Origin of the sequence: Eubacterium ramulus (assembly GCF_045002895.1) — a bacterium.
GTDB classification, from domain to species: Bacteria; Bacillota; Clostridia; order Lachnospirales; family Lachnospiraceae; genus Eubacterium_I; species Eubacterium_I ramulus.
In genome coordinates this window covers 3,030,514-3,088,184 of sequence record NZ_CP173382.1, presented here as the reverse complement: position 1 = coordinate 3,088,184, position 57,671 = coordinate 3,030,514, and the positions used below count along the sequence as shown (strand labels likewise).

At 42.1% G+C, this 57,671-nt stretch carries 59 protein-coding genes and 1 tRNA gene (2 of these 60 only partly in view); 32 read left to right on the top strand and 28 right to left on the bottom strand.

Annotated features, from left to right (window positions below; genetic code table 11):
• The 3 genes from ACIRUQ_RS14355 to ACIRUQ_RS14345 all read right to left on the bottom strand — a co-directional run.
• Nucleotides 1–34: the 5' end (the start) of a nitrogenase component 1 gene (locus tag ACIRUQ_RS14355; RefSeq protein ID WP_341437596.1), read on the bottom strand. The gene continues 1,268 nt to the left of window position 1, outside the view; the window shows 34 of its 1,302 coding nt (coding positions 1–34); it begins with the start codon at nt 32–34; its stop codon lies beyond the left edge, outside the window.
• 20 nt (nt 35–54) lie between these two features.
• Nucleotides 55–816, bottom strand: coding sequence for a P-loop NTPase (locus ACIRUQ_RS14350; protein WP_021738055.1), 762 nt, complete (start codon nt 814–816; stop codon nt 55–57).
• 370 nt (nt 817–1,186) lie between these two features.
• Nucleotides 1,187–1,972 carry a MerR family DNA-binding transcriptional regulator gene (locus ACIRUQ_RS14345; RefSeq protein ID WP_172679881.1) on the bottom strand — a complete coding sequence of 262 codons (786 nt, stop codon included), beginning with the start codon at nt 1,970–1,972 and terminating at the stop codon, nt 1,187–1,189.
• Nucleotides 1,973–2,297: 325 nt separating this feature from the next.
• Here ACIRUQ_RS14345 and ACIRUQ_RS14340 point away from each other — a divergent pair, with 325 nt between their 5' ends.
• Both ACIRUQ_RS14340 and ACIRUQ_RS14335 read left to right on the top strand, forming a co-directional pair.
• Complete coding sequence (locus ACIRUQ_RS14340) at nt 2,298–3,095, top strand: hypothetical protein (RefSeq protein WP_055289918.1); 798 nt, start codon at nt 2,298–2,300, stop codon at nt 3,093–3,095.
• Nucleotides 3,096–3,643: 548 nt separating this feature from the next.
• The gene (locus ACIRUQ_RS14335) at nt 3,644–5,476 is read left to right on the top strand and encodes a C40 family peptidase (RefSeq protein WP_055289916.1); all 1,833 of its coding nucleotides are present in this window, start codon (nt 3,644–3,646) and stop codon (nt 5,474–5,476) included.
• A gap of 354 nt (nt 5,477–5,830) precedes the next feature.
• On the opposite strand, the gene ACIRUQ_RS14330 is transcribed toward ACIRUQ_RS14335, so the two are convergent.
• Nucleotides 5,831–6,898, bottom strand: a complete 1,068-nt coding sequence (locus ACIRUQ_RS14330) for a DUF6128 domain-containing protein (protein ID WP_055289915.1) — start codon at nt 6,896–6,898, stop codon at nt 5,831–5,833.
• A gap of 207 nt (nt 6,899–7,105) precedes the next feature.
• Here ACIRUQ_RS14330 and ACIRUQ_RS14325 point away from each other — a divergent pair, with 207 nt between their 5' ends.
• Nucleotides 7,106–7,495, top strand: coding sequence for a transcriptional repressor (locus ACIRUQ_RS14325; RefSeq protein ID WP_021738062.1), 390 nt, complete (start codon nt 7,106–7,108; stop codon nt 7,493–7,495).
• An 80-nt stretch (nt 7,496–7,575) separates the two neighbouring features.
• Complete coding sequence (locus ACIRUQ_RS14320; protein WP_021738063.1) at nt 7,576–8,118, top strand: NADH peroxidase; 543 nt, start codon at nt 7,576–7,578, stop codon at nt 8,116–8,118.
• 140 nt (nt 8,119–8,258) lie between these two features.
• Here the strand turns inward: ACIRUQ_RS14320 and ACIRUQ_RS14315 are convergent, their stop codons facing one another.
• The 7 genes from ACIRUQ_RS14315 to ACIRUQ_RS14285 all read right to left on the bottom strand — a co-directional run bounded on the left by ACIRUQ_RS14315 (nt 8,259) and on the right by ACIRUQ_RS14285 (nt 16,060).
• Nucleotides 8,259–9,281: a S66 peptidase family protein gene (locus ACIRUQ_RS14315; RefSeq protein WP_055289913.1), complete on the bottom strand. Its 1,023-nt coding sequence runs from the start codon at nt 9,279–9,281 to the stop codon at nt 8,259–8,261.
• Between the two features lie 43 nt (nt 9,282–9,324).
• Complete coding sequence (locus tag ACIRUQ_RS14310; RefSeq protein WP_022036362.1) at nt 9,325–10,761, bottom strand: ATP-binding protein; 1,437 nt, start codon at nt 10,759–10,761, stop codon at nt 9,325–9,327.
• Between the two features lie 427 nt (nt 10,762–11,188).
• On the bottom strand, nt 11,189–13,096 hold the full coding sequence (locus ACIRUQ_RS14305) for an ABC transporter ATP-binding protein (protein ID WP_055289910.1): 1,908 nt from the start codon (nt 13,094–13,096) through the stop codon (nt 11,189–11,191).
• Entirely contained in the window at nt 13,086–14,831 is a 1,746-nt protein-coding gene (locus ACIRUQ_RS14300) for an ABC transporter ATP-binding protein (protein ID WP_055289959.1), read from the bottom strand. The genes ACIRUQ_RS14305 and ACIRUQ_RS14300 overlap by 11 nt, the downstream gene beginning before the upstream one ends.
• 42 nt (nt 14,832–14,873) lie before the next feature.
• Nucleotides 14,874–15,341 (bottom strand): MarR family winged helix-turn-helix transcriptional regulator, encoded by a 468-nt coding sequence (locus ACIRUQ_RS14295; RefSeq protein WP_070103952.1) that lies wholly within the window; start codon nt 15,339–15,341, stop codon nt 14,874–14,876.
• A 105-nt stretch (nt 15,342–15,446) separates the two neighbouring features.
• Nucleotides 15,447–15,803, bottom strand: a complete 357-nt coding sequence (locus ACIRUQ_RS14290) for a DUF805 domain-containing protein (protein ID WP_055289909.1) — start codon at nt 15,801–15,803, stop codon at nt 15,447–15,449.
• Between the two features lie 56 nt (nt 15,804–15,859).
• Entirely contained in the window at nt 15,860–16,060 is a 201-nt protein-coding gene (locus tag ACIRUQ_RS14285; RefSeq protein ID WP_242831177.1) for a transposase, read from the bottom strand.
• A gap of 209 nt (nt 16,061–16,269) precedes the next feature.
• On the opposite strand from ACIRUQ_RS14285, the gene ACIRUQ_RS14280 reads away from it, so the two are divergent.
• Nucleotides 16,270–17,466, top strand: coding sequence for an ATP-binding protein (locus tag ACIRUQ_RS14280; protein WP_055289907.1), 1,197 nt, complete (start codon nt 16,270–16,272; stop codon nt 17,464–17,466).
• A gap of 176 nt (nt 17,467–17,642) precedes the next feature.
• On the opposite strand, the gene ACIRUQ_RS14275 is transcribed toward ACIRUQ_RS14280, so the two are convergent.
• The 7 genes from ACIRUQ_RS14275 to ACIRUQ_RS14245 all read right to left on the bottom strand — a co-directional run bounded on the left by ACIRUQ_RS14275 (nt 17,643) and on the right by ACIRUQ_RS14245 (nt 22,612).
• Nucleotides 17,643–17,780, bottom strand: coding sequence for a hypothetical protein (locus ACIRUQ_RS14275; RefSeq protein WP_021738071.1), 138 nt, complete (start codon nt 17,778–17,780; stop codon nt 17,643–17,645).
• Between the two features lie 285 nt (nt 17,781–18,065).
• Entirely contained in the window at nt 18,066–18,614 is a 549-nt protein-coding gene (locus ACIRUQ_RS14270; protein ID WP_021738072.1) for a 2-oxoacid:acceptor oxidoreductase family protein, read from the bottom strand.
• A gap of 12 nt (nt 18,615–18,626) precedes the next feature.
• The gene (locus ACIRUQ_RS14265; protein ID WP_021738073.1) at nt 18,627–19,364 is read right to left on the bottom strand and encodes a thiamine pyrophosphate-dependent enzyme; all 738 of its coding nucleotides are present in this window, start codon (nt 19,362–19,364) and stop codon (nt 18,627–18,629) included.
• Between the two features lie 17 nt (nt 19,365–19,381).
• Nucleotides 19,382–20,458 carry a 3-methyl-2-oxobutanoate dehydrogenase subunit VorB gene (vorB, locus tag ACIRUQ_RS14260; protein ID WP_055289905.1) on the bottom strand — a complete coding sequence of 359 codons (1,077 nt, stop codon included), beginning with the start codon at nt 20,456–20,458 and terminating at the stop codon, nt 19,382–19,384.
• A 15-nt stretch (nt 20,459–20,473) separates the two neighbouring features.
• A complete protein-coding gene (locus ACIRUQ_RS14255) occupies nt 20,474–20,677 on the bottom strand; it encodes a ferredoxin family protein (RefSeq protein WP_021738075.1) in 204 nt (67 codons plus the stop codon).
• A gap of 97 nt (nt 20,678–20,774) precedes the next feature.
• On the bottom strand, nt 20,775–21,560 hold the full coding sequence (locus tag ACIRUQ_RS14250; protein WP_242853586.1) for a hypothetical protein: 786 nt from the start codon (nt 21,558–21,560) through the stop codon (nt 20,775–20,777).
• A gap of 140 nt (nt 21,561–21,700) precedes the next feature.
• On the bottom strand, nt 21,701–22,612 hold the full coding sequence (locus ACIRUQ_RS14245; RefSeq protein ID WP_055289902.1) for a LysR family transcriptional regulator: 912 nt from the start codon (nt 22,610–22,612) through the stop codon (nt 21,701–21,703).
• 222 nt (nt 22,613–22,834) lie between these two features.
• On the opposite strand from ACIRUQ_RS14245, the gene ACIRUQ_RS14240 reads away from it, so the two are divergent.
• Both ACIRUQ_RS14240 and ACIRUQ_RS14235 read left to right on the top strand, forming a co-directional pair.
• The gene (locus ACIRUQ_RS14240) at nt 22,835–23,824 is read left to right on the top strand and encodes a uroporphyrinogen decarboxylase family protein (protein ID WP_022036116.1); all 990 of its coding nucleotides are present in this window, start codon (nt 22,835–22,837) and stop codon (nt 23,822–23,824) included.
• A gap of 158 nt (nt 23,825–23,982) precedes the next feature.
• Nucleotides 23,983–24,744: a PIG-L family deacetylase gene (locus ACIRUQ_RS14235; protein ID WP_082432748.1), complete on the top strand. Its 762-nt coding sequence runs from the start codon at nt 23,983–23,985 to the stop codon at nt 24,742–24,744.
• A gap of 134 nt (nt 24,745–24,878) precedes the next feature.
• Here the strand turns inward: ACIRUQ_RS14235 and ACIRUQ_RS14230 are convergent, their stop codons facing one another.
• From ACIRUQ_RS14230 to dnaA, 9 genes are all read right to left on the bottom strand, one after another.
• On the bottom strand, nt 24,879–25,358 hold the full coding sequence (locus ACIRUQ_RS14230; protein ID WP_021738081.1) for a GNAT family N-acetyltransferase: 480 nt from the start codon (nt 25,356–25,358) through the stop codon (nt 24,879–24,881).
• A gap of 181 nt (nt 25,359–25,539) precedes the next feature.
• Nucleotides 25,540–26,277, bottom strand: coding sequence for a YoaK family protein (locus ACIRUQ_RS14225; RefSeq protein WP_055289900.1), 738 nt, complete (start codon nt 26,275–26,277; stop codon nt 25,540–25,542).
• 397 nt (nt 26,278–26,674) lie between these two features.
• A complete protein-coding gene (locus ACIRUQ_RS14220) occupies nt 26,675–26,926 on the bottom strand; it encodes a hypothetical protein (protein WP_055289898.1) in 252 nt (83 codons plus the stop codon).
• A complete protein-coding gene (gene gyrA, locus ACIRUQ_RS14215) occupies nt 26,913–29,441 on the bottom strand; it encodes a DNA gyrase subunit A (protein WP_055289896.1) in 2,529 nt (842 codons plus the stop codon). The genes ACIRUQ_RS14220 and gyrA overlap by 14 nt, the downstream gene beginning before the upstream one ends.
• A gap of 17 nt (nt 29,442–29,458) precedes the next feature.
• Nucleotides 29,459–31,375, bottom strand: coding sequence for a DNA topoisomerase (ATP-hydrolyzing) subunit B (gene gyrB / locus ACIRUQ_RS14210; protein ID WP_021738087.1), 1,917 nt, complete (start codon nt 31,373–31,375; stop codon nt 29,459–29,461).
• A 10-nt stretch (nt 31,376–31,385) separates the two neighbouring features.
• Nucleotides 31,386–32,468, bottom strand: a complete 1,083-nt coding sequence (gene recF / locus ACIRUQ_RS14205; protein ID WP_055289894.1) for a DNA replication/repair protein RecF — start codon at nt 32,466–32,468, stop codon at nt 31,386–31,388.
• Nucleotides 32,465–32,674 (bottom strand): RNA-binding S4 domain-containing protein, encoded by a 210-nt coding sequence (locus tag ACIRUQ_RS14200; RefSeq protein ID WP_021738089.1) that lies wholly within the window; start codon nt 32,672–32,674, stop codon nt 32,465–32,467. Before ACIRUQ_RS14200 ends, recF begins: the two co-directional genes overlap by 4 nt.
• A 48-nt stretch (nt 32,675–32,722) precedes the next feature.
• Nucleotides 32,723–33,835 (bottom strand): DNA polymerase III subunit beta, encoded by a 1,113-nt coding sequence (gene dnaN / locus ACIRUQ_RS14195; protein ID WP_055289893.1) that lies wholly within the window; start codon nt 33,833–33,835, stop codon nt 32,723–32,725.
• A 174-nt stretch (nt 33,836–34,009) separates the two neighbouring features.
• Nucleotides 34,010–35,359 carry a chromosomal replication initiator protein DnaA gene (dnaA, locus tag ACIRUQ_RS14190; RefSeq protein ID WP_021738091.1) on the bottom strand — a complete coding sequence of 450 codons (1,350 nt, stop codon included), beginning with the start codon at nt 35,357–35,359 and terminating at the stop codon, nt 34,010–34,012.
• 267 nt (nt 35,360–35,626) lie between these two features.
• Here dnaA and rpmH point away from each other — a divergent pair, with 267 nt between their 5' ends.
• From rpmH to rsmG, 8 genes are all read left to right on the top strand, one after another.
• Nucleotides 35,627–35,761: a 50S ribosomal protein L34 gene (gene rpmH, locus ACIRUQ_RS14185; RefSeq protein WP_021738092.1), complete on the top strand. Its 135-nt coding sequence runs from the start codon at nt 35,627–35,629 to the stop codon at nt 35,759–35,761.
• A gap of 78 nt (nt 35,762–35,839) precedes the next feature.
• On the top strand, nt 35,840–36,202 hold the full coding sequence (gene rnpA / locus ACIRUQ_RS14180; RefSeq protein ID WP_021738093.1) for a ribonuclease P protein component: 363 nt from the start codon (nt 35,840–35,842) through the stop codon (nt 36,200–36,202).
• Nucleotides 36,199–36,408 (top strand): membrane protein insertion efficiency factor YidD, encoded by a 210-nt coding sequence (gene yidD, locus ACIRUQ_RS14175; RefSeq protein WP_021738094.1) that lies wholly within the window; start codon nt 36,199–36,201, stop codon nt 36,406–36,408. Before rnpA ends, yidD begins: the two co-directional genes overlap by 4 nt.
• A 17-nt stretch (nt 36,409–36,425) precedes the next feature.
• Nucleotides 36,426–37,727: a YidC/Oxa1 family membrane protein insertase gene (locus tag ACIRUQ_RS14170; RefSeq protein WP_055289889.1), complete on the top strand. Its 1,302-nt coding sequence runs from the start codon at nt 36,426–36,428 to the stop codon at nt 37,725–37,727.
• Between the two features lie 13 nt (nt 37,728–37,740).
• Nucleotides 37,741–38,370, top strand: coding sequence for an RNA-binding cell elongation regulator Jag/EloR (gene jag / locus ACIRUQ_RS14165; protein WP_022035562.1), 630 nt, complete (start codon nt 37,741–37,743; stop codon nt 38,368–38,370).
• A gap of 306 nt (nt 38,371–38,676) precedes the next feature.
• Complete coding sequence (gene mnmE, locus ACIRUQ_RS14160) at nt 38,677–40,053, top strand: tRNA uridine-5-carboxymethylaminomethyl(34) synthesis GTPase MnmE (protein ID WP_055289887.1); 1,377 nt, start codon at nt 38,677–38,679, stop codon at nt 40,051–40,053.
• Nucleotides 40,054–40,083: 30 nt separating this feature from the next.
• The gene (mnmG, locus tag ACIRUQ_RS14155) at nt 40,084–41,985 is read left to right on the top strand and encodes a tRNA uridine-5-carboxymethylaminomethyl(34) synthesis enzyme MnmG (protein WP_055289885.1); all 1,902 of its coding nucleotides are present in this window, start codon (nt 40,084–40,086) and stop codon (nt 41,983–41,985) included.
• A 3-nt stretch (nt 41,986–41,988) separates the two neighbouring features.
• Nucleotides 41,989–42,717 carry a 16S rRNA (guanine(527)-N(7))-methyltransferase RsmG gene (gene rsmG / locus ACIRUQ_RS14150; RefSeq protein WP_055289883.1) on the top strand — a complete coding sequence of 243 codons (729 nt, stop codon included), beginning with the start codon at nt 41,989–41,991 and terminating at the stop codon, nt 42,715–42,717.
• Between the two features lie 296 nt (nt 42,718–43,013).
• Here the strand turns inward: rsmG and ACIRUQ_RS14145 are convergent, their stop codons facing one another.
• On the bottom strand, nt 43,014–43,961 hold the full coding sequence (locus tag ACIRUQ_RS14145; protein ID WP_022035973.1) for an alpha/beta fold hydrolase: 948 nt from the start codon (nt 43,959–43,961) through the stop codon (nt 43,014–43,016).
• 428 nt (nt 43,962–44,389) lie between these two features.
• Here ACIRUQ_RS14145 and ACIRUQ_RS14140 point away from each other — a divergent pair, with 428 nt between their 5' ends.
• From ACIRUQ_RS14140 to ACIRUQ_RS14060, 17 genes are all read left to right on the top strand, one after another.
• On the top strand, nt 44,390–45,157 hold the full coding sequence (locus ACIRUQ_RS14140; RefSeq protein WP_022035410.1) for a ParA family protein: 768 nt from the start codon (nt 44,390–44,392) through the stop codon (nt 45,155–45,157).
• 2 nt (nt 45,158–45,159) lie between these two features.
• A complete protein-coding gene (locus tag ACIRUQ_RS14135) occupies nt 45,160–46,095 on the top strand; it encodes a ParB/RepB/Spo0J family partition protein (RefSeq protein ID WP_021738102.1) in 936 nt (311 codons plus the stop codon).
• Between the two features lie 78 nt (nt 46,096–46,173).
• Entirely contained in the window at nt 46,174–46,701 is a 528-nt protein-coding gene (locus ACIRUQ_RS14130) for a DUF4446 family protein (protein WP_336303077.1), read from the top strand.
• Nucleotides 46,702–46,704: 3 nt separating this feature from the next.
• The gene (locus ACIRUQ_RS14125; RefSeq protein ID WP_055289881.1) at nt 46,705–47,595 is read left to right on the top strand and encodes a DUF3881 family protein; all 891 of its coding nucleotides are present in this window, start codon (nt 46,705–46,707) and stop codon (nt 47,593–47,595) included.
• Between the two features lie 846 nt (nt 47,596–48,441).
• Nucleotides 48,442–48,515: transfer RNA gene (locus ACIRUQ_RS14120), tRNA-Arg, on the top strand.
• A 422-nt stretch (nt 48,516–48,937) separates the two neighbouring features.
• On the top strand, nt 48,938–49,807 hold the full coding sequence (locus ACIRUQ_RS14115) for a ParB/RepB/Spo0J family partition protein (RefSeq protein WP_055225867.1): 870 nt from the start codon (nt 48,938–48,940) through the stop codon (nt 49,805–49,807).
• A gap of 14 nt (nt 49,808–49,821) precedes the next feature.
• Nucleotides 49,822–50,607 (top strand): ParA family protein, encoded by a 786-nt coding sequence (locus ACIRUQ_RS14110; RefSeq protein WP_029471073.1) that lies wholly within the window; start codon nt 49,822–49,824, stop codon nt 50,605–50,607.
• Nucleotides 50,597–51,508 carry a ParB/RepB/Spo0J family partition protein gene (locus tag ACIRUQ_RS14105; RefSeq protein ID WP_054704424.1) on the top strand — a complete coding sequence of 304 codons (912 nt, stop codon included), beginning with the start codon at nt 50,597–50,599 and terminating at the stop codon, nt 51,506–51,508. Before ACIRUQ_RS14110 ends, ACIRUQ_RS14105 begins: the two co-directional genes overlap by 11 nt.
• 78 nt (nt 51,509–51,586) lie before the next feature.
• Nucleotides 51,587–52,585 (top strand): DUF6017 domain-containing protein, encoded by a 999-nt coding sequence (locus ACIRUQ_RS14100; protein ID WP_054704433.1) that lies wholly within the window; start codon nt 51,587–51,589, stop codon nt 52,583–52,585.
• A 9-nt stretch (nt 52,586–52,594) separates the two neighbouring features.
• Nucleotides 52,595–52,891, top strand: a complete 297-nt coding sequence (locus ACIRUQ_RS14095; RefSeq protein WP_054704435.1) for a hypothetical protein — start codon at nt 52,595–52,597, stop codon at nt 52,889–52,891.
• 13 nt (nt 52,892–52,904) lie between these two features.
• On the top strand, nt 52,905–53,306 hold the full coding sequence (locus tag ACIRUQ_RS14090; RefSeq protein ID WP_341437567.1) for a hypothetical protein: 402 nt from the start codon (nt 52,905–52,907) through the stop codon (nt 53,304–53,306).
• A gap of 67 nt (nt 53,307–53,373) precedes the next feature.
• Nucleotides 53,374–53,751: an SdpI family protein gene (locus ACIRUQ_RS14085; protein WP_055289877.1), complete on the top strand. Its 378-nt coding sequence runs from the start codon at nt 53,374–53,376 to the stop codon at nt 53,749–53,751.
• Between the two features lie 120 nt (nt 53,752–53,871).
• The gene (locus ACIRUQ_RS14080) at nt 53,872–55,380 is read left to right on the top strand and encodes a hypothetical protein (protein WP_055289875.1); all 1,509 of its coding nucleotides are present in this window, start codon (nt 53,872–53,874) and stop codon (nt 55,378–55,380) included.
• Nucleotides 55,381–55,415: 35 nt separating this feature from the next.
• Nucleotides 55,416–55,529, top strand: coding sequence for a helix-turn-helix transcriptional regulator (locus ACIRUQ_RS14075; protein WP_242853585.1), 114 nt, complete (start codon nt 55,416–55,418; stop codon nt 55,527–55,529).
• A gap of 488 nt (nt 55,530–56,017) precedes the next feature.
• Nucleotides 56,018–56,815 (top strand): plasmid recombination protein, encoded by a 798-nt coding sequence (locus ACIRUQ_RS14070; RefSeq protein ID WP_242853584.1) that lies wholly within the window; start codon nt 56,018–56,020, stop codon nt 56,813–56,815.
• Between the two features lie 306 nt (nt 56,816–57,121).
• Nucleotides 57,122–57,598, top strand: coding sequence for a dihydrofolate reductase (locus tag ACIRUQ_RS14065; RefSeq protein ID WP_055289869.1), 477 nt, complete (start codon nt 57,122–57,124; stop codon nt 57,596–57,598).
• A 21-nt stretch (nt 57,599–57,619) separates the two neighbouring features.
• Nucleotides 57,620–57,671, top strand: partial view of a GNAT family N-acetyltransferase gene (locus ACIRUQ_RS14060; protein ID WP_055289867.1) — the 5' portion only. 497 nt of this gene lie beyond the right edge of the window; the window shows 52 of its 549 coding nt (coding positions 1–52); it begins with the start codon at nt 57,620–57,622; its stop codon lies beyond the right edge, outside the window.

Below are 57,671 nucleotides of genomic sequence, written 5' to 3'. Positions count from 1 at the left end.
CTTCCTGTCTCATATATTTTCCTCTTCTTTCCATAAGTCAGAATACTTGCTGCCTTATGCATTTTCCTCTTCTTTTAGTAATAATTCCGCCAGATCAAAGAAACATTTGCTGATTTCAGAATCCGGATTTCCTTCGATCACTGTTTTTCCCTGATCTTCCCAGCGGATAATTTCATCGCTTCGCGGCACTTCGCCCACAATCGGCACACCGATTTTTTCAGAAAATGCCTGCACTTTTTCCATCTCATTCTCCACATTCCGATGATTCAGTACGATGCCAAACACCCGGGCATAACTGCGGTCTTCAAAATTGCGCACCGCACTGGAAATATTGTTTGCCGCATACAGCGCCATCTTTTCTCCGGACGTAACGATCAGAACTTTCTCTGCATACCCCTCTCGGATCGGTGCTGCAAAACCGCCACAGACCACGTCACCCAGCACATCATACAACACCACATCCGGCTTGTAATGCGCAAACAGATCCATGTCTTCCAGAAGCTGGAATGTCGCAATGATACCGCGGCCTGCACAGCCAAGTCCCGGTGTCGGTCCACCGGTCTCGATACAGAGGATCCCGCCGTAGCCTTCCTTTGAAATCTGCGCCAGCTCATCCGGCTCCTCGTCCTCTTCCCTCATAAAATTCATCACCGGACGAAGCGGTTCTCCTCCCAGTAAATTAATGGTGGAATCCGCTTTCGGATCACAGCCGATCTGAATGACACGTTTTCCCATATTTGCAAAAGCGGCTGCCAGATTAGAAGTCACTGTAGACTTTCCGATGCCGCCCTTTCCGTAAATCGCTACCTTTAACATAATCTCCTCCTGAACCTAAAAAAACCATTTTTCCGGCAATCCGTCGGAAAAATGGTTCTGTAAATCCAATCCTATCAGGTCTTACTTCTATCTGATCAGAACGACTAACCTGAATAAAAAATATATGTTTCTGCAAAAACAAATATCACCTTATAACAGGTATCATCAACCTGCCATTCAGCAAAAACGTTATATTTTATAATTTTACCTGTATTAACCAACTATTCCCGCTCGGATCTTCCTTGCCGTCAGAGTTTTCTTCATTATACTTATTATACTTTAACTACAATGTTAACATGTTATTTCGCATTCAGATAGATAAAATCACTCCGTCTGCATTTTTCAACTCAGTAGACATATTGTACTTGTTTTAATGCAAGTTAGTCAATTGCAACTCTACCGGATATTCCTGAAAATAAACCGGCGATGTGATACAGTCTGATTCCACAACCGTAAACTTCGCATGTTTCGCAAAATACTCCGGATACAATTCTGCCGCCCTCATAATACTTTTCGGCGGACAACGCAGACAATCATAAGTTCCTGCGGGTATGCACTTATATTCCGGCAGTTCCTCGCAGTTTTCATACACTTCCACATATACAAAATAAGTAAACGTCCCATCTTCCACATCCAGCATCATTCCGGACGGATAATTTGCTGACAACTGATGCTTCTGTGCCAGTTCAAACAGTTCACTCAGCTTTTTGTGAAATTCCACAGAAGACAGACCTTCTTTGATTTCTCTTCTTAAAATATTCCGTTCCGGTATCTCTCTCCTGTAAAATCCATCACAATCCCGGTATTTTTCCGTATCCTGAATGCCCCGTTCCGCCAGCTGCAGCCGTTTCAGGCAGCTCTGCAATTCGCCGATTTTTTCATAGGCTCGGATCTGGCCATCCCGCAATAAGCCCTTCAGGTCAAACTCGCCTGTCGGTTCCACATACTGATTCCAGTTTTTCAGTGGGATATCCAGAATCTGTAAAAATTTAATCATGTCAATGGCCAGCATCTGCTCATTTTTATAATAGCGATACCCCGTATCCGGATCACAATAGGCCGGTTTCAGAATTCCGATTTTCTCATAATAACGCAGGGCCTTTATGGAAATCTGTTTTACCTTCGCCACTTCCCCGATCGTCATATATCCATCCATGTATGCCTCCACATTTTTATATAATTTGATGTTGTGGTAAAAAGATACCATACGAATTGTTCCGTACTTCGTACTCCCACAATTCTACATCATAATTTTTGTATACATTTTCTTTTTCCTTGACTCTGCCCTTAGGGCAAGGTTTACAATTATTTTATCAAAAACAGACAGCTTCTGCAAGAAACTCCCATTTTCTATGAAGAATATGTCAAGTCTGCACTGAGCCGAATCACACACCCGGTCCCACATGTGTTCGACTTGAGCTGGTCTTCCGTTATAACTGGATTTTTGCAGAGTAAAAATATCATTTATGGAGGTATTTCTAATGGCAGTAATGAACAAAACACTGATCATCCACCACATTAACGACATCGACAACATTCCGGCAATGGAGCGCTGGTTCGTGCACCATCATTGTCCGGAAGTAATGGCTCAGGAGCCATGGCTGACACGTTACGTTATGTACCGTGTAATGCCGCCGGCAAAAGGCATGGAAACCATGGGATTCTTCAATTACCGTGTACATGAGAATCTCGGACTTGACGTAGAAGGCAGAAGAAGCCTGCGCGGACTTCTTGGTATGACACCAGAACCGGTAGAAAACGCTATGACAGTTGCGATTGCAAATATTCCGGCTGAGCCGACAGAGGATTTCTTTGGTCAGACAATGAATCACGCCGGAAAAACATTCATCCGTTTTGTATACATGATGTCCTATCCGAAGGGCGTTTCCCGCGAAGAAGGCGAAGACTGGTTCTTAAATCATTTTGCACCGGAGGCATGCAAATTGCCAGGACTGCTTCGTTTCTTTTCACACAAAGCATATGACAAACAGTATTCTCCGATTCCGCTTCCGGAAGGCGACGGTACTCCGGAATTCGTAGATGTCAGCGAGGACAATATCTTCTTCCATCGCTGGGATCGTGTCTGCGAACTCTGGTTTGAGAACAACTCTGCATGGACAAATGCATTTATCAACAATCCACCGGCATGGACGATTCCATCCTGGGCAACACGCGATACTTTCCCATTCGTAGAGCCGATGAAAGATTTCGTATGCACAAGCCTTCTGGAACGGCCGGATCAGAATATGCTGAAACACTATGATGGCTGCATTTTCTAATGTGCCTGACGGAACTGATTTTGGCATAATTTAATTTTTTATATTTAATACGAAAAGGAAGAATCCTGTCGGGTCGCTAGACGTTCACTACCATCGTTTCACGTCGGTTTTATCACGCTTGCTCCCGCGCCTGAAAAAGAGGGCGCTCCCACTCGCGCAAAACTCGTGAAACTCCGTCGTTCACTTAATCGCTTCCCCCTGACAGGATTCTTCCTTTTCTCTATTTACACAGTGAAAACTATAACAACGCCAGTAACTACTGCTTCAAGTGATGCCGCAAGCCTTATTTCTTTTTTACTGATCCACCTATAAAACGGGTTCATTCGATTCTTCTCCTCTTCCGATCTGACAGACGGCAGCAAACGAACTTTCTAATCAGGCAACTGACGATGGAAACTGGTACTACTATGTAAACAGACAGGTCGTATTTTCCTAAGACAGCTTATTAGAATACTTTCTTAAATTTCATTAATAATTTACTGTTGCCCGCATTTTGTGATAAAATGAATAGCATATCGTTTAATCATACACAAAGGAGAGTAACATTCATGAAAAAACAGCAACTTGCAGCATTATGTTTGGCTGCCGGACTTGCTTTAACAGGAATTACATCTCCGGTGTCAGCAGCACAGACTGGCACCGGTATTTCCATGTCAGCAAATTCCACTGATACAACTATTTTCCCGGAACAGGCGGTTCAAACTACTCAGATAAGGTCTGAAGACCCGACCGATACAACAAATCCAACGAATCCTTCCGAACCGACAGACCCAACAAATCCGACGGATCCTTCTGAACCGACAGACCCAACAGACCCAACAGATCCGACAGAGCCATCCAATCCGGAAAAACCGGATACCACGGTAAAAAACGGGGTCTGCTATGATGAAGATACCGATACCTGGAACATTTACAAAGACGGCGAACTGGCTGAGCCATGCAACGGTCTGTATGACACAGAAGAAGGCTGGCTTTATATCGTGGACGGCAAATTTCAAAAAGACTACACCGGTCTTGCCCCAAACGGTGCCGGATGGTGGCGTATCGTTGACGGAAAAGTTGATTTTTCCTGCAACGGTCTTGTAGACAGTGAATATGGTTGGTGGTATCTGCGCGGCGGACGGATTGATTTCGAGTACACCGGCCTCGCAGAAAACGAGTACGGATGGTGGTATATCGAAAACGGCGGTCTGTATTTCAATGCTACCGGTCTTGCTCAAAATGAATATGGATGGTGGTACGTCCGCGACAGCAAAGTAGATTTTGGTTTTACCGGTCTTGCAAACAATGAAGTGGGCTGGTGGTATGTCCGTAACGGTCAGATTGATTTTTCCTATAATGGACTGATGTGTTACTTTGATACCTGGTGGAAGATCACAGGCGGAAAAGTAGATTTTGATTACACAGGAATTGCACCAAATGAATATGGCTGGTGGCGTGTGAAAAATGGTCAGATTGATTTCAGTTTTAACAGCATTGCATCCAACGAGCATGGATGGTTCTACCTGAACGGCGGAAAAGTTGACTTTGGCTTTACCGGCGTTGCTGAAAATGAAAACGGATGGTGGTATATCCAGAACGGATTTCTTGATTTTTCTATTACCGGAAACTATGTGGATGGCATCCGCACTTACAATGTTTCCAACGGCAGAGTCATCGGCTGCAACTTCTACCTGCCACAGACATCCATCATTCTGCCGGACGGCGGTTACAACCTGTCCACCGCAAATATCGGACTGAAAGTTATCAAAGTAAATCAGGCCGTATGTGGAAACAGCAGCGAGCGTTATACTTCTTCCACCGCATCTGCTGTAAAGACATTCCAGCGTACACACGGGCTTGGTGTCACTGGAATTGTAGACATCACCACATGGAAAGCAATGGGTTACTCCGAATATGACTGGTACAACCTCGGCACTTACCGCACACCGATCAAAGTATTCAACGGTGCCACCCGTGAATACCGCATCAATGCGATGCTCCAGACTGCTGCCGAATATGCATCTGCCGGCACAAAATACAAAGTTGGCTGTTCCGGAACACCGGGAACCTATGTAGATTGCTCCGGTCTGATCTACCAGTGTCTGTACGCGGCAGGTATCAACCCGGCTTCCAACATTGTAGATCACGCCCTTGCCATCTACGAATATACATCCGCAAACCTTGCTGCCGATAACAGACTCGGCATTGAAGTTGCATCTTACGATCTACAACCGGGCGATCTTGTATTTTATGCCAAAAATGGTAAAAGCAGCGTGTGCCACATTGCTATTTATGCCGGAAACGGATGCATCTATGATTCTTGGCCGGGCATCGGTGTTTCCTACCGCTCCTTAAATATCAGCGGTTACCATACCGTAAAAATCAGACGTGCCTTCTAAATACCGGCATAGGTATATTATTCATCAAATTTAACACAATGATTTTCTATCCCCTGTTTCTGCTCAGTCTGATTCAAGTCGAACGCACGTGAGACTTGGTGCGTGATTCTGGTCAGCGAAAGCTGACATATTCTTCTCAGAATCACTGCACATCCTCGCGGAGCGTTTATCTCAGTCGGAGATTGAACTCCCACTTGCAGAAGTGGGAGTCTCAACTCAGACTGAGATGAAAGCTTCTGCTTCTGTCAGTACCGGGTAAGAACAGGGGATCTTTTTATCTCAGTCAAAAACAGACTCCTACTTCCTGCTTCTTACTATTTTACGTAGTAGAAACAGGTGGTCTGACTTTCTTTGCTAAATCTCGATAAATCGATACCAGTAGCCAAACTCTCCCGTTTTCTGCCGGGTCATCTGTTTTGTCCGGAATTCCGGAAATCCGAAAATCCCTGCCATCAGTTGTTCCTGATTGGAAAACACGCCCGGAACCCCAAGAAACCACTGCCGCTGCTCCGCCTCCATATATCCGAACAGCACCATTTTATAGTTAAAATAACCATGCAGCAGAAAGCTGTTATTTGCCAGATACTGATATTCCTTTGGCAAAATTTTAAAATCCTGCATCTGCAGCTTCACGGCGTACACATTCCCATCCTCATCAAAAGGACAGCATAACGGATGTGCTGCACAGAAACATTCCCACTGCTTTTCCCAGGCGCCGACCGCCGGACAGAGATTCTTCTCCTGTGTCCGCGGAAACGGTCGGTTTTTCTGATATAACGCATCTCGGTTTTCTTCCGGTATGGATATCTCCTCTGCCGTCTGGGTTGCATGAAGTTCCCCGGTTAACTGATTTTTCTGTTCCTGCACAGGTTCCCTAGAGTCTCCTTGTCCCTCTTCTTCTGTATCCGCTTTCTCTGTGTCAGCTTCCTTCTGTCCACCGATCGGATCTATCTGATTCGTCATTTCTTCTTTTTCCACATCGTTTTCCACAGAATCTTCTTCCGCGCGATTTTCTGCTTCTGACTCTGTTCCTTTCTGCAATTTCAAATTCCGCCACACCGTTCCGACATCATCCCACTGACTGGCAACGAATCTGCCCGGTTCTTCCTGCTGACAGATATAGAGACCTCGCATTTCCTGCATGGAATGTGTCGTCTCCCCGACATGATCCGCATCGCACAGGAAAAACTGGCGGGCAATTCCCTCCTGAATCCGCAATTTTCCCAGATAAATGCCCACCGGAACATACGCATCCTTAGACAGGAAATAAACTTCCGCTTCGCTCCCCTTCATTCCCGTAATCTGAATCTGCACCCGGCAGTGGCCCTGCCTGATCTCTATTTTGGCAAATCCGCAATTCTCCTGCTTTTTCTCATCTTTGTACCGAAACATGTATGTAACAAACCTCTGATATCCGGGCATACGTTCACTCCTCATATAACACACTCTTTCTATAATGTATGAACTTCTTTTTCAATTATTCAGAAATAGCCCGCTTATTCTTATCCGGTGCACTGAATCATTGCAATTTTTTTCGAAAATTTCTGATAATTCTGTTGACAAACAGGATGTCACATGCTATATTAATTTCAACAACAATAATCATTATCATTTTCGAAAGGGAGATAGATGTTAAAACACAGCAAACAACGAGATGCCATTGAACAATTTCTGGCTACCAGATACGATCATCCCACCGCAGAAACCGTTTACCTGAATCTGCGGGAAGACTATCCAAAGATCAGCCTGGCAACTGTTTACCGCAATCTGTCGTTGCTTGCCGAATTAGGTAATATTCAGAAAATACCTACCGGAAACGGTCCGGACCGCTTCGACGGCCGACCGGAACCTCACAACCATTTTCTGTGTGATGAATGCGGCAGCATGATAGATTTACAAATGAACAGTATTGATCATGTAGATGAGATCGCCGCCCAGACATTTGACGGATTGATCAAAGGACATTCCATTTTATTCTATGGCATTTGCCCGGAATGTCTGAAAAAAGAACAACAATAAATGAATAAACCAGCCGAAAACGACTGATTTTAATAAAAATGATATTTAAACTTATTTCAAAAGAAAGGAAATGAATTATTATGAAAAAATTTGTATGTACAGTATGTGGTTATGTTTATGAAGGCGAGAAAGCTCCGGAAGTCTGTCCAATCTGTAAAGCTCCTGCTGAGAAATTCAAAGAGCAGACCGGCGAGAAAGTATGGGCTGCTGAGCATGTAGTAGGTGTTGCACAGGGCGTTAGCGAAGATATCCTTGCAGACTTAAGAGCAAACTTCGAAGGCGAGTGCTCTGAGGTTGGTATGTATCTGGCAATGGCAAGAGTTGCTCACAGAGAAGGATATCCGGAAATCGGATTATACTGGGAGAAAGCAGCTTACGAAGAAGCTGAGCATGCTGCAAAATTCGCAGAATTACTTGGTGAAGTTGTAACAGACAGCACAAAGAAAAACCTTGAAATGCGTGTAGATGCTGAGCACGGCGCAACAGAAGGAAAATTTGACCTTGCAAAACGTGCAAAAGCTGCAAACTTAGATGCAATCCATGATACCGTTCATGAGATGGCAAGAGACGAAGCAAGACACGGAAAAGCATTCGAAGGACTGCTTAAGAGATACTTTGGCTAAGCTACAAGCCGAGCAGGATAAAAAGAAAAGCAAGTCGGGAGGGAATTTATTCACTCCCCGGCTTGCTTTTCTTTTTAGACGTGTTGGGCGACAGCCCTCCATTCATAGCCCGCAAGGGCTATGAATGGCTCGGCGCAGCCTTATTTTAACTCCATCGCCACTTCCACATCATTCCCCACAGAAGTCACCTTTGCATAGCTTCCACAGATCAGCGGCATCGCCGGTGGAATATGTCCGATATCCAGATCCATAATGATCGGGACATTATATTTTCCAAGAATTCCTGTCACAGCCTCATACTGATCCAGCCCTAAGAATTCCTCTCCGTTACAATATGGACGGCCGATCAGAAATCCTTTGACATGGCCAAACCATCCGGCCTGCTCCATCTGCCATAATGCACGGCGGATTCCCATGACATTCAGATCACAGGCTTCGATAAACCAGATGATTCCGTCCTCTTTGTAGCGCTCGGTAAACGCCTGTACTTTATCGTATTTTGTACCAAGAAGCAGTGTCAGTACATCGAGACAGCCGCCGATCAGACGTCCTTCCATTTTGATATCTGTATCCGGTACTTTTTTACGGATGCATGGCTCTGTCACATTATAAGGTAGTAATGGATTTTCCTCATCCTTTAATCCTTCTTTTTCATACAGATCATAACCTTTGATCGTCAGTTTTTCTCCGGTCAGCACGTCAAATGCATCCTGAATCGCCGGATGCCACGGCTCCATGCCAAATGCTGCCGCACACGGTCCATAGACAGATGCCACATCACAGAGTGTGGTCAGTAAAAATGTCATGTTCGTATTGTCCGAATATCCCAGATACCATTTCGGTTTTGCCATTCTGATCTTTTCAAAATCCACATAGGGCAGATCCTCACACATCAGTTCCCCACCACCGCAGGAAATCAGCACATCGCTGGTATCATTGCAGTAATACTCCATCAGTTCCTGTCCGCACTTCTCCGGCGTGTTACTGATACCGATGCCGCATCCTTCGTAACAGTTTGGTCCCGGTTCCGTGCGGTAACCCATTTTTTCAAATTTATCCAACGCGTGTCCAAAAGCTGTCTTGTACGGCTCAATGTTGCAGCCAAAGGATGGTGCCACAAAGCCGATACAGCCATTCTTTTTTAAAAATTCCGGATATCTCATAATTTTTACTTTCCTTTCTACTATTGCCTAAATCTAAATTTATTTAAACATTGTCAAACAAATCATCCAAAACAATTACATTTGAAAATGCACTGCTATATTCATTATAATTCAGACCGAAAGTTGTTATCAATGTACTGTGGATTGCAAATTTAGGTGAAATCCTTTCAGCCAATATTGCTTGTCGTCTTAAAATTTTTTCGTAATAACTTTTGGTCACTCTAAACTCTCCACTGTAATACTTTATTTCACACATATTGATAACATTATCGTTTCTGCAGATCAGCAAATCTATTTGTGCTCCTTCCGTATCATCTTCTTTTTTTGACCATGCACTTGTCTCTGTAATCACTCCAGATATCCCAAGAGACCGCTTAATCTGTTCTATATGATTGAAGCATACATTTTCAAATGCAAAACCTCTCCATATAGAAACAGGTGCTGATGTAGTATTTTGCTGCCAAAATTTTTCACTTATTTTCTTTTGTTTCCAGATAAAATGCAAATAAAAAATACAAAATGGATCCACAAGTTTATAGTGTTCTTCTCGCTTTCCATACCCAAACGGAACATACTTCATAATAAAATCACTGGATATTAATGCATTTAGATTGCTGGATAATCTCCCACCATCAGTTATTTCAAGTTTTTCAACAATTTCTTTTCTGGTGAATCCTGCATTTCGCGTATATAATAATTGTACAATATTCTTAACCATATCCGGATTTACAAACACAGATGCAAACAGTCGATTATATTCATCTCTTAAAACAGCATTTTTCCCAAAAAATAATTTGTCTACATTCTGCGCCAAACTCATTTCCGGATTCACGTAACCCATATAATATGGTATCCCACCAAATATCATATAACTTTGTGCAATATCATATCGAGACATGTTTACATTATTACTTTTATACAATTCTTCACATTCTTTTAAATTAAAAGGTGATAATTTTATCTCATAAGTAACACGATTATATAGCCCTCCATGATTATTTAACAGTTTATCTTGTATCCAGGAATTTGCGCTCCCACATACAATTACCATTAAATTTTTACGATGACATCCCCAAGTATTCCAAAATGCTTCAAATGCTCGTATAAATCCAGATTTTGGTGTATCCAGCCACGGCAATTCATCAAGAAATATCACCTGTCTGCTTCCATCATCCCTATTTTGCAAAAATTTTTCCAACAACACAAAAGCATCTAACCAATTTTTAGGTTTTTCACATTTTTCCATTCCCTGAACGTTTAACGAATTATAAAAATGATCCAATTGTAATCTTAGTAAACCTTTTGAATTTTCATCTGCCGGAGAAAGACCAGCATGACGAAATGTAATTTTTCCCTCAAAAGTCTCATCTACAAGGTATGTCTTTCCTACTCGTCTTCTCCCGTAAATAGCAACTAGTTCTGCCTTATTTCGATTATATAATCGATTTAATTCTTTGACTTCCTGCTTTCTGCCAATCATATATGACCTCCAAAAGCGGCGGTCAATACTCATTTTTATCAATTCACCGCCGTTTTAATTATTATAAAATGTTTTAAAGCGGCGGTCAACACTCATTTTTATCAATTCACCGCCGTTTTTAACATTTTGTGTGCATATTTAACAAGAAAGTGTGCTATCACACACTTACGCGTTTAAAATTGTCAATAGCACATCTTTCTTGCCCGCGCCGAGCACGCTTGCAAAGCAAGAATCTCTTCTCGTGCGAGTGCGCATCGTTTGCACGAAGTGCTTTTGTTTGATAGGAAATTCATCGTAATTTCCTATCAAATTAAAAAAAATGCCGCCAGTCCAAAAGACTGACGACATTTTCATATTTTATATTAATTTGAACATGCTCCCTTCTTGAACAAAGTTCAAGAAGTATCGCGTTTGCAAAGCAAGCACTTTACTCCAGTTCAAACGCACCGGTATACAGCTGATAATATTTTCCTTTTTCTTCAATCAGCTTCTCATGGCTGCCACGCTCAATGATATGTCCCTGCTCCAGAACCATAATAACATCCGAATTCTGTACGGTAGACAGTCTGTGGGCGATAACGAATACGGTACGCCCTTTCATCAGTGCATCCATACCACGCTGTACGATAGCTTCTGTTCTCGTATCAATAGAAGAAGTTGCTTCATCCAGAATCATAACCGGCGGATCTGCAACGGCCGCACGGGCAATGGAGATCAGCTGTCTCTGTCCCTGGGATAAACCACTTCCATCACCGGAAAGTACCGTGTCATAACCGTTTGGCAGCATCCGGATAAATCCGTCTGCATTTGCCAGTTTTGCTGCTGCGATACATTCTTCGTCCGTTGCATCCAGTTTACCGTAACGGATATTCTCCATTACAGTTCCGGTAAACAGGTTGACCTCCTGAAGTACCACGCCCAGGGAACGGCGCAGATCTGCTTTTTTGATTCGTCCGATATCCAGTCCGTCATAAGTGATCGTACCTTTCTGAATATCGTAGAAACGGTTGATCAGGTTTGTAATGGTCGTCTTACCGGCTCCGGTTGCTCCTACGAAAGCAACTTTCTGTCCCGGCTCTGCATACAATGTAATGTCATGCAAAACCGTTTTCTCCGGGACATAACCAAAATCTACATCGTGGAATTTCACATCCCCACGCATCTCTACCAGCTGAACGCTTCCATCTGCCTGCGGCACTTTCCATGCCCAGTGACCGGTACGCTCTGCACACTCGGTCAGTGTATCGCCATCCTTTTTTGCACGGACCAGAGTGATAGTTCCCTCATCTTCTTCCACTTCTTCATCCAGAAGTTCAAAAATACGCTCTGCACCGGCAATGGCCATAACAACGAAGTTTAACTGCTGGGAAACCTGACTGATCGGGTTTACAAAGCTTCTTGATAACTGCAGGAAAGATGCGATGGCACCAAGTGTCAGTACGCTGACACCTGTCAGGCTGATGTTTGTCACACCACTGATAGCAAGAGCTCCACCTACGATTGCTACAACAACGTAAAGGATAAATCCGATATTGTTCAGAATCGGCATCAGAATATTTGCATAAGAATTCGCCTTTGTCGCATTGACGCAGAGTTCTCCGTTTTTCAGATCAAATCCTTCTTTTGCCTGCTCCTCATGGCAGAATACTTTGACAACCTTCTGTCCGTTGATCATCTCTTCGACGTAACCGTTTACATCACCCAGAGAAACCTGCTGCTTGATAAAGTATTTTCCGCTTCGGCCAGCCACAGAACCGATTACTTTCAGAATGATAAAAACAAAAGCAACCACGATCAGCGTCAGCCAGAAACTGATACTCAGCATGGAAATAAATACGACCACGATCGTCATAACAGAGTTCAACAGCTGCGGAATACTCTGTGAGATCATCTGACGCAAGGTATCGGTATCGTTGGTATAATGACTCATAATATCGCCATGTGCATGAGTATCAAAATATCGGATCGGCAGTTTCTGCATATGAGAAAACATCTCATCACGGATTTTTTTCAGAATTCCCTGTCCGATGACAACCATAAAACGGTTATACAGGTAAGCGGCTATCGCACCTGCAAACAGGATCACCGCAACTTTAATCAGATACTGCTTCAGACCGGTAAAATCAACCTGGGACTGTGTCAGTAACGGGGTAATATAATCATCGATCAGATCCTGGATAAACACAGCGGAGTAAGCAACCGTTGCTGCAGAAACCGCAATACAGATGACTACAAAAATGAAGCGGAGTTTATATGCGCTCAAATATCCAAGGAGACGTTTCACGGTTCCTTTTGTATCTTTTGCTGCAGACATACGTTTTTTATTACTGCTCATCGTCACTTCCTCCTTTCACCTGTGATTCATATACTTCACGATAAATATCGCTACTCTTCAATAATTCTTCATGTGTACCGTAAGCACTGATCTTACCATCATCCATAACAATGATGTGATCCGCATCCTGAACGGAAGAAACACGCTGCGCAATGATGATCTTGGTCGTATCCGGAATCTCTTCCAGGAAAGCTTTGCGGATTAGTGCATCTGTCTTGGTATCTACCGCGCTGGTAGAATCATCCAGAATCAGGATCTTTGGTTTCTTCAGTAATGCACGGGCAATACACAGACGCTGTTTCTGTCCGCCGGAAACGTTATTTCCGCCCTGCTCGATGTACGTATCATATTTATGTGGGAATGTCTGTACAAAATCATCAGCCTGAGCCAGTTTACATGCATGGATCAGTTCTTCATCCGTTGCTTTCTCGTTACCCCAGCGTAGATTTTCCTTAATAGTACCTGAAAACAATACATTTTTCTGAAGTACCATAGCTACGGAATCACGCAGTGTCTCAAGATCATAATCGCGCACATCTACGCCACCGACTTTGACCTCACCGGAAGTAACATCATACAATCGCGGAATCAACTGTACCAGACTGGATTTGGAAGAACCGGTTCCACCGATGATACCAATCGTCTCACCGGAATTGATTTTCAAGTTAATGTTATCAAGTACCGGTTTATCCGCTTTTTTCGCATAGGAAAATGCAACATTTTCAAACTCGATGGATCCGTCTGGAACTTCTGTCACCGGATTCTCTTTGTTCTGAATATCACTTTCCTCTGTCAGAATCTCAACGATACGCTCTGCAGAAGATCTTGCGATGATAACCATTACAAATACCATAGAAATCATCATCAGACACATCAAAATCTGAATTGCATAGGAAAACAGACTCATCAGTTCACCGGTTGTCATACCACCGGCAATACCCGGTGTATTTCCACTGACAATGATCGCCTTAGCTCCGATCCATGCAATAGCCAATAAGCAGACATTGATGGCACACATCATTGCAGGCATATTAAATGCCAGCATTTTCTCTGCTTTTGCAAAATCCACATAGATTTTTTTTGAAATTTTTCCAAACTTCTGATCCTCATGCTCCTCACGGATAAAGGATTTTACGACTCTGACTCCGTGCAGATTCTCCTGAACCACCTCATTCAAACGGTCATACGTATTAAATACACGTTCAAAATAAGGGTGTACATGCTGCGCCAGCCAGATCAGAATAAATCCAAGTACCGGAATGGTTGCCAGAAAGATCAGGGAAATCTTCACATTAATAGTGAATGACATGATCATTGCGAAGATCATCATAATCGGTGCACGGACTGCAACGCGGATGAGCATCTGATATGCATTCTGTACATTTGTCACGTCCGTGGTCAGACGGGTTACGATACTTGCCGTCGAGAACTTATCAATGTTGGAAAAAGAAAAGTTCTGGATCCGATAGTACATATCCTTTCGCAAATTCTGTGCGAGACCGCAGGATGCGATCGATGCCTGATGGCCTGCCATTGAGCCGAAGGCAAGTGCGATCATTGCAAGTACTAAAAGGATGATTCCATATTTCCAGATGACGGACATACTTCCGGCTTCAATGCCTTTGTCGATCAGACTCGCCATAACAAATGGGATCAGCACTTCCATGATAACTTCTACGGTTACATAAACCGGCGTCAGAATACTTGCCGTTTTATATTCCCGTATGGATTCCATTAACTTTTTTACAAGTTTCACGTTTTGTTTTCCTCCTGTTTCTTATTTTTTTAAACCTATATTACAAAAACCATCTTTCATATTTTGCTGCATGCGGTGCATATAATCAAAGAACTGCTCCAGTTCCTGCTCGGAAAAACCTTTTGACAACGTCTCCTCCACCACACTGAAATCCTCCAGCATGAGCTCATCGATTTCTCTTCCCTTATCTGTCAGAATAAGTTTCTTCAGACGTGCATCCCAAGGTACACTCTGTCGCTCCACCATGCCCTTTTCTACCATCAGATTAACTACCTTTGATGCCGTAGACCGGGTAATCTCAAAATTTTTCTCTAAATCTTTCTGAAATACATCTTCGTTATTTTTTGTTTTATCCGAAATATATCCAATGATCCAGGCATTGGCACCTGTAACACTGTCTATTTTCTTTTTATTCGGTGAATTTTCGATCCAACGGTGAATCTGATGTGACAGGATCCGGATATCATTCCCGATGCAATCCTTTTTCATAACGCTCCTCCTTCCCAAAGCTTTGTTATTATAACGCAAAAAATGTTTGCTGTCAAACAGTTTGACAGCAAACATTTTTATGTTTTATGATACTTTTTATTCAAATCAACCACTGCAGTTTTTATTTTTTGAGGTTATGTGTGTACTCGGTTGACAGTATATAACCATCCTTATAATGTAGCCAATAACGACAAAGCTTAAAATGAAACATAGTACGAAAAAAATGGTGGAATGATTGGCGTCATGAAAACGTTTTAAGCCAATTATATAATCGTATACAAAATATAAAATATTGATAATTATAAAAATAACAGTGGACAATGTTATTTTATCTGCAAACCAGGTCTGCCAGGCACTGAAATATACAATTTGAATAATTGTGTAAACGAGGATGCCAATAATAAATAGGCGCCAGAAATCATATCTGCCAAGATAAGACGATTTGCCATTAAAGTGTTTCATAATATCTCCCCCTTGTCTATTAGGGTAGTGTCAAAAACTACCTGTTTTTTATTGTTCTAAATCCTATGAATATGGTCTTTATCCGTTTCCATATATCTGATAATAACACTGTGCCTTTGACATATCTCATATGAATACTGCTTTATATCATCTGATATCTGTCTCGAAACCAGTAATTTCTTCCTATATTTGCAGACGAAAATAATGTGATATTGTAATAGGTATTTGTGTCTGTTTTTAGATTTCCATGTTCCCATGCCATGAGTATACCATAATTTCTGTTTTTTTGCTACCTTAACCCACCGTCTAAAGCCAGTGGGATTGCGGTAGCCTTATTTCAAAAAATAAAAAAATTTGTGTTTTTGAAAACGACATCTTGCATATACTATTAGCAGACAGTATACTAAGTACAACGAAGCGGTTTCGAAAAATGAAAAAACTTCAATTTTTGAAAGTGGGTGAGTAAATGAAAACAATCACGAGAGCAAAATATCTCGATAGAATCATTGAACTAAACGGCACTCCTGACATCAAGATTATCACGGGTATTCGTCGATCTGGTAAGTCCAAACTGATGCAGGCGTACATTGCGTATCTGAAAAGCAACTTTGAAAACATCAATATTATCTTCATTGACTTCATGGATTTAGCGTATGAAGAAATCAAGGAATACCATGCCTTACACACCTATGTGGAAGAACATTATCAGGAAGGCAAAACGAACTACCTGTTTGTAGACGAGGTTCAGATGTGTCCCAAGTTTGAGCTGGCAATCAACAGCCTGTACTCTAAGGGAAAATACGACATCTATGTAACAGGCTCTAATGCTTTCCTGTTGAGTGCGGATCTGGCAACTCTGTTTACCGGACGTTATATTGAAATTCATGTGTTTCCTTTCAGTTTCCAGGAATATTGCCAGTTTTATGATGATATTAGTGACAAAGATAAGCTCTTTGATGAGTACGCTATCAAAGGCGGTTTAGCAGGTTCCTATGCTTATAGAACCGAAAAAGACAGAACAAACTATATAAAAGAAGTCTACGAAACCATTGTTACAAGGGACTTAGTACAGAAATATGCTCTGCCGGACACTTTGGTTTTACAGCGTCTGAGCGAGTTCCTTATGGATAATATCAGCAACCTGACTTCTCCGAATAAGGTTAGTCAGCTACTGACAGCAAATGAGACTCCAACCAATCATGTAACCGTTGGAAAGTACATTAAGTATTTGTGCAATGCTTTTGTATTTTATGATATTAAAAGATACGACATCCGAGGTAAGAAATACCTTGAAAGCTCTGAAAAGTTCTATTTGTGTGACAGCGGTATTCGATATGCAATACTGGGAAGCAGAAATATGGATTATGGCAGAGTATATGAAAACATCGTTTGCATCGAGCTTCTTCGCCGTGGATACGATGTCTATGTCGGCAAGCTCTATCAAAAGGAGATCGACTTTGTTGCTCAGAGAGGTAGCGAAAAGATTTATATTCAGGTCAGCGACAACATTTCCGGGCAGGAAACATTTGAGAGAGAATGTTCTCCTCTGCTTCAGATTCGAGATGCTTATCCGAAAATGATTATTGCCAGAACCAAACATCCTCAATATAGTTATGAAGGAATCGTAATTCACGATATAGCCGATTGGTTACTACAAGAATAGGCAGGTCGAAATATCTCCGTCATTCTCTTTTGAAATGATGGAGATATTTTTATGTGCGCCTTGCGGCGCAGGTCACTAATCTGGTATTATTTTTTTCTATATCATATCTCAAATCCAGAAAAAATTTAGGATGTCGATGCAGACAATATCTACCTGATCAACACCCTGTTTTCTGATTAAAAAATAATATCAGATTTGTTTTTTAATAATACAATTCCGGAAATCAGAACCAGTAATCCGATGATCATTGCACACACACCGGCGATAATCCCCAAAATACCGGAATGTTTCATCTTAAAATAAATATTTTCCATCTTTTTCTCTCTCCTGTGTCATACTCGATTTCATGTTAGCAATCAGGTTTTCTCTCACCCAATTGCTTTATATAAATATATTTTACCATTATTCTAACCGTATTCCCATAGTTTTTTCTAACTGAAAAATAAATTTTTCATAAAAAGGCTCACTTGCGAACGATACTTCTTGAACCGCCGATAAAAAAATACGACCAGCCCACAACTTTTGTGAACCAGTCGTATTTTCTATTTTTTATACAAATGTAAATCTCACTATGTGATAAGTATAATCACTTAAGCTGCTTATCTCTGAGAACGTCCGATCTCAAGACCTTTCTCGAAAGCTTCTTTGTTCAGCGGAAGTAATTTTGCTTTTTTCGCAAGTTTATGCTCGATGGTTCCCCATACAACTTCCGGAGATACAACCTCTGTATAACCAACGTATACACCAAGCATGATTACGTTTAATACTTTTGCATTTCCCATTTCCAGAGCCATCTCTGTAACCGGTGCTTTTACAACTTTCACGTCTGTTCTGTCGATATCCTCTTCCGGAACGATAGAGCTGTTGATGAAAAGTGTACCACCCTGTTTCAGAGTCGGAAGGAATTTCTGCAGGGACGGACCGTTCATAACGATCAGGTCGTCCATAACATCACCCAGAGGTGCTCCTACCATCTCGTCGGAGATTACAACGAAGCAGTTCGCTGTACCACCACGCTGCTCAGCGCCGTAGGACGGGAAGAAAGTAACGTTTTTATCTGTAGAATCACAGGTTGCAGATGCAAGGAATTTACCAAGAGTCATAACACCCTGTCCGCCGAATCCGGCAACACATAAATTTGTTTCCATATTGACTTCCTCCTATTTATCTCTGATTACGCCCAGCGGATATTCCGGAAGCATTTTCTGCTCGATGAAATCCAATGCGTCTAACGGCTCAAGTCCCCAGTTTGTCGGGCAGCTTGTTACGATTTCTACCATAGAGAAGCCTTTTCCGTCGATCTGATTCTGGAACGCTTTCTTGATTGCATTTTTGGTTTTGATAACATTCTGCGGAGTGTTGCAGCTTGTTCTCTCCAGGTAAGCCGGAGCTGTCAGCTTGTCTAAAATCTCACACATATGCATCGGGTAACCATGCTCTTCCGGGATACGTCCTTTCGGAGCTGTGGAAGCTTTCATGCCAACCAGAGTAGTCGGCGCCATCTGTCCACCTGTCATACCATAAATACCGTTGTTAATGAAGATAACAGTGATGTTCTCACCACGGTTAGCTGCAGAAACAGACTCTGCAAGACCGATGGAAGCGAAGTCACCATCACCCTGATATGTGAAATACAGAGTATCCGGATTGCTTCTCTTCATACCTGTTGCTACTGCACAGGCACGACCATGCGGTGCTGTAATTGTATCATATGCGATATAATCCATATGAAGACCACAGCATCCGATGCCGGTAACCATAACTGCTTTATCTACAAGGTTCATCTCTTCGAGAGCCTCACCGATTAATTTTACAACCGTGCTGTGCATACAGCCCGGGCAGAATCCGGATACTTTATCTTCCTGGATTGTTTTTGTTCTTGAATAAACTAATTCCATGTTCCGTATCCTCCTTATTATCCTAAAATCTTTTTAACAGCCTCGATCACTGCCTCACGGCTCATGATGTTACCACCGGAGCACAGGCATGTCTCGATAGCGCAACGACCTTTAACACCCATCTCTACGTCCTCAACGAACTGTGCCGGAATAGACATCTCTACGTCAAGAACTGCTTTACAGATATCGTAGTTGATCTTGTCATAAGAAGCATATGGGAACGGGCTGACTGTAATAGGACGGATCAGACCGATCTTGTAACCTTCCTTACGAAGAATGTCTACAACAGATTTGCAGATACGGGCGGAGATACCATAAGCTGTAAGTACAAGCTCAGCATCCTCGATCTGATACTCTTCAACCATGATATCTTTTTCCCAGCTGGCATACATCTTTGCAGCATCTTCGTTCCATGCCTGCATTTTCTTTGTATCCCACTGACCCGGCTGGATCCAGGAACGATTTGCATAGTCAAGTTCATGACCAATACAAGCCCATTTCTTTTTGCTCTCTTTGATTGCTGCGATCTCTTCATCAGATTTCATCTCTGGAAGTTCAACCGGCTCCATCATAGTTCCAATTACACCGTCTGCAAGGATCAGAACCGGGTTCATGTCACGATCTGCATAATCAAATGCTGCATATGTAAGATCAACTGCCTCCTGTACAGTAGACGGAGCCAGAACCATCATACGGAAACCACCGTTACCGGAAGCTTTTGTAGCCTGGAAATAATCCTGCTGAGCTGGCTGGATTGCACCTACACCAGGGCCTCCTCTGGAAATATTGGAATATACAATTGGAACACGTGCTGCTGCACAATAGGAAATTCCCTCACTCTTTAATGAGATTCCAGGGCTGGAAGAAGATGTCATAGATCTTGTTCCTGCTGCTGCTGCTCCGTATACCATGTTTACAGATGCAACCTCAGATTCACCCTGTACAAAGTTACCGCCTACTTCCGGAAGTCTTCTTGCAAAATACTCCGGGATCTCGTTCTGCGGTGTGATAGGATATCCGGCGAAAAATCTACAGCCGGCTCTTACTGCTGCTTCAGCGATAGCTTCACAGCCTTTCATTAATACTCTTGCCATAATCTTTCTACCTCCTTATTTGTAGATCTCTATCGCACCATCCGGACAGATACGTCCGCACATACAACAGGCGATACAAGCATCCATGTTTGTCGGTACCACATACTCATAACCCTTAGAGTTTACTTCATGTCCGATTTCCAGTACGTTCTTCGGACAGAACTTAATGCAGTAACCACAGCTTTTACAGCGTTCTGATTTAACCACGATTTTTGCCATCGATTAAATCCTCCTCTCAAGATAATAAATACTTGTTATAATTGATTATTTTTAAACATCGATATACACGATGTTTGAAAGCTTGATTCTCCGGGAATCATCCCCGTCCCGGAACCGGCTGACCATCTGCAAAGTCTGTCTGCAGCCAGGGATAAGTCAGAAACAATTCAATCGGAAATACCGGCACATCTGAGGAATCTTTTACGTCCTCGTACAGATCTTCCCTGACACATGCAAAATCCACCGCAATATACGGTGTCACCATTTCAGACATCTTACGGCTACCCTCGATAAATTCCTTTGCTGTTGTGGTGATTCCATTGTTCGGATTGTTCACCATATGAAGTTTACCAAGCTGTATATGGGAAACACCGAGAATCTGTCCCAGTGTACCATCGATATGATCGATATCATTGGACCACGGTCGATATGCATTCAGCACATAATACACAATGGTATTGTCTTTGTTTAGCTTTGGCGCATAACCGCCGATGGCGCGCGCTCCGATGTGATCTCCGCCGACATCCATAACCACGTAACAATCTTCATCCTTCAGCAGACGATTGACACCTCCGACAACCGTCGGTGCATCCATGAACTGTTTTTCATGATGACAGATAATTCCCAAGGCTTCCATCTGCATCTCTACATCTCTGGAGCGAAACAGTGGCTTGGTCATATCCATGTCAAAGAAATGTACCGGCTTGTCCTGAAGCTGCACCAGCCATTTTGCGAAATTAATGGAAATCTCGCTTTTTCCGCTTCCGGCTTCGCCGACAAATACAAAATTAATGTTGTCTCCAATGAGCTTTTTTAATTTATCCTGCATTCTGCAGCTTCCTCCGTTCCATTCCCTGATCGGAAATTTTCTCATCGAAGCCATTCTACTACATTTCCTTGAGTTAGTCACGCCTTTTTTTATAAAAAATATGAAATATCATATATTTTGCACGATTTATTATAAAAAAAGAAGAACAAACGAAAAATTTGCTCTTCTCATACGCTTTTTCAAGAATGCCCTCGTCATTTTCGAATAATGATCATGACTTCCTCCCCGTAGCGTTCCGCCAGCGTCTCATACAACATCCGGATAATTTTTGCATGGGCACAGTTTTTTCGGAACGCTCCAACGATCGGAACCGATGCTTCCAAGCGCACATATTTGAATTTTTTGTCATAAATTGGCTGACACCACAGATCCATAATTGCCGCACTGTCCTCCCGATCCATCAGTGACAATAGCGTGGCATGATTTGGCACCACTTTTGTCTTAGGAATAAATTCCTTCTGCACACAGATCTGTTCCAGATTTGCCCTGGAATATTCCACCGGTGCATCCGCTGACAGATAAAAAACAGAATCCTGAAAATCCGCAATATCCTTTTTTGTTCCAAACTCTTTTGGATAAATCACCGCCTGCGGTACCTGGCAGATTTCCATTACTTCCAGATCACTGTGCAATTTCTCCAGCTCCGGGAAATTCATGGTCAGAATAAAATCGAGATTTCCACTGTAAAGCAGATCATACAGCCGCTCATAAGAATGGCTTTCCAGATCCACGTTCAGATATGGAAACTCCTCCTGCAGTGCATCCAGCATCAGCGGATAAAATCCTGTTATACTCCACCCCCGCACATATCCGAACTTCAGCGTCGTGATATCGGTATTTTCACGCTGGATCAGTTCACTCTTCCTCTTTGTCTCTTCAAACTCCCGTCTGCATTTTTCAAACATTTCGTAATATAATTTTCCGCTCTCTGTCAGCTCCAGCGTCTTATGTGCGGAACGCGCAAACAGCTTTGTATTTAATTCCTTCTCCAGCGTAGCGATCATTCTGCTGACCCCCGGCTGTGTCAGATACAATTTTTCTGCTACCTTTGTAAAATTCCGTTCTTTCACAGCTTCTAAAAAACATGCAATCTGCCGGTCATTCATCTGTTGCCTTCTCCTTATTTCCCCATAAGTCCTTAACATTTCAGGGTTTATCATACCATAAATCATATGATAGGTAAACAAATCATTATTTTTCTTCCCGGTCCGTAATTGTTATAATAGATGCAACGTAACCGATGGTTCACTGAATGATATTTCATCTCAGAATCACACACCAAGTCTCACATGCGTTCGACTTGAATTTAATTTGAAGGAGAAGGAAACATGCAAACAAACAAAGAAGCACTGCTGGCACTGTTAAAAGGTGAAAAAGCAGATTTTATCCCGGAAGTATATTCTACCATGAAAGATGTGGTTTTCCCGGGAGACCGATACATCGAACTTGGAGATAAATTCGATCCTTACGGAACCGGCCCGGATGCCTGGGGCGTTCTATGGACCAATCAGGGACCTGATCCTATCATTGACGGAAACATGGTCGCCAAAGATTTTAAACTGTTTGACGATATGGATGAATGGAAAGAAAAAGTCAAATTCCCGCCACTGGATTTCATGCCGATCGAGCAGATCTTCCAGGCAATGTGCGGAGGTATGCACGTAAATCCGGAAACTGATGTGGTTTCCTGTCTGATTCTTTCCGGACAGTTTGAACGTATGAATCAGCTCATCGGTATGGAAAATGCACTTTGTGCTTTCTATGAATATCCGGACGAAGTACATGAGTTTTTTGATGCTATGTGTGAATATAAATTAAAATGTATTGACCTTGCTTACAAATATCTGAAACCGGATGTTATTCATATGCATGACGACTGGGGAACAAATAAAAATCTGTTCTTCTCCCCGGAAATCTGGCGCGAATTCATAAAACCAAACGAAGAAAAATACGTAAAACGTATCCACGATCACGGCATGCTCTACATCCATCACTCCTGTGGTAATGTCGACAAGATCATTCCGGAACTGGCTGAAATCGGTATCGATGCCCTGGAACCGGTTATGCTTTGTAATGATATCGAAGGCAGTCTGAAGACATGTGGTGACAAGATAACCCTTATGGGCGGCATCGATAATCAGATGATTGATCAGAAAGGTACCGATGAGGATGTCATCCGTGCAGAAGTGCGCCGTGCCATGGACACGTATGTTGGAAAAGGACGTTATATCCCTTACTATATCCCGACAAACAAAGAAACGTTCGGTATCTACATCGATGAAGTAACAAAATATGGCAAAGATATTTTCCACAAATAAAAATCTGCGGATGCCACAATGATTCCTAATTAAAACCAGATACATAATTAAGAGTATTTATAAGAAACTTCATATATTTTTAAGATCTCATTGTTATACTAAGAATTATAACAGTGAGATTTTTTTACAGAAAACAAAGGACGTATACGATTATGCATATGAAAAACACCAAGAAGAAAACACTTACCGGTCTGCTGATCTGCATTTTCCTCATTGCAGCTCTTTTTCTCGGCGGAAAACTGTTGTTTTATCATGTTTCTGATGCAGAAAATATCTGGTATTTTTCCGGCGATACTGCTCAGAGGATAGAAAATATACAGATGCTTCCGGAACATGCACTGGACGATTATGATTCTCTGATGGTTGTTGCACATCCCGATGACGAAACAATCTGGGGCGGGGCGCATCTGCTAAAAGGCAAATATGTCGTAGTCTGCATTACAAACGGAAACAACCGCACCCGCAGAAAAGAGTTTGCCGCTGTCATGAAACAGACGGATTCTATCGGTCTTATGCTATCCTTTCCGGATAAAACCCATGGCAAACGCAACAACTGGGAAAGCTGCCGGGAAGAAATCCAACAGAGCATCGACACCATCGTTGCACAGAAAGACTGGGCCACCATCGCAACCCACAATTCCAAGGGCGAATATGGCCATATCCATCACCAGATGACAAGTGCCATCACCACTGCCGCTGCGAAAAAGGCAGATCTGACAGATCATCTGTATTACTTCGGAACTTATGTCAAAGCGAAAAATATGGAAAAGCAAAAAAATCAGCAATATCTCACCAATCCGCTTACCGGCGACGAATTGGAAGCGAAGCTCTGTCTCACAAAGTTCTACGCTTCCCAGCACAAAGTCATGGAGCATCTTGGACACATGCTTCCTTACGAAAACTGGATTCCGGCATCCTGATCCGCTTTCCGGATTTCTTATAATGATAGGGTGTCAAAACGCCCAAATCCTGATTCCACGGACTGCTCCGTGCTTTTGACACTGTAATCTTATAATTATTCTTCTATGCACCTCTGTCGAAGGCACATGCCGTATCATTCGGCAAATTTGGTCAGAGTATCGCCACTCATGCGGTAAATGGTCCAGTCTGCCTGTGGTTCGGCACCAAGAGAAAGATAAAAATCGATACTTGGCTTATTCCAGTCGAGACAGACCCATTCAAAACGTCCGCAGCCACGTTCCACTGCAATGGATGCCAGTTTTTTCAAAAGTGCTTTTCCGTATCCTTTTCCACGATATTCCGGCATTACAAACAAGTCCTCCAAATAAAGGCCTGCCCGTCCAAGAAAGGTAGAAAAGTTATGGAAGAACAGTGCAAAACCGACTTCCGTCCCGTCCACAACAGCAAAAAGCACCTCCGCTTTCTGCTTGTCAAAAATCCATGTCTCCAGAATACTTTCGTCTGCAATCACATCATCCGACATATCCTCGTAAGCTGCCAGTTCTTTGACAAATTGCAAAATCAACCCCGTGTCTTTTCTCTCCGCATTTCGAAATGTTACTTTGTTCTCCATAGATAGTTACCCCCTTAATAATCAGCAGCAGAAACTGCTGCTTTTCACCTGTTATTTTTCAATTCGACCTTATATTTCTTTTTACCACATACCACGTCTTTTATAGAAGCAGACGTTCTCTTATATGTGAGTATATCATCATCTAAAAATTAACACAAATTGTATTTTTTGATTTCGTGTTTTACTTCTGTTCTATCTCCAGACGCTGTGCATCTTCCAGTTCCGTTTCCGCCTCTTTCGCAATTTCCTGCGGACGTTCCGCTTCAAGGACCATGCTGTGTTTTACTACCAGAATCCATCCGGTTGCCAGCGGCACAAAGCCAAGATATGCCGCGCGCACCGCAAAGGCATTGACTGCTACCGCACCATAACATGCTCCGATAAAAAAGGAAAGTACCGTATTGGTATACAAAATACCCTTTTTCTTAAATTCCGAATCTTTTGTCAGAAAATACTGTGTCCATCCAAGCACTGCCTGCTTAAAGTTGTTACTGGAAAAGATGGTTGAGCTGTTATATCCGTTTGCTGAAGAATACACCCCCCACTGAAACGCAGAGCAGAAAAAGATCGGATACAGTCCAACCAGCACCGGTTTTAACGGCAGTAATGAGGATGCCACTAATCCCGCTGCATCCACCACAATGGCTAATTTACGCATATTTATGTTCGTATGGTTCGTCAGAATGTACGAAACCACCACTCCGCCACCAAAAAGCGGTAATGCAAGGAATCGCAGCAACACATCGTACCACTCGCCGGATACCAAAGATGCCGCCATTTCCATGATATTTCCGGTCTGCGCAGAACCGAAATTTCCCATATGTAGTAAGATCGCATAGGCTCCGAGAAATCCACCCACAAGGGCAAAATTCCAGTGAATCAAAGCTTCCCAATTGTCTTTTGTTACTTTTTGTTTCATTGTAGTTGCCTTTCTTTTTCAGAAATTGTAATGTCTTTGATTTTTTCCTTGCCTATCATAGCACTATCTCTTTTATTAAGCAAAAATTTTTTTATATACAAAAACCACCCGGAGTTTGAACGCAGAATAAGCATTCCCCCGCTTCAAGTGCGTAGAGCACTAAGCGGTGGGTAAGGGGGATGCTTATGGTCAAAAAGGAGCCAACCCTTTCGGTGTTGGCTCCTTTGCGCTTCCTTCATCTTTTTTGGTTAACGCCATTTTAGTTTGTTTTATTGGTGGAAACAAGGATTCTAAGCCTAAGTTTTTCTGTGCTAAAGCACACAGTCAAAGAATACTTTCATTCCTGTCACAAGACGCACATCACATAGCAGATATGTGATTTCTTATGTTTGTAAACTTACTTCTTCTTCCTGCTTCTTCTCACTCTGAATTTCGGGCATTCCACTACCTGACAACGAAAGCTCTGCTTGCACTCCTGTCTGCACTCCTGACACATTTCATTGTACTGGATCTCCTGCGCTTCATTCAGCATAAAATCTGCTTCGCCCATGGGCAGGCCATAGATCAGCTCTGACAGATCTAACTGTTCATATGTTTCCGCATTCTCTCTGTCTGAAAATGCTTCCCCTGGCAAATTATTTTTGCTCATCGGCTGCTGCCTCTGTCGCAGTCTCTGCGTCGGTTTCTTCCGCATCCTCTGCAGCTTCTTCGCCTTCTAATGTCTCATCCTCTTTGACTTTTGTGATGCTTGCCACCGTAACATCATTTTCCATGTTGATCAGTTTCACACCTGATGTAACACGGCCAAGGATAGAAATATCGCTGACTTTCATACGGATGATAATGCCTTCTGTATTGATGATCATGATCTCATTGTCATCATTTACGGCTTTCACACCAACCAGGTTTCCGGTCTTCTCTGTGATCTTGTAGCATTTTACACCTTTACCGCCACGGTTCTGAGCAGTAAATTCATCGATGGAAGTACGTTTTCCAAGTCCTCGCTCGGATACGATCAGCAAATGCTCACCCTGCGTATTGAGCTGCATGCCAACTACTTCATCACCGTCTGCCAGACTCATACCGATGACACCCATGGATACACGACCGGTACTTCTTACATCGGTCTCATGGAAACGGATACACTGACCATATTTTGTCACAAGGAAAATATCCTGTGAATCATCGGTAAATTTAACCTCGATCAGTTCATCGTCTTCACGCAGCGTAATTGCTGCCAGGCCTGTCTTTCTGACATTTGCATAGTCTGTGATGGCCGTTTTCTTTACGATACCTTTCTTGGTAGCCATAAACAGGTACCAGCCATCTCTGTAATCCTTGATCGGGATAACGGCTGTGATCTTCTCTCCCGGTGCCAGCTGCAGCAGGTTGATGATGGCCGTTCCACGAGCTGTTCTGCTCGCTTCCGGAATCTCATAAGCTTTCATACGATATACTTTTCCGGTATTGGTAAAGAACATCAGATAATGGTGGGAAGTTGTCATAAACAGCTCCTCGATATAATCATCATCGATCGTCTCCATACCTTTGATACCACGGCCGCCACGATGCTGTGCACGGAAGTTATCCGCACTCATACGTTTGATATAACCAAGTTTTGTCATGGCAATGACTGTATTTGTCACCGGAATGAGATCTTCCATGGAAATATCGTACTCATCATATCCGATGGAAGTACGTCTGTCATCACCATATTTTGCACTGATGACCATGATTTCTTCTTTGATCACACCAAGCAGTTTTTTCTCATCTGCCAGGATTGCTTTCAACTCGGCAATACGTGCCATCAGATCTTTGTATTCTGCTTCCAGTTTCTCACGTTCCAGACCAGTCAGAGCTCTCAGTCGCATATCTACGATTGCCTGAGACTGTGCATCGGTCAGACCGAAACGTTCCATTAATTTTGCTTTTGCTTCCTGTGTCGTACGGCTTCCACGGATGATGGCAATCACCTCATCAATGTTATCCAGCGCGATCAGTAAGCCCTGTAAAATATGGGCACGCTCTTCTGCTTTGTTTAATTCGTATTTGGTACGTCTGGTTACGACATCCTCCTGATGTCTCAGGTAATGTTTCAGCATATCAAGCAGGTTGAGTACTTTCGGTTCATTGTTGACCAGCGCCAGCATAATAACACCAAAGGTATCCTGCAGCTGTGTATGCTTAAATAACTGATTTAAGATAACGTTCGGGTTGACATCTTTTCTCAGTTCGATACATACACGCATACCCTGACGGTCAGACTCATCGCGAAGATCTGTAATACCATCCACACGTTTATCTTTCACCAGCTCAGCGATTTTTTCAATCAAACGGGCTTTGTTTACCATATATGGAAGTTCTGTAACAACGATACGGTTTTTGCCATTCTGCATCGGCTCAATATCTGTCACGGCACGCACACGGATTTTACCTCGTCCGGTGCGATAAGCTTCCTCGATACCTGCGGTACCAAGGATCATACCTCCGGTTGGGAAATCCGGTCCTTTGACCACTTCCAGAATCTCTTCAATGGTAGTATCTCTGTCCTCTTCCACACGATTGTCGATAATCTTTACCACAGCGTTGATAACTTCGCGCAGGTTATGTGGCGGAATATTTGTTGCCATACCTACAGCAATACCTGTCGTTCCATTTACCAGAAGGTTCGGGTATCTGGATGGAAGTACCACCGGTTCCTTTTCTGTCTCATCAAAGTTTGGCTGGAAATCAACGGTGTTCTTGTTGATATCTGCCAGCATTTCCATGGAAATCTTACTCAGACGCGCCTCTGTGTAACGCATGGCAGCTGCGCCGTCACCGTCCACAGAACCAAAGTTTCCGTGACCATCCACCAGCGGATAACGTGTGGACCAGTCCTGCGCCATGTTTACCAGGGCACCATAGATGGAGCTGTCCCCGTGTGGATGATATTTACCCATTGTATCACCGACAATACGCGCACATTTACGATGCGGTTTATCCGGTCCGTTGTTCAATTCGATCATGGAATAGAGAACTCGGCGCTGTACCGGTTTCAATCCGTCTCTGACATCCGGAAGTGCTCTGGATGCGATTACGCTCATGGCATAATCAATGTAGGATTTCTCCATGGTTTTTTTCAGATCCACGTCATGAATCTGATCAAATATCTTGTCGTCCATTTATATTCCTCTCTTTGCTATACATCTAGGTTTTCAACGTATTTCGCATTGGCTTCGATGAAGTCACGACGCGGCTCTACTTTATCTCCCATCAGGGTTGTGAAGGTCAGGTCGATCTCTGCGGTTGCTGCCTCGTCCATGGTGACACGGCGCAGGATTCGTTTCTCCGGATCCATAGTGGTCTCCCAGAGCTGTTCCGCATCCATCTCGCCCAGTCCTTTGTATCGCTGGATCTTGTTACTGGAATCACGGCCTACTTCTGCCAGAATAGCATTCAGCTGTTCATCACTGTATGCGTACCATACTTTTTTGTTTTTCTCCAGTTTGTATAATGGCGGCTGTGCCAGATATACATAACCCTGTTTGATCAGTTCCGGCATAAAACGATACAGGAACGTCAGCAGTAAGGTACTGATATGCGCACCATCCACATCGGCATCGGTCATGATAATGATCTTGTGGTAACGCAGTTTTGTGATATCGAAGTCTTCATGGATACCCGTTCCGAAAGCAGTGATCATGGCTTTGATCTCAGCATTTCCATAGATTTTATCCAATCTCGCTTTCTCCACGTTCAAAATTTTTCCACGCAGTGGAAGGATTGCCTGTGTCGCACGGCTTCTTGCGGTCTTGGCAGAGCCACCGGCGGAATCACCCTCTACGATATAGATTTCACAGTTTTTCGGATCTTTATCGGAACAGTCTGCCAGTTTTCCGGGAAGGGACATTCCCTCCAATGCGGTTTTTCTTCTGGTCAGATCACGGGCTTTACGGGCTGCCTCACGGGCACGCTGTGCCAGCAGGGATTTCTCGCAGATGGTCTTTGCAACAGTCGGATTCTGCTCTAGGAAATAAGTCAGCTGCTCACTTACTACGCTGTCCACTGCACCACGTGCTTCGCTGTTTCCAAGCTTCTGCTTTGTCTGTCCCTCAAACTGAGGCTCAGAGATCTTGACACTGATGATAGCAGTGAGACCCTCACGGATATCTTCACCGGAAAGTGCTGCTTCATTTTCCTTCACCAGTTTGTTTGCCTTTGCATAAGAGTTAAATGTTTTTGTCAGGGCATTTCTGAAACCGGCCAGATGCGTACCACCTTCCGGTGTCGTAATATTATTTACAAAACTGAACGTTGACTCGTTATAAGAATCATTGTGCTGCATTGCAACTTCTACATAAACACCATCACGCTCACCCTCGCAGTAGATGACGTTTTCATACAGAGCTTCTTTACTCTTGTTCAGATACTGCACGAACTCTTTGATACCACCCTCGTAATGGAAGGTTTCTGTGCGCTCCTGCCCCGGTCGTTTGTCAGTCAGAATGATGCGCAGGTTCTTGGTCAGGAATGCCATCTCACGCAGGCGCTGACGCAATACATCATAATCGTACACCGTATCCTCAAAAATGCTTCCATCCGGAGAGAAGGTTACTTTGGAACCGGTCTCTTCCACTGGGCAATCACCAACAATTTTCAACGGATACATCGTTTTGCCGCGCTCATAACGCTGCTGGTAGATATGTCCGTCTCTGCGGACCTGAACTTCCAGCCAGTTAGAAAGGGCATTTACTACGGAAGCACCTACGCCGTGCAATCCGCCGGATACCTTGTATCCTCCGCCGCCGAATTTTCCACCTGCATGTAAAATAGTGAATACAACTTCTACTGCCGGTTTCCCTGCTTTGTGGTTGATATCTACCGGAATTCCACGTCCGTTATCGATAACGGTAATGGTATCACCTTCGTTAATATCTATCTTTATCTCCGAGCAAAATCCTGCAAGTGCCTCATCCACAGCGTTATCCACAATCTCATATACGAGATGATGAAGTCCGCGGGATGACGTACTTCCAATATACATACCCGGTCTTTTTCGTACTGCTTCGAGACCTTCCAAAATCTGAATCTGATCTCCACCGTATTCTGTACTCATTCCTGTCCTCCTACTGTTCTGCTATCGTGCCTTCCCTGACGAAAAACACTTTATTTATGTGAAATCTATTTTTAACAAATTCATCCAGACCCGTACATGTAATAATGGTCTGAATATCATGGATGCTGTTCAGCAGATAATTCTGCCGGTTGCTGTCAAGCTCTGACAACACATCATCCAGAAGAAGTACCGGCGTATCATGGATCAGCTGTTTCACCAGCTCGATCTCCGCCAGCTTCAATGAAAGGGCCGATGTGCGCTGCTGCCCCTGGGAACCGTATTTCCGGATATCTGTCTCATTAATGAGAAAAGAAATATCATCCCTGTGGGGACCGTAGGAAGTCATTCCCATTTTTAAATCCTTGACACGGGCTTCCTCCATCCGGGTTGCAAAATCCTCCGCCGTTGCCGATGGTTCATATACAAGCTGCAGTGTTTCCCGGTTTCCGGAGATATTCTGATGAAGGTCACGGACCATATCATTGAGTTCCTTCAAAAACTCCTGTCTACGCTGAATAATTTTCGTCCCATAAAGCACCAGCTGCTCATCCCAGATCGGAAGCGTCGCTTCCAGATCCGGCCGGTAATGGATATCCTTCAGCAGTTTGTTGCGCTGCTGCAGGATCTTGTGATACTTTGTCAGATTATGCAGATAAATACTATCCAGCTGACTCAGTTCCATATCCATAAATCTGCGGCGTCCCGCCGGACCATCCTTGATGATATTCAGATCCTCCGGAGAAAAAACAACCAGATTCAGGATGCCGAACAGCTCCCCGGCTTTTCGGATGGGAATGCCGTTCACAGCGATGCCTTTTGCACTGTTTTTCTTCAGATGGATATCAATGCGGTTATCCACACCATTCTTCTCTACGACGGTACGGATATGCGCCTCCTCCGCGTCAAAACGGATCATTTCCCGGTCTTTGCTGCCCTTGTGGGACTTTGTCGTTCCACTGACATACAAAGATTCCAGCACATTTGTCTTTCCCTGGGCATTATCTCCGTACAAGATGTTGGTCCCGGCATCAAAAGCGATCCCCAGGGACTCATAGTTGCGAAAATTCTTTAATTCCAGTGATTTTATAATCATTTGCCGATCTGAACACTCTCTCCGTTAAATGTAATGACATCTCCTTCGTGAAGTTTTTTGCCACGCTGGTATTCTACTTCTCCGTTAACCTCTACCTGGCCGTCCTGGATCAGCATTTTTGCATCCACACCGGAGCCTACCATACCGGCAAGCTTCATGGCCTGGCCAAGTTTGATAAAATCATCTCTGATGATAACTTTTTCCATATGTCGCTCTCCTGTCTTATTCTGAAAACCTCTTCAAGAGGTTGTCTGTTATACTGTTGCCGCGTTGAAGTTGACCGGCAGAATCAGATATACATAAGTTCCCGCATCATCCTTGATAAAGCATGGAGCCTTCGGATTTACCATGTATAATGTAACTTCCTCATCGTCGATAACACGCAGTGCATCAATAAAGAATTTCGGGTTGAAACCGATCAGAAGGTCTTTTCCTTCTTTCTCGATCTCGATTTCCTCGTTCATGGAACCTACAAAGGAGTTAATCTTCAACTGCAGGCTGCCGTCCTGGATATTCAGGATGATCGGCTTCTTATCGCCTTCCCGGATCAACAGGGTTGCACGGTCAATACAGCTTAAAAACTCACGTTTGTTGATTTTTACCTTTGTATCGTAATCAGAAGAAAGCATCTGATCGATATGGAAATACTCGCCCTCGATGAGTCTGGACACTACTTTTGTCTCATCAAACTCAAATAAAATATGGTTGTCCGCAAAGAAGATATCTACCATATCCTCTGCTTCGCCGGTAAGGATCTTGCTGATCTCCTGAAGTGTCTTTCCGGGAACAACAACCTTCAGCGGGCTGTAACTTTCTTTTAACTCGATATTACGGATAGAAATGCGGTGTCCGTCCAGAGATACCACTCTCAGGCGGTTCTCATTGATTTCAAAAAGTTCACCGGTCATCAGTTTGTTTGTATCGTTATCCGCGATAGAGAAAATGGTCTGGCGGACAACATCCTTTAATGTAAACTGGGAAATGCTGATGGACTCATTTTTCTCAATATACGGAAGGTAGGAAAAATCTTCACCGGATTTTCCAACGATGTTAAACTTTGCTTTTTCACAGGTAATCGTTGTCTGAAACGTATCATCTGACTCGATGACAACATCATTATCCGGGAGTTTACGAACGATCTCGGAGAAAAATTTTGCATCCAGTGCAATGATGCCACGCTCCACGATCTCGCCCTCAATAACTGTCTCTATGCCAAGTTCCATATCATTTGCAGTCAGCTTGATCTCATTTGCCGATGCATCGATCAGAATGCAGTTGAGGATCGGCATGGTTGTCCGGGATGGAACAGCCTTGGATACGATGCTGACACCCTTTAACAGGCTTGCTTTTGAACAGATTAACTTCATAATGTGAATAACTCCTTTCAGGTATCATATCTTCATGTAATGTATCTATATATAAAATGGTTTTCGCCGTAGCCGTCTTAGGGGCTGTTGATAAGTGTATAACATTGCAACGCCTTACGCTAAGGGGGCTGCCACCATCATTCTTTTTTCTTTTGTTGTGCATAACGGGTTGGGTCAATGTGGGTTAATCTTCTTTCGAATCGTCGCCACCAGCCGTTCCACAGAAGTATCTGTGCTGATGTCATCTCCCACTTTTTTTATCCCATGAACGACTGTGGAATGATCTCTGCCGCCAACAGCTTTTCCAATGGTCTCCAGCGATGCATCTGTCATATTTTTGCACAGATACATGGCGATCTGCCGCGGTTTTGCCACATCATTGCTTCTGGATTTCGAGGTGATCTGATCCATCGTAATGCCAAAATGTTCCGCAACTACCTCCACCACCAGTTGTGGTGTCACTTCCAGCGGAATATCCGGAGAAATAATATTCTGAAGCTCCTTCTCTGCAATCTCCATCGTAATCTCTGTCTGCACCAGGTTCTCATAGGCCACAAGCTTGTTCAGTGCCCCTTCCAATTCCCGGATATTAGACTTGATGTTCAATGCAATATAGTTCAGGATCGCATCATCCAGGGAAACACCGTCCAGTTCTTCTTTTTTCCGCAAAATCGCCATCCGCGTTTCATAATCCGGCGAACCGATGTCTGCCAGAAGCCCCCATTCAAACCGTGAACGGATACGCTCTTCCAGTGTTTCCATCTCCTTTGGCGGCCGGTCACTGGATAAAATGATCTGCTTTTTTGCCACATGAAGTTCATTAAACGTATGGAAAAATTCTTCCTGCGTACTTTCTTTTCCGATAATAAATTGTACATCATCGATCAGCAGCACATCCATACTGCGGTATTTTTCCCGGAAACGGCTCATGGCCATGTTATTTCCGTTTCTGATCGCCTCAATCAATTCATTTGTAAATGTCTCTGAGGAAACATACAGAACCTTCAATGCAGGATGTGTCGATTGAATAAAATGTGCAATGGAATGCATCAGATGCGTCTTGCCAAGCCCCACACCGCCATAAATAAACAGCGGATTGTATACTTCACCGGGGGATTCTGCCACAGCAAGCGCCGCCGAATGTGCAAACCGGTTATTGTTGCCCACCACAAAGGTATCAAATGTATAGTTCGGATTCAGATTTGACCGTTCCGCTTCTTCTGTCGTAGCACGCCGTCTCGGATGCGGCGTTTTCAGTTTCTTTGCCTGTTCCGGGAGAACAAATTCGATCTCATACTCTGTGCCTGTAACTTCCGCGACCGCCACTTTAAGAGGAAGGTAATATTTCCTATTAATATAGGTCAGTCCCATCTGCTCGCCGGACACCAGGATATAGATGCGGTTATTCTGAATGGAAAAGATCTGCAACGGCTTCAGCCAGGTATTGAAGGAAATATCCGTCAATTCATGCTCTCTTTTCACTGTCAGAAGGATTTCGTCCCATTTTTCTTCGACCAGATGCATAACTCGCGTCCTTTCTTACAGTCCTGTAAAATCGCTTACAAACGATTTACAATGATACATTTGGATAGTCGTCCAATGTCTATGATAACTCAAATCGCTTCATTTTTCAATGAAAACTTCGCAATCGCACAGGAGTACACGGAGCGTAAAAAATGGATTTTCGGGCGTTTTACAGGGTTTTCTAAAAGTTTTCAATTTTCTATTGACTAGTCTGACTTTTTTTGTTATCATCGGAAATGATGCTACGAGGAATGGAGGTGTATCACAATGAAAATGACTTATCAGCCAAAGAAGAGACAGAGAGCGAAAGTTCACGGTTTCAGAAAAAGAATGAGTACAGCAGGCGGAAGAAAAGTTTTGGCCGCTAGAAGATTAAAAGGAAGAAAAAAATTAACAGCTTAGGCCACAACGTTTGTGGTCTTTTCTTCTCTTTTTAAACATTTTTGAACAAATTGTTATGAAATCAGAGGACAGGAAATTATGCATTTTTCAGAATCATTAAAGAAAAACAGAGATTTCCGGACAGTTTACCGGGATGGAAAATCTTATGCAAACAGACTGTTGGTTATGTATACGCTGAAAAATGACTCGGACAGAAACAGATTAGGAATTTCCGTTAGTAAGAAAGTTGGTAACAGTGTTGTACGGCATCACATTACCAGATTAGTAAGAGAAAGTTACAGACTGCATGAAGAGATGTTCCATAGTGGTTGGGACATTGTAGTCATCGCAAGGGCAGGCGCAAAAAACGCATCATATCACGAAATCGAATCCGCATTGCTGCACTTGGGAAATCTTCAAAAAATCATGAACCCCGAAGAAAAGAAGATGGAATCACATTGAAAAAAATATTGATTTTTTTAATAAAATGGTATCGTAAATACATTTCTCCGATGAAAACCACGAAATGTCCGTATTATCCTACCTGCTCCACCTACGGGCTGGAGGCAGTAGAGAAGTATGGGGCATGGAAAGGTGGATTGCTTGCGCTCTGGCGCATTTTACGCTGTAATCCGTTCTCTAAGGGTGGCTACGATCCGGTTCCATGATTATAGGAGGCAACCAGATGGATTCCTTATTTTTACTTACACAAAATTCAGGTAAGATTTTAGGACCAATCGCAAAGGTACTCGGTTACCTTATGAACGCAATCTACGTATTTATGGACAAGTTTTTAAACATCCAGAACGTAGGTCTGACAATCATTGTATTTACGATTGTTATTTATTTTTGCTTACTTCCGCTTACTTATAAGCAGCAGAAGTTCTCAAAAATGTCACAGATCATGAATCCTGAAATTCAGGCAATTCAGAAAAAGTATAAAAACAGAAGAGATCAGGCATCCGTTCAGGCTATGAACGAGGAGACACAGGCTGTTTACCAGAAATACGGTGTATCCCCTTCCGGAAGCTGTATCTTTATGATCATCCAGCTCCCGATTCTGTTTGCTCTCTATCGTGTTATTTACAACGTACCGGCATATATCACAAACGTCAAAAACACGTTTGACGGTCTTGTAACCGGTATTATGGGCACCGCCGGATACCAGGATACCATGAACAGTTTCCTGACTTCCGTGTCAGAAAAGAACTCTGTATTCCGTGGTATTACCCTGAACTTCTCAGGTACCAGCCAGCAGGCTCATGACTCTATCATTGATGTTCTTTACAAATGTACCAGCAATAACTGGACTTTATTGCAGGATAAATTCAGCGGTTTATCCGATGTTATTGCAAGCACGCAGTCTGCAGTAGAGCATTTTAATAACTTCCTCGGAATCAATATCGTATATTCTCCGAAGACCATTATCGCTACAAGTTTCCGTGAGGGACACTATGTGCTGATCATCCTTGCTCTGCTCGTACCGATCCTTGCTGCTCTGACTCAGTTTCTGAACATCCGTCTGATGCCACAGGCAGCAAACAATGGCGGACAGCAGGAAGCTATGGCCAGCCAGATGAAGATGATGAACTACATGATGCCGTTATATTCTGTATTCATCGTATTTTTCCTTCCGGTCGGTGTTGGTATCTACTGGATCGCAGGTTCCGTTATCCGAAGCTTACAGCAGTTCCTGCTGAATAAGCATTTCGACAAGATGGATCTTGAGAAAGTTATCAAAGAGAACCAGGCAAAAGCCGCAGCAAAGAACAAAAAGAAAATCGAGAAAAAAGGTGTAGCCGGTGAGCAGATCGCCAATGCTGCAAAAGTTAATACCCGTAATATCCAGTACAAATCCATGGCAGACAAAGCAGCTTCCGTCAGCCACAAGGACACCACACCGGATACAGGTAAAAAATACAAAGAAGGAAGCATGGCTTCCAAAGCAAATCTTGTAAAAGATTTCAACAACAAAAATACAAAATAGGGAGGGCATTGTGATGGATTTTATCGAATTTACGGGAAAAACCGTTGATGACGCACTTACAAATGCACTGGTTGAATTCGGTGTTACAAGTGATCAGATCGATTATGACGTGCTGGAAAAAGGCAGTTCAGGATTCCTTGGATTTAACAGTAAACCGGCAAAAATCAAAGCCCGCAAAAAATATACCGTTGCAGATCACATCAAAAATTTCCTTTCCCAGGTATTTGCTGCCATGGGACTGGAAGTTGAGATTCTGATCAACGCTTCCGCTGAGGAAGAAAATGTATACGATGTAGAACTGAAAGGTGCTGAAATGGGCGTTCTGATCGGAAAGCGCGGTCAGACACTTGACTCTCTTCAGTATCTTACAAACCTCGCCATCAACAAACACTCTGATACATACACCAGAGTAAAACTTGATACTGAGGATTACCGTAAGAGAAGAAAAGATACACTGGAGAATCTGGCAAAAAATATTGCTTACAAGGTAAAACGTACCAAAAAGGCCGTATCCCTGGAGCCAATGAATCCATTTGAAAGACGGGTCATTCATTCTGCACTGCAGAATGACCGTTATGTATCTACACACAGTGAAGGGGACGAACCTTACAGACACGTTGTGATCACATTAAAAAGACAGTAATTTGTGCTTTTATTATTATTCTAAATTTGATTTGGGTGTTTTAACACCAAAATCGTGATTACACGGATTGTTCCGTGCTTTTGACACTGTAATCTAAATTTAAAAACTTTCAGACGAAAAGGATGCGGACACGGATAATTTTCTGTATCAGCTGCAAGCATGACCACGTTGAAAATCAACCTACCGTCCGGCATCCTTTTTTTCCTGAAAGTTTTATTTACGTTATAGAATAAAACTACTATAATAAAAAACATAGGTACCTTGAAACGTAAATTTTTTATTTAGCTTGAGAGATGAAGAAAGAATATGAAAACTGATACTATTGCAGCGATTGCAACCGCCATGTCAAATTCCGGTATCGGAATCGTCCGCATCAGCGGTGACGAAGCATTGGATGTTGCTGACCGCACTTTTCGTCCAAAAAAGGGAAGCCGCAAGGTTTCTGATATGGAAACTCATACCATTCATTATGGCTATGTGACAGATGGTGACGAAGTGATCGATGAAGTAATGCTTCTGATCATGAAGGCACCCCGCAGTTATACCTGCGAAGATACCATCGAGATTGACTGTCACGGTGGTGTACTGGTTATGAAAAAAATACTGGAAACAGTTTTAAAATATGGTGCCCGCCCGGCAGAACCGGGAGAATTCACCAAACGAGCATTTTTAAACGGACGGATTGATCTGTCCCAGGCAGAGTCCGTAATCGATGTGATCAACGCTCAGAACGAACTTGCACTGAAGAGTTCCGTCAGTCAGCTGCAAGGCGCTGTCCTGGAAAAAATAAAAGCGATCCGCGCGGTTGTGCTACACGAGATTGCCTTTATCGAATCCGCACTGGATGATCCGGAGCATGTATCACTGGAGGGCTATCCGGAGCAATTGCATGAGATCATGAGTGATGCTCATTCCAAAGTGAAGAAACTGCTGGATTCCTCTGACAATGGCAAGATGCTCAAAGAAGGGATTAACACCGCTATTGTCGGAAAACCGAATGCCGGGAAATCCTCCCTGCTGAATATTCTGGTGGGAGAGGAGCGTGCCATTGTTACCGAAATTGCCGGTACGACACGCGATATCTTACAGGAACAGATTCAGATTGGCGGCATCGGTCTGAATGTCATCGACACCGCCGGTATCCGGGACACCGAAGATATTGTTGAGAAGATCGGTGTCAACAAATCAAGGGAATATATTGAAAAAGCAGATTTGATCATCTATGTAGTTGATTCCTCCACAGAACTGGATGAAAACGATCAGGAAATCATCGAAGCCATCCAGAATAAGAAAGCAATTGTACTGCTGAACAAATCTGATCTGGATGCAAAAACAGATGCTTCTGTATTACAGACACAGTTAAGCAAACCAATCCTTTCCATTTCTGCCAAAAACAACACTGGGATCCATGAACTGGAAACGCTTATTGAAGAAATGTTTTTCAGTGGAAAGCTATCTTTCAATGATGAAGTATATATCACAAATATCCGCCAGAAAAATGCTCTGGCAGAGGCTCAGAACAGTCTGAAGATGGTATTACAGAGCATTGCAGATGGAATGCCGGAAGATTTCTTTACCATCGATATGATGAACGCTTATGAGGCTCTTGGCACGATCATTGGTGAATCTGTAGGAGAAGATCTGGTGAATGAGATTTTCAGTAAATTTTGTATGGGCAAATAATGCATCACCACTATATATGAGGAGGAATATATGCCAGTTGTAAAGGAAAATTACGATGTTTGTATCGTCGGCGCAGGCCACGCAGGTTGTGAAGCAGCCCTGGCATGCGCACGGCTCGGACTGGAAACCATTCTTTTTACCATCAGCATTGAAAGCGTAGCTATGATGCCCTGTAACCCGAATATCGGGGGCAGTTCCAAAGGACACCTGGTACGCGAAATTGATGCGCTGGGCGGTGAAATGGGTGTCAATATCGACCATACGTTTATCCAGTCTAAAATGTTAAATAAATCAAAGGGACCTGCCGTACATTCTCTGCGTGCACAGGCGGATAAGGCAGATTACAGTGCCAGAATGAGACAGGTATTGCAGAACACTGACCACTTAACCCTGCGCCAGGCAGAAGTTACAGAACTGATGGTAGAGAACAAAGTGATCCGTGGTGTGAAAACGTTTTCAGGTGCGGAATATTATGCAAAAGCAGTCGTATTGTGTACAGGTACTTATCTGAAAGCCCGCTGTCTCTACGGTGATGTGGTAAACTGCACCGGTCCAAACGGCCTGCAGGCTGCAAATCATCTGACGGATTCTCTGGTAGAAAATGGAGTGGAAATGTTCCGTTTCAAAACAGGTACACCGGCACGTATTGATAAACGTTCTGTTGATTTTTCAAAAATGCAGGAACAGTTTGGCGATGAGAGAGTTGTACCATTTTCATTTACCACTGATCCGGAAAAAGTACAGATTGATCAGGTAAGTTGCTGGTTAACTTATACAAATGAAAAGACACATGAGATCATTCGGGATAATCTGAGCCGTTCGCCACTGTTTTCCGGAATGATTGAGGGAACCGGTCCGCGCTACTGTCCGTCTATCGAGGACAAAGTCGTTAAATTTGCCGACAAGAACCGCCATCAGGTATTCATTGAACCGGAAGGTATCCACACCAATGAAATGTATATCGGCGGTATGTCCAGTTCTCTTCCGGAGGATGTACAGTATGCTATGTATCATACAGTACCGGGACTCGAACATGTCAAGATTGTAAGGAATGCATACGCAATTGAGTATGACTGTATCAATCCACGTCAGTTGTATCCGTCCCTGGAGTTCAAGGAGATTTCCGGTCTGTTCAGCGGCGGGCAGTTCAACGGAAGCTCCGGATATGAAGAGGCTGCCGCACAGGGGCTGATCGCCGGTATCAATGCAGCTATGAAAATAAAAGGAAAGGACCCACTGATTCTTGACCGTTCCGAATCCTATATTGGCGTACTCATTGATGATTTGGTTACTAAGGAAAACCATGAACCATATCGTATGATGACTTCCCGTGCAGAGTATCGTTTGCTGCTCCGTCAGGATAATGCAGATCTGCGTCTGACCAGACACGGATACGAAGTTGGTCTGATTCCACAGGAACGCTATGACTATGTTGTTAAGAAGGAGCAGCTGATCAAACAGGAAGTGCAGCGTGTAGAAAATGTACACCTGGGAGCTTCCGGTCCAGTACAGAAACTGATGGCACAATATAACAGCCAGCCTTTGAATACAGGAACTACACTGGCTGAGCTGATCCGCCGTCCGGAACTGAACTATGATATTCTGGCACCGGTGGATCCGGAACGTCCACACCTGACACCGGATGTCTGCGAACAGATAAATATCAACATTAAATATGACGGTTACATCAAACGCCAGATCAAACAGGTAAAACAATTCAAAAAACTGGAAAGCAAGAAACTGCCACCGAATTTTGATTACACCCAGATCAGCGGACTTCGTATGGAGGCACAGCAGAAACTGAATCTGTACCAGCCAATCTCCATCGGACAAGCTTCCCGTATTTCCGGCGTTTCACCAGCAGATATCTCCGTTATTTTAGTATATCTGGAGCAACTACACTATCAGCAGAAAAGAGAACAGGATAAATAAACTATGAGTTATGATCTGGCCAAATTCAAACATGGTCTGGAAGAGTTACGAATCACTCTGACCGATCATCAGATAGAACAATTTTTACAATATTACGAAATGTTGGTGGAAAAAAATAAGGTGATGAACCTCACCGGTATTACGGAATATGAAGAAGTCATTCAGAAACATTTTCTGGACAGCCTCTCTCTGATCCGGGTCATCCCGACTCTGGCTGAACAGAATTTCAAAATCATTGATCTTGGAACCGGAGCAGGTTTTCCGGGGCTTCCATTAAAAATTGCATTTCCGAATCTTGAGATTACATTGATGGATTCCCTGAACAAGCGAATCAACTTTTTAAATGAAGTAATCGACAAGCTCGGATTGGAGAAGGTAACTGCGGTACACGGAAGGGCAGAAGAAATGGCAGCTAATATCACGCACCGACAGCAGTATGATCTCTGTGTTTCACGTGCGGTATCCAACCTTGCTGTACTGTGCGAATACTGTCTGCCATTTGTTGCAAAAGGCGGTACTTTTGTATCATACAAATCTGCTGATTCAGATGCGGAGATTCAGGAAGGAAAGAAGGCTATTTCCATTCTTGGTGGAAAATTAATCAACATTGACAAATTCAAATTACCGGATTCTGATTTAGGCAGAGCATTGGTATGCATTAAGAAAGTAAAGGATACCCCAAAAAAATATCCTCGAAAAGCAGGTACGCCGGCAAAGTTGCCGCTGAAATAGTAGATTCTATAAATTTCTATCTAATGGGAAAGGGACGGCAGAAATGTTTCACGTGAAACATTTCTGCCGTCCCTTTTCGTAATACGTCTTATTCCCAGCATTTACATCCGGCTGTTAAAATCCGTTAATACACGCTTTATGTAAAGCATTCATTCGCAATCCGCTTTCGCTACTTGCTCATGAACGCAGTCGCTTTGCGCCCCATCAGTGGGAGTTTTTAGTTTCCACTGACATAAGCATTCCCCCGCTTAGTGCTCTACGCACTTAAAGCGGGGGAATGCTCATTCTGCGTTCAATTATGCATGCAGAAAAATATTTACCAGCTTCACAAATTTGTCTGGTGCCTCCAGCTGTGGAAGACATGTAGTATTTGGAATATATGCATCTTCGATTGCCGGATTAAACTCTTTGTAATCATTGATGACATCCTCAATGTAAGGATGTTCTTTTCCACCAATCAGGCAAATGCTGTTATTAATTTTCTTAATAGCAGATACAATATTAATATTTGTATAATAACTCTTAATGCTGGCCAGCAGATATTTGCCACCACCGTCACCAATATGTGCAGACTGATAATACGTATGAATCAACTTCTGTGGAACCAAATGTCCTTTATAATAGTAATTGTTTACAAAAGCATCAATAATCTGATTTCTGCTGACTGCCATATTATAAATAAAGGTTCCAATAATTGGAAGTTCAATCAGGAATTTGAGCATATTTTTTCTACGTCCGGGTGCTTTTGCCAGTTCATACAAATCAGTCGGGCAGACACCAACAATATGATCGTAGTATTTTGACTCCATCTGGCATGCCATCACTACAAAAGAAAGAGAATCACCAGTTGCAATAACATCTGTTTTTTCATTAATTACATTCGAAATAAACTCATTCATTAACTGTACATACAGATAATTTGTATATGTCATATTCGGTTTTTCAGAACGTCCGCATCCTAACAGATCAATAGCATATACGGTATGATTTTCTGCCAGTTTTTTCGTTACAGCTTTCCACTCATAAGAAGAAGCTGTAGGATCCAGATCATGAATCAGAAGAACCGGTTTTCCTTTACCACTTTTCGTGTAATAAATGTTTCCATATTTCCAATGATAATATTTACCACCGCTTGGCAGGTAATCTGTCATATGTGAAAAAACACTGATCAGCTTGTTTATAATAATAATCAGACCAGATACGATACATAATAGTAATGCAGAATTTTTAATATGCTTTTTCATCAATAAACCCCTTTCGTACTAATTTTCTTACTCTTTATATTATAATGCATTGACTGCTCAGATACAAATACTTTTCCATGATATCTATTATTATTTTATAAAACTGAAGTGAAAAGTTTATTTTATAAAGAGTACAACTTTTACGGCGCATCACTCGCATATGAACACTTTTGCAAACGACACGCATGGAATAATACAGTTCCATAATATTATTTACGACAAATAAGAGCTTCTTTCATTAATTTTTTATAAATGTTTCACGTGAAACATTCTTTTCTCTGGATATCTAATTTAAAAAGTGATATACTCGTTTAAGTGATACGTCGAATACATTTTATATTCGGCACAGTAGACATATCAATATAGCATTTGTTTCCACTTCTATATTAATATGATACGAGTATAAATTAACAGGAATGAGGAAAAGTATGGGAAGAATTATCGCAATCGCAAATCAGAAAGGCGGAGTTGGAAAGACAACAACGGCAATCAATCTTTCCGCATGTTTGGCAGAAGCCGAGAAGAGAGTACTTACCATTGATATGGATCCGCAGGGTAATACCACCAGCGGACTTGGTATAGACAAAAACAATTGTGAAAATACCATTTATCAGCTGATTTTAGGAGAATGCTCTTTTGATGAAGCACTGATTCATACGGAGTTTGAATATCTGGATTTAATTCCGTCAAACGTAAATCTGGCCGGTGCAGAAATCGAATTACTGAATATTGAAAATCGTGAATATGTACTGCACAATGAAATCGAAAAAATCAAAGACAATTATGACTTCATCATTATTGACTGCCCTCCTTCCTTAAATATGTTGACGGTAAATGCCATGACCACCGCCTCAACTGTTTTAGTGCCGATCCAGTGTGAGTATTATGCATTGGAAGGTCTTTCACAGTTGATGTATACGATCAATCTTGTACAGGAACGTCTGAACCCATCTTTACACATGGAAGGTGTCGTATTTACTATGTATGATGCCCGTACAAACCTCTCTCTGCAGGTTGTCGAAAATGTCAAAGAGAATTTGGATACTACAATCTACAAGACCATCATTCCAAGAAATGTACGTCTTGCAGAAGCACCAAGTCATGGAAAACCAATTAACATATACGACAGCAAATCCACAGGTGCAGAAAGCTATCGCTTACTTGCACAAGAAGTAATTGACAGAGAGGACGATTAAACATGGCAGCAAAAAAAGGCGGACTTGGAAAGGGACTGGACTCTCTGCTGGTGAACAAAGTAAATGCAGATCACAGCAGCGATTCGACAATAGTTAAGGAAAAGAGTACAACTACCAAAAAGAAAAGTACAAAAAAAGAAACACCAGACACCATGGTAAAACTTTCCCTGGTGGAACCGAATCGTGAACAGCCACGAAAACATTTTGATGAAGATGGTCTGCTGGAGCTGGCAGAATCCATCAAACAATACGGCATCCTGCAGCCTTTGCTTGTGCAGGAAAAAAGCGGATATTATGAGATTATTGCTGGCGAACGTCGCTGGAGAGCCGCAAAACTGGCGGGGTTAAAAGAAATTCCTGTCATCGTCCGCAATCTGACAGAACAGCAGATTGTCGAAATTTCACTCATTGAAAACATTCAGCGTGAAGATTTGAACCCAATTGAAGAAGCACAGGCATTTCGCAGACTAATGGAAGAATTTCACATGAAACAGGATGAGATTGCAGACCGTGTATCCAAAAGTAGAACTGCTGTCACCAACTCCATGCGTTTACTGAAACTCTCCAAACAGGTACAGCAGATGGTCATTGATGAAATGATCAGCACTGGTCACGCACGCTGTCTGATCAGTATTGAGGATCCAGAATTACAGCATCAGCTGGCACTTCGTATTTTCGATGAAAAACTCAGTGTACGCGAAACAGAAAAACTGGTACGCAAATTATTACAGGAAAACAATGCTCCGCAGAAAAAGATAAACGATCCTGTATTATCTGCCATTTATGCTGACCTGGCAGATCAGATGAAACGAATCTTCGGAACGAAAGTAGAAATTCATCAGCGTAATGACCAAAAAGGTAAAATAGAAATTGAATACTACTCGCAGGATGAATTGAATCGTCTGATTGAACTTATTCAGAGCATCCAGCAGCAGTAACAGCAACAGCAACAGCAACAGCAACAGCAACAGCAACAGCAACAGCACATGATATAACTTTTAGTGAGGAAAATGCAAGTGGAATATTTAAAATTACATATCGAAGATCTGACCGGCATCAGCCTTGATGTAATCACAGTCGGTCTCGCCGCTCTTGTTTTGATCTTGATCATCATCATGATCGTCAATGGAGTCAAAATGAAAAAACTGAAAAAAAAATACGAAGCGTTTATGGCAGGAAAAAATGCCGCATCCCTGGAAGACACTCTGGTAAAACGTCTGAATCAAGTAGAAGATCTGATTGCGTCTGACGAGCACACACAGGAAAAAGTACAGATGGTTCTGGATCACCTGGATAACACCTATCAAAAAGTTGGTCTGGTAAAATACGATGCATTTAATGAAATGGGTGGAAAATTATCATTCTCCCTGGCACTGTTAAACCGGAAAAACAATGGTTTTATTATTAACGCAATGCACAGCAGAGAAGGCTGCTATACATACATCAAAGAAATTATTGATGGCAATTCCGTGATTATGCTTGCGGAAGAGGAGAAAGAAGCTCTGGAAATGGCATTGGCTGACACTTATGAACAAGGGAAATAATCTATGATACATACATTTTTAAGATCCATTGGTTTCGGAGATCTTACAAAAAATGCTGATTTATATCTCATATTAGAATCCATTTTGAATCGTCCTGACGAGCAGAACATTGTCAAAGATGAATATGGAAATGAATTTGCTTGTTTCTCCAAAAGTTTTGGTACAGACATCGGCATTACCGTCTGTGGAAATTTTATCAATGATAAAGAATTTCGTATGGAATATTATTATCCATATCTGCACGGTTCTCAGATTACGACCTGTGAAACGATCGAAATTGAACGCCACGCTGCCAGAGAAGCCTTTGCTGGAATCTGTGACGAGTTAAAACTTGGAGTAACACTGATTTTCTATATTGAAAATATTGCTGATATCCTCCATGCAAGAAAGAATGCCGTACACAATACAACTATAAGACCAGATAACGCCGTGCTGGCGGGACTTTCCACCGGCGGCAAAATCCTTCTGCCGATTATGAAAACATCAAAACAGCTGGCAAATAAGGAGAAATCCTCAGAAAAACGGCTAAGTCTCATGAAACAGGCCCGGGATGGAAATAAAAGTGCCATGGAAAATCTCACTATGAACGACATGGATCTTTATTCTTCCCTCTCCCGCCGTATTATGAAAGAAGATGTGTTGTCTATCGTGGAAAGCAGTTTTATTCCATATGGTATTGAAAGTGACCAGTATGTTGTCATCGGAGAAATTCTGAACTTCTATGAATCCGAAAATTCTCTGACTAACGAAAAACTCTGGATACTGAATCTTAACTGTAACAATCTGGTTTTTGATATTTGCATCAATCAGAATGATCTGCTTGGGGAACCACAGGTAGGACGCCGCTTCAAAGGTCGCATCTGGCTGCAGGGTCATGTAAATTTCGGGTATTAGAAAAATAAAATCTTTAAATAAAAAACTGATGTAAAACGAACATTCACAATCTGCTTTCGTTACTAGCTCACGAACACAGAATTAGCATGCATAAGGAAATTGATGCTGAATAAATAATGCTAAATTTAAACAAAACTGCATGGACTACTTGCGAAAAACACCTTTCTTTGATATGATATAAAAGTTGATTGCAACATACTTTTTATGCGTAAACAACGAGCCACAAATCCAGCATTTATGCAGGATTTTGGCGACTGCCGCGTCACTGAGCGTCAGCGAAGTAAGCCAAGAAATCGACATTAGTCCTGTTAGTTTAATGGATAGAACAAGTGCCTCCTAAGAGAAAGCCGAGGCATTCCCCAAAGGGAAAAAATGAAAAACAACTTTCAGTGCGAATCTATTCTGAAAAATGCCAAAGGTGACAACAAAGCATTCCCCAATTTGGGGAACGTTCTAATGTTACCGAATCGAAAAAATCTGTAGATTGACAACTCGAAAAAAGAGTTGATAATCTTATATATGGCCGAAGGGAAAAATCCCAGAAACCCAGTAAAATCAAGGGTTTGCGGCATGTGTCGTCATAGCTCAGCTGGATAGAGCACTCGCCTCCTAAGAGAAAGCCGAGGCATTCCCCAAAGGGAAAAAATGAAAAACAACTTTCAGTTCGAATCTATTCTGAAAAATGCTAATGGTGACAACAAAGCATTCCCCAAATTGGGGAACGTTCTAATGTTACCAAATCAAAAAAATCTGTAGATTGACAACTCGAAAAAGAGTTGATAATCTTATATATGGCCGAAGGGAAAAAAACCAGAAACCCAGTAAAATCAAGGGTTTGCGGCATGTGTCGTCATAGCTCAGCTGGATAGAGCACTCGCCTCCTAAGCGAGGGGTCGGAGGTTCAAATCCTCTTGGCGACGGGCTTCAAAGCGTTCGAAAATGTTAGCTGGATTAGCTGACAACGAACGCTTTTGTTATTTTCAAATCACGTTCGTGACACAAAATTCCATTCAAAATAATCAATTTCCAGCTAACGCAATCCGATTTTTGTTAGCTGACAGCTAATCAAAATTACCGTTTTGCAAACATGGGTTTTAAGAAGTCCAGCTAACATTTGGGTTCCGCTCCGTTATCACCCCTTATTCGGGGATGTAAATCAGAGAAAAGGCGGGAAAAGAAACAATCTCTCCCAAACCTGCAAACATGAATTAGCTTAAACAGTATTCAATTCTATTAGCTACAGCTAATGGTCAAACAGCAATGTCTGTTTGGAACTTTACTATCTATAAAAGTTCCAGGCAGGCATTTTTTATTTCATGAATCCTGGAGGAAAGGAGTCAAGATGACTGAGCCAAACAGACAATCAGGAGAAAACGAAGAAAGAATCATAGAAATTGAGATTGAGCGTCTTCGTCCGTTCAAAGAGCACCCGTTTCAGGTAAAAGATGATAAGGAAATGTTTCTTCTGCAGGAAAGCATTGAGAAGTATGGAATATTAAATCCGCTGATCGTCAGACCGGTACCGGATGGATACTATGAGATCATATCCGGTCACAGAAGAAAACATGCTGCGGAGAAACTGGGATATCGTAAAGTACCGGTGATCATCCGAGTATTAAGTGAAGATGATTCCATTTTAAGCATGGTAGATTCCAATCTTCACAGAGAACGGATCAGCTACAGTGAAAAAGCTTTTGCTTACAAACTGAAGAATGACGTATTAAAAAGAAAAAGTGGTCGAAAAAAGAGCCAAGTTGACCACAAAACACCAAGAAAGCGGGCAATAGAAATCATCAGTGAAGATTGTGGTGATAGTCCAAAACAAGTGCAGCGTTATATCTCACTGACAAAACTGATACCGGAAATGTTGCAGAAACTGGATGATGAGATCATTTCTTTTTGTCCGGCTGTAGAGATAGCTGCATTAAGTGAAAAAGAGCAAAAGGAACTGCTTGTAGCAATGGAGTATGCACAGGCAATCCCGTCACTCTCACAGGCCCAGAGGATCCGGCAACTGAGTAAAGAAAAGCAGTTGTCACTGGAAAAGATGGAAGAAATTATGTGTGAGGTTAAAAAGGGTGAAATCACAAGAGTGGCTTTCACAAACGAACAGCTACATAAGTATTTTCCGAATTCCTATACACCGGCAATGATGAAGCGGGAAATACTGGCACTGTTGAAATTATGGAAAAAAGAATCATGGGAAAGTTAAAGGAGGAAGAAATCATGTGTAAAGTTATATCCGTAGTAAACCAGAAAGGTGGCGTTGGAAAGACCACCACAACCGTAAATGTAGGCATTGGACTGGCAAGAGAAGGTAAGAAAGTGTTGCTGATTGACGCGGATCCACAGGGAAGTTTAACAGCAAGTCTTGGATATGAGGAGCCGGATGATCTTCGAATCACACTGGCAACGATCATGATGGATGTCATCAATGAAGAAGAAATCTCCTTGGAAGATGGTATCCTACATCACCAGGAAAATGTAGATCTTCTCCCGGCAAATATTGAGCTTTCCGCATTGGAAGTAACGATGGGAAATGTTATGAGCAGAGAAATGATCATGAAAGAATATATCGATGCGATAAGATCCCGATACGATTATATACTGATCGACTGTATGCCGAGTCTTGGTATGATGACAATCAATGCATTGGTTTCTTCTGACTCAGTTCTGATACCAGTACAGGCTGCATATCTGCCTGTTAAAGGACTTCAACAGCTGATCAAGACTATTCTTACAGTAAAGAAAAGACTGAACCGGAAACTGGCGATTGAGGGTATTCTCCTGACTATGGTAGATTTCAGAACCAATTATGCAAGGGACATTGCATCAAGAGTACATACAACCTACGGAAGCCAGATTGAAGTATTTGAAAATGTAATCCCGATGTCCGTAAAAGCTGCTGAGACCAGTGCAGAAGGAAAAAGTATCTACATGCACTGTCCGAAAGGAAAGGTTGCTGAAGCATATATGAACTTAACACAGGAGGTTTTGAAGAATGAAAAATAGAAGTGGCGAAAAGATCAAACTGGCAAGTATTGATGAACTGCTGGGTGTGGTAAATGAAGAATCTGCAATGGAGATAGAGATCAGTAAGATCCATCCGTTTAAAAATCATCCGTTCAAGGTGCTGGATGATGAAAAGATGCAGGATCTGGTAGAAAGTGTAAAGATCAATGGAGTGCTGACACCGGTACTGCTTCGCATGGATGAAAATGAAGAATATGAAATGGTATCCGGTCACAGAAGAATGCATGCAGCACAGCTGGCAGGACTGACGACAATTCCGGCAATCGTAAGAGAATTATCAGATGATGATGCCATTGTGGCTATGGTGGACGCTAACATTCAGCGAGAGGAACTGTTGCCGAGTGAGAAAGCCTTTGCTTATAAAATGAAATTAGCAGCTATGAAAAGACAAGCAGGAAGACCAAAAAGTAATTCTGGCCAAAATGACCAGAATTTAATAGGAACTGTATCTAGGGATGTATTAGCAGAGCAAGTTGGAGAAAGTTCTAAACAGATTCAGCGTTACATCCGTCTGACAGAATTGATACCGGAACTTCTTGAACTGGTAGATAACAAAAAGCTTCAGTTCACGGTTGCTGTAGACATCTCTTACATTGATAAGGAAGTACAGGGATGGATCTACGAATATATCTGCGACACAGGATTTATCAAACCAAAACAGATTGCAGCACTTAGAAATCAGCTGAATGATGGACCAATCAATCAGATCCAGATGTTATCGATTTTCAATAATTGTGTAATGGCAAAGAAAGTATCCCGGTCTCTTACTTTCTCAGAAAAGAAACTGACAAAGTATTTTCCGGATGATTATACAGCCAAAGATATGGAACAGGTGATTGAATCATTATTAGAAAAATGGATGCAGGAACAGTCCTGTTAAGGATAGAAAAAGCTAATAAAACAAAGTCAAAGAAGTTTAAAAAGAGGACTTCTTAGCAGAAAACGAAAGGAGGAAATTATGGAGAAAAAAATGACATTTAATTATTTTTACGGTACCGAAGCTGATCAGTTCAGCTTCTACCGCATACCAAAAGCATTATTTACAGACAGCTATTTTAAAGATTTATCAAGCGATGCTAAAATTTTATATGGACTGATGTTGGATCGAATGTCTCTTTCCATCAAAAATCAGTGGTTTGACGACAAAAACAGAGCATATATCTACTTTTCCATCGAAGATATCATGGAATTACTGAACTGTGGCAGAAATAAAGCCATCAAATCCATGAGAGAACTGGATGACGAAACAGGAATTGGTCTGATTGAGAAACGCAGGCAGGGATTTGGAAAGGTGAACGTTATCTACGTGAAAACCTTTATGCCTGAGAAAACAGATGAGAAAAAATTTGGAGAGGGATTAGAGAAGTTTAAAAAACAAACTTCTGTGGAAAATGAAGAGCCTGCAGAAGTTTACAATTTAAACTTCATGAAGTCCCAAAATCAAACTTCTAGAAGTCCCGAAAACAAACTTCAAGAAGTTTACATTTCAAACCCTAATAATACTAATCTTAGTGATACTGAAATGAATGATAATAAATCTAATCATATCATATCTGTGGATGAGAAAAGATTTGATAGCGATAACCGCTCTGAGGATTATCAGGCTTATGAAAACCTTGTCAAAGAGACCATTGATTATGAATCACTGGAAGTAACCCATCATGACGATATGCGACAGGTAGATGAAATCGTGAACCTGATCGTAGAGACTGTGATGTGTAAAAATGACAAGATCTTGATTGCCAGCAACTGGTATCCGGCATCACTGGTGAAGAAAAAATTTCTGATGCTGACCTATTCACATATCGAGTATGTCTTACACTGTATGAGTGGTAACACCACAAAGGTGAAGAACATCAAGAAATATTTATTAGCAGCCCTGTTTAATGCACCGTCAACGATGAACGGATATTATCAGGCAGAGGTGAACCATGATATGCCAGGACTGGTAAGATAGGAGGTGCACATGTTTATTTTAAAACTTGCTGGAAAGATATTATTACTGCCGGTATGGCTGATCCTTTTTGTGATCGGCCTGGCAGTGAAGATGACAGTACAGACTTATGTGGTTGTAAGGGGAATCCTTGGTTTTATATTCACTTTGTTGATTATAGCAACTGCATACTGTTACCATGACTGGGTACAGGTTGCATTTCTGTTTTCGCTGAGTGTAATTCTGTATCTGATCCTTTTTGCAGGAGTGTTCGTAGATACTGTACTGGACATGACAAGAGAACGTATTATTGATTTTATTATATCGTGAGGAGGATATGAAAATGAGCGAAAACAAAGATTATATTCAGTTACCACCACTAAAAAAAGACACACCATCTGATGTGGTAGCATTTATGTGGGAGTACATGAAAGTACCGGAGAATTCAAGAGAAAAAGTTAAGAATCTGCTTAAAGATGCAAATGAAAATGGAGTAAAATTAAGTCATCAGGCACCAACCCTGTATGATGTTGTCCCAAAAGAAGAAATTGCTGAATTTGAAGAGCTTATGCGCAAAACCATAGCTGACATTGTATCAGAAGCCAGTAGCGTTGCCTGTTGGGTGTATGTGCAGAAATATGTGAAACAGAAAACTCTTGATGAAATGCTGCAAGAATTGCCAGGAGCAGGCCAGTTTATCATTGTCATGGATACCTGGTTCGAAAGACTGATGGCGGATCAATAGAAGTTGTGATAGAATGAAGAAAACGATTTGATGTGCAAATCGGAAGTTGTAGTAAAGGAGGTTTACAATGGGGTTTTGGATTTTTATGTTGGTTATGGATTTGCTTCTTCCATTTACGATGATTGGTTTTGGAAGATATTTTATGAAAAAGGCTCCCAAGGAAATAAATTCAATATTTGGATATCGGACTTCGATGTCTATGAAGAACAAAGACACATGGGAATTTGCTCATAAATATTGTGGTAAAGTTTGGTATGTCTGTGGAATGGTTATGTTGCCGATAACAGTAATATTCATGCTTTTAGTAATTGGAAAAAATGAAGATTGTGTTGGGAGTATAGGAGGAATTATCTGTGGTGTTCAACTTATTCCTTTAATTGGATCTATTCTCCCAACAGAAATAGCATTAAAAAAGAATTTTGATAAGAATGGAACAAGACGATAAATTCAAGTTTTGAGGGATGACAAGCGGATCAGTATGATATTAATTGAAAATGCGTATATGGTTGATTGGTGTGTGCGGTAATATACTATATTCAGAAAAACTATTCAGGAGGGTGTTAGTGTGAGAAAATCAGATTGGGCAAAATGGTTGATCGTGATTCCGGCAATGCTAGGCATTGTGTTGGTAACCTATGTGGATCGTACAACAGATATCTGGGGATTTGGTGCATTTATCTGCCAGCTGATTGCGATTTTAGAAGTGGCTTATGGTATGCGAATCGCGATGCTGGCACAGAGTAGAAAGAAGTCATACCGGTTAACACCGGAAGAACGACATGAGTATGCACAGTATTTATATGAGAAACAATATCAACGTTACCCTGCTGTGGCGAATCAGATACTTTTGGTTATGGCAAGGATGAGTATACTTCTTGACAATTATGAACGGGCTACACAGGAGCTGGAAGATATTTGTATAGATAAATTTAATCCGGCACAGTTGAAGGTGTATTATTACCTGAAAGTGGTTACAGCAGTAGTGGCAGGAGATACAGAAGGGCTTCAAGAGAGCCAGATGCGTTATGCAGGGATTCCGGATACTAAATGTGTATATCCGCCAGAAGCTGAGCTTGCTGAATGGATAGAGCAGAGAGATACAGTGCAGATGGTAGAAGCACTGAAAAAGGTAGTGCCGGATAAGAAAGAGCATCCGGTACGGATCAGTGTCATTACTTTGATTCTTGCATATAGTACCTTCTTTTACGGATTGTGGTATGGTATAAACCGTGATATGGGATATGAAGTGAGATATCGTTTCGCAGAAATATCGATTGCTGTTATTACAATCAGTCTGGCGATTCTTTTAATCTGGGGAATCGTAAGCTTGTACAGACACAATTGCCAGGCATTATCCATACAGCCTGGTAAAAACAGAGTGGCATTAATAATCATTTTTGGAGCTGCTGCGATATTTACACTTTTGATTATTGGAATGAGTGGTCTGAGTGTAGTGTTCGGAATGGATGGAGCGGAGACGGTGACTGGTCATGACAGCAAATATACGTATATAACCGTGCAGGAGGATTATGGCGGCGAGCGGAGATATCGAACCAATAATCCATTTGTTATGCAGAGTATGGATGGTCTGTGGTGGTCTTCGGATTCTTCGGATATAATGGATGCTGAAGAAGATAACGAAGAATCATCGGATGCGGATACAGAGGATTCCCCAGTGACAGAAGATACTCAGAACGGAGATGTGGTAGAAGATTATGAGGCAGAAGGACAGCATGATGGTCTGACGATTCAGAATGCGATGCTGGCGGTCTATAATTATCTTCAGGAGAATAATGCACTTCAAAATATGGCATTCAGTTACACTGCGAATGCAAAAGGAGAAATCTATGGTGTTGTCAGTGAAACGCAGGAAACAAAAGATGGTAATACGGTAAATGTAAAATATTGTCTGTATGACAACGGGGCGAAGACGGATGCGGATGGTAATTCTTGCGAAGAACTGGTGTTAGAAAAAGTATATCCAGACGGTAATTACGAGACCGAATTGGTAGATTTTTATCTGGTAAATACGGATACGATGCAGGTGACAGATGAACAGAAGAATACGTGGTAAAATAAATTCTGGGGAAGTAGGTGCATTATATGACAATGGGAGAAAGAATAAAACAACTGCGAAGTGCAAATGGGTTTACACAAGAAATGCTTGCAGAAAAAATGAATGTGTCCCGTTCGGCGATTGCAAAATGGGAAGCGGCAAACTAAAATTATTCGGATTGAAAAATCGGAAGTTAAAGGACAAAGCTTATGAAAAGCAAAAAGATAATTATAGGAGTCACTATCGGAATAATCGCAACAATACTTTGGAGCGTTGTTTCCATAAACTCATTAAACAGCATGGCTGGAATTGGAATCGGAATATGTCTGGGTATATCTTTTGGTATATCTGGCAGTCTTATTTTCTCAAAAAAAGATAAGTGATGATACAACTTCAAGTTTGCCTAACTGAATTACTTACTTTCCCTTATTTACGAGGCTTGTGAGCCTTCATATTGTAATTGGATACGTGTTTTCCCTTGTTTTTGCCCTTATGAGGTAGATACAAGGGAAACATTTTTATCCGACTACTTTATCCAAGAGTTTTGCACTGCTTTTCTTGGACTCTCTTGAACCGTGGGCGTATATGTTCATTATCTTATAAGTTCTTATCCGAAAGATACGGGGAACAGAATGTGATATCGGCATATGTACATATGGACGAGACTACTCCACATATGCACTTCCTCTTCATCCCCATAGTAGATGATAAAAAGTGGAACGAAAAGCATCCCGACAAGGAACCAAGGGTTAAGGTCTGTGCCAAAGAACTTATGAATATGACTGAGATGAATGTGTTCCACAGGGTACTACAGGAATACATGGATCAGCACTCTCAGAAGGGGCTGTTCCCGGTTCTTAACGGTACAACTATCGGTGGGAATCGTACCATAGCGGAACTGAAAGCAAAGAGCGCATTTGAGGAAGCAATAGATGCAACAAAGCATGCAGAAGAGATAAAGGAAGTAGCATATCAATCCGTGTTCGATGCGAATGAGCAGGTACGGCAGGTACAAAGCGAAATCGTTAATATACAGGAAGCAAAGCTGATTGCGGAAGAAGATACGGAAAAATGGCTTGAAGAATTAGAGAAAAAGGAACTTCCGGTAATGAAGGAACTTAAGGACGGACTGACAGACCTGGGAGCAGATAAAGATGATTATGACAGTATAACAGGGTTCGTAAAAGCACTGGAGCATCCTGTTAAATCAAGCACTGGAAAAGTTTTTGTAGAGATACCGAATCCCGAAAAGACACTTCCAGTCTTGAAAAAAGTAATGAGAAAACTGACAACGGTAATCGAAAAGACTAAGGATATAGCAAGAAAGATTGCCAGACATGCGGAACAGACAAGGGTATCGGTTAGGGCAAGACTTGCCGAAGCGCAGGAAGAAGCAAGACGACAAAATGAGGAAAGAAAACCGGTACAAAAGAAGAAAGATATAACCCGATAAAGCCGCGTGGTTACTGGGATTTTCATTGAAAACAGTTGCTATTTGTGGTAGGATATATTTTGGTGTTTTGTACCATTAAGATAAGAAAATGTCACCACTGGTGACACTTTTACAGGAGATAGTTTTATGAATAAGGATCGGAGAGATAAATGGAAGCGGTGCACTTGATAGTTTCCTCAAAGAATCCACATATGAAAAATGGTTGGATAAGCTTTTGAGTGATATAGATATTGACAATCCGCAAGATTCAAAAGCTCCAGAGTTAACATAGATAAAACACGCTTATTATATGCTATGAGGTATAAAATGGTTGGATTAATAGTTGCAAGATCGACAAATAATGTTATTGGAAAGAATGGACAAATACCTTGGAAAATTAAGGGTGAACAGAGACAATTCAAGGAACTTACAACAGGAAATATCGTTGTAATGGGAAGAAAGTCATACGAAGAGATTGGACATCCCCTACCAAACAGAAAGACAATAGTTGTATCAAAAAGTAAAAGGTTTGAAGCTGAAAATCTCACTACCGTAAGTTCTATAAAAGAAGCTATTAAGATGGCAGGGAATCAGGACATCTATATTGCTGGAGGATATTGCTTGTATAAGGAGGCAATTCCTTTAGTAGACAAGATGTACATAACTGAGATTCATATAAATGTTGAAGATGGGGATGTTTTCTTTCCTGAATTTAATGAAAATGATTATGTTATAACAAAAGGTGAGACTTTAGGGGACGAAATAAAATATACGAGAACTGTTTATGTTAGAAAACAGCACTGATTTGAAAGGAATAGGATTAGTATGCTATTTGAGGAAATATCTATTCAGGACAAAATGGGTAGAACTGTAGTTT

Coding starts and splice junctions, on each gene's coding strand:
- ACIRUQ_RS14350 (WP_021738055.1), bottom strand. CDS start 816: ATGTTAAAGGTAGCGATTTACGGAAAGGGCGGCATCGGAAAGTCTACA.
- ACIRUQ_RS14345 (WP_172679881.1), bottom strand. CDS start 1,972: ATGGATGGATATATGACGATCGGGGAAGTGGCGAAGGTAAAACAGATT.
- ACIRUQ_RS14340 (WP_055289918.1), top strand. CDS start 2,298: ATGGCAGTAATGAACAAAACACTGATCATCCACCACATTAACGACATC.
- ACIRUQ_RS14335 (WP_055289916.1), top strand. CDS start 3,644: ATGAAAAAACAGCAACTTGCAGCATTATGTTTGGCTGCCGGACTTGCT.
- ACIRUQ_RS14330 (WP_055289915.1), bottom strand. CDS start 6,898: ATGCCCGGATATCAGAGGTTTGTTACATACATGTTTCGGTACAAAGAT.
- ACIRUQ_RS14325 (WP_021738062.1), top strand. CDS start 7,106: ATGTTAAAACACAGCAAACAACGAGATGCCATTGAACAATTTCTGGCT.
- ACIRUQ_RS14320 (WP_021738063.1), top strand. CDS start 7,576: ATGAAAAAATTTGTATGTACAGTATGTGGTTATGTTTATGAAGGCGAG.
- ACIRUQ_RS14315 (WP_055289913.1), bottom strand. CDS start 9,281: ATGAGATATCCGGAATTTTTAAAAAAGAATGGCTGTATCGGCTTTGTG.
- ACIRUQ_RS14310 (WP_022036362.1), bottom strand. CDS start 10,761: ATGATTGGCAGAAAGCAGGAAGTCAAAGAATTAAATCGATTATATAAT.
- ACIRUQ_RS14305 (WP_055289910.1), bottom strand. CDS start 13,096: ATGAGCAGTAATAAAAAACGTATGTCTGCAGCAAAAGATACAAAAGGA.
- ACIRUQ_RS14300 (WP_055289959.1), bottom strand. CDS start 14,831: ATGGAATCCATACGGGAATATAAAACGGCAAGTATTCTGACGCCGGTT.
- ACIRUQ_RS14295 (WP_070103952.1), bottom strand. CDS start 15,341: ATGAAAAAGGATTGCATCGGGAATGATATCCGGATCCTGTCACATCAG.
- ACIRUQ_RS14290 (WP_055289909.1), bottom strand. CDS start 15,803: ATGAAACACTTTAATGGCAAATCGTCTTATCTTGGCAGATATGATTTC.
- ACIRUQ_RS14285 (WP_242831177.1), bottom strand. CDS start 16,060: ATGGGAACATGGAAATCTAAAAACAGACACAAATACCTATTACAATAT.
- ACIRUQ_RS14280 (WP_055289907.1), top strand. CDS start 16,270: ATGAAAACAATCACGAGAGCAAAATATCTCGATAGAATCATTGAACTA.
- ACIRUQ_RS14275 (WP_021738071.1), bottom strand. CDS start 17,780: ATGGAAAATATTTATTTTAAGATGAAACATTCCGGTATTTTGGGGATT.
- ACIRUQ_RS14270 (WP_021738072.1), bottom strand. CDS start 18,614: ATGGAAACAAATTTATGTGTTGCCGGATTCGGCGGACAGGGTGTTATG.
- ACIRUQ_RS14265 (WP_021738073.1), bottom strand. CDS start 19,364: ATGGAATTAGTTTATTCAAGAACAAAAACAATCCAGGAAGATAAAGTA.
- vorB (WP_055289905.1), bottom strand. CDS start 20,458: ATGGCAAGAGTATTAATGAAAGGCTGTGAAGCTATCGCTGAAGCAGCA.
- ACIRUQ_RS14255 (WP_021738075.1), bottom strand. CDS start 20,677: ATGGCAAAAATCGTGGTTAAATCAGAACGCTGTAAAAGCTGTGGTTAC.
- ACIRUQ_RS14250 (WP_242853586.1), bottom strand. CDS start 21,560: ATGGCTTCGATGAGAAAATTTCCGATCAGGGAATGGAACGGAGGAAGC.
- ACIRUQ_RS14245 (WP_055289902.1), bottom strand. CDS start 22,612: ATGAATGACCGGCAGATTGCATGTTTTTTAGAAGCTGTGAAAGAACGG.
- ACIRUQ_RS14240 (WP_022036116.1), top strand. CDS start 22,835: ATGCAAACAAACAAAGAAGCACTGCTGGCACTGTTAAAAGGTGAAAAA.
- ACIRUQ_RS14235 (WP_082432748.1), top strand. CDS start 23,983: ATGAAAAACACCAAGAAGAAAACACTTACCGGTCTGCTGATCTGCATT.
- ACIRUQ_RS14230 (WP_021738081.1), bottom strand. CDS start 25,358: ATGGAGAACAAAGTAACATTTCGAAATGCGGAGAGAAAAGACACGGGG.
- ACIRUQ_RS14225 (WP_055289900.1), bottom strand. CDS start 26,277: ATGAAACAAAAAGTAACAAAAGACAATTGGGAAGCTTTGATTCACTGG.
- ACIRUQ_RS14220 (WP_055289898.1), bottom strand. CDS start 26,926: ATGAGCAAAAATAATTTGCCAGGGGAAGCATTTTCAGACAGAGAGAAT.
- gyrA (WP_055289896.1), bottom strand. CDS start 29,441: ATGGACGACAAGATATTTGATCAGATTCATGACGTGGATCTGAAAAAA.
- gyrB (WP_021738087.1), bottom strand. CDS start 31,375: ATGAGTACAGAATACGGTGGAGATCAGATTCAGATTTTGGAAGGTCTC.
- recF (WP_055289894.1), bottom strand. CDS start 32,468: ATGATTATAAAATCACTGGAATTAAAGAATTTTCGCAACTATGAGTCC.
- ACIRUQ_RS14200 (WP_021738089.1), bottom strand. CDS start 32,674: ATGGAAAAAGTTATCATCAGAGATGATTTTATCAAACTTGGCCAGGCC.
- dnaN (WP_055289893.1), bottom strand. CDS start 33,835: ATGAAGTTAATCTGTTCAAAAGCAAGCCTGTTAAAGGGTGTCAGCATC.
- dnaA (WP_021738091.1), bottom strand. CDS start 35,359: ATGCATCTGGTCGAAGAAAAATGGGACGAAATCCTTCTGACAGTGAAA.
- rpmH (WP_021738092.1), top strand. CDS start 35,627: ATGAAAATGACTTATCAGCCAAAGAAGAGACAGAGAGCGAAAGTTCAC.
- rnpA (WP_021738093.1), top strand. CDS start 35,840: ATGCATTTTTCAGAATCATTAAAGAAAAACAGAGATTTCCGGACAGTT.
- ACIRUQ_RS14170 (WP_055289889.1), top strand. CDS start 36,426: ATGGATTCCTTATTTTTACTTACACAAAATTCAGGTAAGATTTTAGGA.
- jag (WP_022035562.1), top strand. CDS start 37,741: ATGGATTTTATCGAATTTACGGGAAAAACCGTTGATGACGCACTTACA.
- mnmE (WP_055289887.1), top strand. CDS start 38,677: ATGAAAACTGATACTATTGCAGCGATTGCAACCGCCATGTCAAATTCC.
- mnmG (WP_055289885.1), top strand. CDS start 40,084: ATGCCAGTTGTAAAGGAAAATTACGATGTTTGTATCGTCGGCGCAGGC.
- rsmG (WP_055289883.1), top strand. CDS start 41,989: ATGAGTTATGATCTGGCCAAATTCAAACATGGTCTGGAAGAGTTACGA.
- ACIRUQ_RS14145 (WP_022035973.1), bottom strand. CDS start 43,961: ATGAAAAAGCATATTAAAAATTCTGCATTACTATTATGTATCGTATCT.
- ACIRUQ_RS14140 (WP_022035410.1), top strand. CDS start 44,390: ATGGGAAGAATTATCGCAATCGCAAATCAGAAAGGCGGAGTTGGAAAG.
- ACIRUQ_RS14135 (WP_021738102.1), top strand. CDS start 45,160: ATGGCAGCAAAAAAAGGCGGACTTGGAAAGGGACTGGACTCTCTGCTG.
- ACIRUQ_RS14125 (WP_055289881.1), top strand. CDS start 46,705: ATGATACATACATTTTTAAGATCCATTGGTTTCGGAGATCTTACAAAA.
- ACIRUQ_RS14115 (WP_055225867.1), top strand. CDS start 48,938: ATGACTGAGCCAAACAGACAATCAGGAGAAAACGAAGAAAGAATCATA.
- ACIRUQ_RS14110 (WP_029471073.1), top strand. CDS start 49,822: ATGTGTAAAGTTATATCCGTAGTAAACCAGAAAGGTGGCGTTGGAAAG.
- ACIRUQ_RS14105 (WP_054704424.1), top strand. CDS start 50,597: ATGAAAAATAGAAGTGGCGAAAAGATCAAACTGGCAAGTATTGATGAA.
- ACIRUQ_RS14100 (WP_054704433.1), top strand. CDS start 51,587: ATGGAGAAAAAAATGACATTTAATTATTTTTACGGTACCGAAGCTGAT.
- ACIRUQ_RS14095 (WP_054704435.1), top strand. CDS start 52,595: ATGTTTATTTTAAAACTTGCTGGAAAGATATTATTACTGCCGGTATGG.
- ACIRUQ_RS14090 (WP_341437567.1), top strand. CDS start 52,905: ATGAGCGAAAACAAAGATTATATTCAGTTACCACCACTAAAAAAAGAC.
- ACIRUQ_RS14085 (WP_055289877.1), top strand. CDS start 53,374: ATGGGGTTTTGGATTTTTATGTTGGTTATGGATTTGCTTCTTCCATTT.
- ACIRUQ_RS14075 (WP_242853585.1), top strand. CDS start 55,416: ATGGGAGAAAGAATAAAACAACTGCGAAGTGCAAATGGGTTTACACAA.
- ACIRUQ_RS14070 (WP_242853584.1), top strand. CDS start 56,018: ATGGACGAGACTACTCCACATATGCACTTCCTCTTCATCCCCATAGTA.
- ACIRUQ_RS14065 (WP_055289869.1), top strand. CDS start 57,122: ATGGTTGGATTAATAGTTGCAAGATCGACAAATAATGTTATTGGAAAG.